This window comes from Methylotenera sp. (assembly GCF_030684185.1).
In the GTDB taxonomy this organism is placed as follows: domain Bacteria; phylum Pseudomonadota; class Gammaproteobacteria; order Burkholderiales; family Methylophilaceae; genus Methylotenera.
In genome coordinates, this window is the sequence record NZ_JAUXOY010000008.1 from 1 (window position 1) to 57,671 (window position 57,671).

The following is a 57,671-nucleotide window of genomic DNA, read 5'->3' on the forward strand; positions in this document are numbered from 1 at the left end:
TAGGCTTTTGCTTCGCCGCCGAATTTTTTTGACAAGATTGTAGTAATCGCTGCTGTTAGTGTTGTTTTACCATGGTCCACGTGGCCAATCGTACCTACGTTGACGTGCGGCTTGGTCCGCTCAAATTTACCTTTTGCCATTGCTTCAGTCCTTTACAATATTTTATTAACTATAAGTTTTATTAAAATTAATAAAACTTGTTCAAATTTAAAAACCAACTCAAATTAGAGCGGCGCTACATAAAACATCTACTCTTGGTGCCCATGGCGGGAATCGGACCCGCGACCTCTCCCTTACCAAGGGAGTGCTCTACCACTGAGCCACATGGGCGCTTAATTCTGCGTATTCAGTCTTGGAGCGGGCGACGAGACTCGAACTCGCGACATTCAGTTTGGAAAACTGAAGCTCTACCAACTGAGCTACACCCGCGCATCCATCTAAACCAGCGCCAACAGGCTCAAACTATTCCAGCTACTACATCTCTACTGCAATTTACGGTTCAATAAAAACTTGGTGGAGGGGGAAGGATTCGAACCTTCGTACTCTGAGAGAACGGATTTACAGTCCGTCGCCTTTAACCACTCGGCCACCCCTCCAAACCGAACCCGCGATTATGCTGAAAATTTGACTTGCTGTCAAATGTATAAAAGGGCAAATGTTTAAGAATTTGGTGCCGGATGTCGGAATCGAACTGACGACCTTCGCATTACAAGTGCGCTGCTCTACCAACTGAGCTAATCCGGCGTTTATTTGAGTTGCGTATTATACTGATATTTTGAAAAAAGGTAAGCTACTTTACGATAGTTAATGTAGGTTTTTTGCTTTTTGTTGAAGTTTTATCTTCTGAAGTTACATCCTGTCCTGTTAAACCGTCATTTTTACCTGCGGAAGCAAGTGAAGGCTCCTCTATTTCAAAAAACATTCCTTGACCATTTTCACGTGCGAATATGCCCTTTACTGCGTGCATAGGCACATATAGATTTTGCGAAACACCACCAAACCTTGCTGAAAAACTAATGGCTTCATTATCTATCAGCAATTCTTTGGTGGCCGTGTAGTTTATATTCAACACAATTTCACCATTTTTAACGTAAGCCATAGGCACGCGAGTGTGGCTATCTACCGCGACTAACAAATGCGGTGTATAACCACTATCAACGCACCATTCGTGAATGGCTCGCAAAAGATAGGGCTTAGTAGAAGAGAGTTCCGCCATAAAATACTTTTAACTGCACTTCAATATTTACTTGCGCATTGCTTTTTCTGAAGGCGTCATCGCATCAGCGTATAACGGCCTTGAGAATAGTCGCTCAGCATACTTTAATATCGGGGCAGCTTGATTTTGCAAGTCTATCCCATAGTGACCTAAACGCCACAATAGAGGCGTTACTGCAACATCCAGCATTGAGTAATCATCACCAAGCAAGTAATTTTGTTTAGAGAAAATAGGCACTAATTGCGTTAAATTATCACGAATTGTAATGCGTGCTTTATCTGCTTTTTCATCATCACCAGACTCAATATCTTTAATATGATCAAATAGCTCTTTTTCAAAGTTATATAAGAACAATCTAGCCCTGGCGCGCATAACTGGATCAGGCGGCATCAATTGTGGATGAGGAAAACGCTCATCAATATATTCATTGATAATGTTTGCTTCCGATAAAACCAAATCACGCTCCACCAAAACTGGCACTTGGTTGTATGGGTTAATTACCGCCAAATCTTCTGGCTTATTTGCAAGGTCAACATCTATCACCTGAAAATCCATACCTTTTTCAAATAAAACAATCCGGCAACGGTGGCTATAAGGATCAGTTGTCCCTGAGTATAAAGTCATCATATTAGTGTATATCCTTCCAATAGGCTTTCTTGAGCTTGTAAGTAAGTACCAACAACACTCCTAAAAACAGTAATACAAACCAGCCCATACGATTGCGCTGTTGTTTTGCAGGCTCAGACATGTAAGCCATAAAATTGGTTAAATCGCCAACCATAGCATCATATTCGTCCGTTGACATTTTGCCTGGCTTGACTAGCGTTAACTTGTGTGTTTGATGATCTAATGCTTGCTCGCCTTGCAGTTCATACAAAACATGCGGCATTGCCACTTTATCAAACACAAGGTTATTCCAGCCTGACGGGCGTGTATCGTCTCGATAAAAACTACGCATATAGGTATACACCCAGTCAGCGCCACGCGCGCGCACTTCAACTGACAAATCTGGCGGTGCAACGCCAAACCATTTTTTTGCATCATTTTTGTTAATCGTCGCAGTCATTGGGTCGCCCACTTTTTCAGCGGTAAAAAGCAGATTTTCTTTTATTTGCTTTTCTGTCAAACCAATATCTTGCAAACGGTTATAACGCATGTAATTTGCGCTATGGCAGTTTAAGCAATTATTGATAAATGTGCGTGCGCCGCGTTGTAATGATGCGTGATTAGATACATCAATCGGTGCTTTATCTAAATGCACCTCAGTACTAGCAAAACTTAATGTAGGCAACAACAACAATGCGAACACGGCTTTTTTCATTTGAGTTTTTATGTGCATGATCATTATCCTGTCACTCTAGTTGGCACGGGCTTGGTTTTATCTTTTTTGCTGTACCAAGGCATTAAAATAAAGAACAAGAAATAGATGGCACTGAAAATACGCGCAACAACTGTGGCAATATCCGCTTTACCCATCCAGGCACCAAACTGCCCCCATACATCGGCAGGCACTGTGCCTAAATAACCCAGCACCAAAAAGCTCACCACAAATGCCGTTAACCAGCCTTTGTACAGATTACCTTTGTAGCGAATGGATTTTACAGGGCTACGGTCTAACCACGGTAAAAATGCAAACGCAATAACAGACAATCCCATCGCCGCCACACCTGGAAATTGTGAAATACCAATCGGCGGCACAGCTCGCAATATTGAGTAATACGGTGTGAAATACCAAGTAGGTGCAATGTGCGCTGGCGTGACTAACGGATCAGCAGGAACAAAATTATTGGCTTCCAAAAAGTAGCCGCCCATTTCAGGTGCAAAGAAAATAATCGCAGCGAATACGATTAAAAACACCACAACACCCACTAAGTCTTTAACAGAGTAGTAAGGGTGGAATGGAATGCCATCTAAAGGAATGCCTGTAGTTTTATCTTTCACCTTTTTGATTTCAACGCCATCCGGATTGTTAGAACCCACCTCATGCAAGGCAATAATGTGCGCTGCAACCAAACCAATAATCACCAAAGGCAATGCAATGACATGGAATGCAAAAAAACGATTGAGCGTTGCATCTGAAGTTAAATAATCACCACGCAGCCATTCAGCAATATCTGGGCCGATAAACGGCACGGTACCGAATAAGCTGGTAATCACTTGCGCACCCCAGTAAGACATTTGACCCCAAGGCAATAAGTAGCCAAAGAACGCCTCGCCCATCAAAGCCAAGAAAATACCTACGCCAAATAACCAAATAAGCTCGCGCGGATTACGGTATGAGCCGTAAAGCAAACCACGGAACATATGCAGATAAATCACCACAAAAAATAGTGAAGCGCCTGTAGAGTGCATGTAGCGAATGAGCCAGCCCCAAGGCACGTCACGCATAATGTATTCAACAGAGGCGAACGCCATCGCCGCCTCTGGCTTGTAGTGCATGGTTAAAAAGATGCCCGTGACAATTTGCAACACCAGCACCAAGAGCGCCAATGAGCCGAAAAAGTACCAGAAGTTAAAATTCTTAGGTGCATAATATTCCGTAAGATGCGCCTTAACATTACTAGTAAGCGGAAAGCGTGCATCCACCCAACCCAAAAGCGCATCTGCTTTTTTAGTCAAAAAACTCATTATGCAGACTCCTTGTCTTCACCAATTAACAGGGTTGTTTCGGTTAAATATTGGTGCTTAGGTACAACCAAATTAGTGGGTGCCGGCGAGCCTTTATATACGCGCCCAGATAAATCAAATTTAGAGCCGTGACACGCGCAAACAAAACCTCCATCCCAATCCGCAGTGACCGCAAAGTTTTGAGCTGGCGAACAACCCAAATGCGTACAAGTACCCAACATCACCGCGTATTTCGCTTTAATAGCTCGGTCTTTATTTTTGCAATAGTCAGGCTGCTGAGGAATTTCTAAATTTGGGTCAGCCAACTGCGCATCATGGTTGGCAAGCTTAGCAATTTGCTCATCGGTACGATGGATAACCCAAAGAGGCTGCCCACGATACTCTGAAACCATCATATCACCAGGGGCAATTTTACTGACATCCACTTCTACTGGCGCACCAGCAGCTTTTGCACGCTCACTCGGCGTCATGCTTAATACAAATGGCACTGCGGCTGTTGCACAACCTACCGCACCCACAGCGGATGTGGCAATTAAAAATTTTCGCTTTTCAGCATCAATAGAATTTTGCGATGCGATGCGCGATGTATTTGGCGCATGATTGGATAGTGAACTAGCTTGATGCTTGTCATTATGGTTGTCTGACATAGATTCCTCTTAAACTAATTAGAATAAGCTTCACCCTTTTGAGGTTAAACTTCAAATTTAATGCTCTAAAAAAATATACTACTAATTTCAACTGCGCGCATTATACAATTTTCAGAATATAATTTAAAGCTTTATTTTATAACTGATTGATATAAAAGAACTAAACCAAATTTTTAAAATGATTAAACTGGGTTATTTATATCAATAAATTCACATACCAAATTGAATTTTTTTGCCAAATGCTCACCCAATGCTTGCACGCCATAGCGTTCTGTTACGTGATGTCCCGCAGAAATGTATGATACGCCAGACTCTACCGATTGATGCGTGGTCTGCTCTGATATTTCACCACTGATAAACACATCCACACCAAGTTCAATCGCAGTATCCATGTAACCTTGAGCTGCGCCTGTACACCAAGCTACTTTACGCACAATTTGTAATGGATCACCAATAACTAATGGGCTACGCTGAAGAGCAGCCTCTATCTTTGCAGCAAAGTCAGATAGACTAGTAGGTTCAGTTAAAGTGCCATAAGCAATAATATTTGATTCGCCAGTGAACCCCGTAAGCGTAATTCCTAGAATTCGTGCTAACTGTATATTATTACCAAATTCAGGGTGCGCATCTAATGGCAAATGATAGGCCATCAAATTTAAATCATTCTTTAGCAAAAACGCTAGTCGATTACGTTTAATGCCAACGACTCTGGCATCTTCGTTACGCCAAAAATATCCATGATGAACTAAAATCAAGTCTGCATCAGCTTGCTTCGCAGCCTCCAGGAGCGCCATGCTTGCGGTCACGCCAGTTACAATTTTGTGTATCTCCGCCTTACCTTGTACTTGCAAGCCATTTGGACAATAATCTTTGAAGGACTCAACTTGCATGAGTTGTTGGGTATAATGAACTAACTCATTGAGTTTTACCATTTTTTACGACCTTTTTAACATTGCCTTATTGTTTTTTAGCTAGAATAGCCTGATATTACATTGCGACCGCATAATACTCAATAAACACGAACTTACCGCTACACCTTAACACCCATATTTATAATTATCTGTACTTTTCAATCACTTATCTGACAAGCATACTAATGAATAATCAATTACACAAAAAGCTATGGCTCATTTTTGCGCAAACCGTCACGGTGTGCCTGGCCGTAGTTTTTGTTTTGCGAATTTTTTTCCCAGACATGCTGGAAAACATACTTGCTAAAAAGCCATACGCTGTTGCTGTTAAACAAGAATACTCTGGACTAAACATCAAAGAAGTGGCCTCATACAGCCAAGCCGTAAAAAAAGCTATGCCTGCTGTGGTGAACATTTTCACCAGTAAAATAGCCCCCGAAAACCCGCATCAAAAGTATCTAGATGATCCAACATTCCGGCAGTTCTTTGGCGATCAATTTGATGACTCCGACGGTCAACCCCAACCTGAAAACAGCTTGGGGTCAGGCGTAATCGTCAGCGCCCAAGGTTTAATTCTGACTAACAATCATGTCATAGCTTCGGCTGATGAGATTGAAATCGCACTATCGGATGGCCGTAAAATGTCTGCAAAGGTTGTAGGAACAGATCCTGATACCGATTTAGCGCTAATTAAAATTGAGGCGGATCATTTGCCCGCCATTACGTTTGCCAGCTCAGATAAGCTCAATGTAGGCGATGTGGTATTAGCGATTGGCAATCCATTCGGTGTTGGTCAAACCGTGACGCAAGGCATTATCAGTGCGCTTGGTCGCAATCATTTAGGCATCAATACCTTTGAAAACTTCATTCAAACAGATGCATCAATCAACCCTGGCAATTCAGGTGGCGCGCTGATTGATACCGATGGGAATTTAGTGGGGATTAACAGTGCAATATACTCGCGCAGCGGTGGCTCCATGGGGATTGGCTTTGCCATTCCCGCAACACTGGCGCGTCAAGTCATGGATCAAATAGTCTCGCAAGGTAATGTTACTAGGGGCTGGATAGGTATTGAAGCACAAGATATTACGCCTGAACTCGCGGAGTCATTTAGACTTAAAACTGCACAAGGCGCCTTAATTGCTGGAGTCTTACGCGGTAGCCCAGCAGATAAGGCAGGACTACGTCCTGGCGATATTTTATTATCTATAGAAGGCAAACTGATATCTGACACGGGTACCATGTTAAATTTAATTGCTGCACTAGCTCCTAGTCAAAGAGCCACCCTGCAAATTGCACGGGCTGAAGCAACCATGGATGTAGTAGTGATTATTGGGAAACGACCAAAGCCAGCAGAGATAAAAAAATGAAATATATATAGCTAAAGTGCCGGAGGCAGAATTGTCGGTGTCTTTGACGGCTTGGTAAACGTTGCAACAATGATGCCCAGTTCATATAACAACCAGATTGGCACCGCTAACATAAACTGGGAAATGATATCAGGTGGGGTAAATATTGCTCCTATAACGAACGCCCCCACAACAACATAACCGCGCACTTCTTTTAACTGAGCAATGGTGACCCAACCAAAACGTACTCCCATCACCACCGCTATTGGCACTTGAAATGCTAAGCCAAAAGCAAAAAATAGCGTCAGCACAAAATCTAGATAATTACCAATATCGGTCATCACTGCCACGCCTGCTGGCGCGGTCCCCACAATAAAACCAAACACCACAGGAAACACCAAAAAGTATGCAAATGCCATACCTGCAAGGAATAATGAACTACTCGCAACAATCATAGGTATCATGAATTTTTTTTCATGTGCATAAAGCCCGGGCGCTATAAATGCCCATAACTGGTACATTGTGTGTGGTAAAGAAACGATGAATGCAGCCATCATCGCCACTTTCATCGGCACAAAAAAAGGTGTCGTCACGGCCGTTGCAATCATTTGACCGCCAGCAGGTAGCTTACTAAGCAATGGCGCCGCAAGTAAGGCATATATCTTGTTAGCAAATGGGAAAAACGCGATGAAAACGACGACAAAACCTATCACCATGCGTAATAGTCGGTCGCGTAACTCTATTAAATGTGAAATGAAGTTTTCGGTAGGTGTCACTGGGCGCAACTATACTTTGTCAGAAATTTCGTTGTTACTGGTTTTGGCACTTGCTACGTTGCCTGGCTTCACATCAAAATCAAGCAACTCTTGCTCCAATTTATCTGTTTTACGATGAAAATCTGCTTGTGTATTGCTAGCCACATTTTGAATTTCTTGCTGAAGCTGCTGTAATTCCTGAAAGCGCACTTCACGATTCACTTCTTCTTTGACTTGCGCTACATATTTTTGCATTCGGCCAGCGAGCGCACCCAGCGTACGGGCTACTTTAGGCAATTTTTCGGGGCCTATCACTATCAATGCAATGACAGCAATGACAATTAACTCTGAAAAAGAGATATCAAACATGAAGGCTAAAGTTTAAGCAAGAATAATCTTAAAATAATATTTATTTTGCTTTACTTGCTGTTGCGGTCTTCGCGGTTGCGGCCTTTGGTTTTGCTGCGGCTTTGCCCGTGGTCGCTTTTTTAGCAGCTGGCTTAGCTACTGCCACTTTTTTTATGGGGGTAGTTTTTACTGCTGGTACTTCAGTTACTTCTGCTTCAATCAAATTTGAAGTGGTCTCATTTTTGACGGTATTGAGCTCATCGGCATCAGCCATGTTTTTTTCTTCACTCATTGCATCTTTGAAGTTTTTTACGGCTCCACCAACATCACTACCCATATTCCGTAATTTTTTTGTACCAAATACCAGTACAACTATCAGCAACACTATCAACCAATGCCAAATACTAAATGAACCCATGATAAATCTCCTGAAATATAAGCTTAGGTCTTAGGTGTTTTTTCGCCACCACCCAGTACATGAACGTGCAGATGAAACACTTCTTGCCCACCTTCACGCCCAGTATTTATAAGCGTTTTAAAGCCAGCCAAGCCCTGTTCTTTTGCAATTTTTGGCGCTAGTAATAGCATCCTGCCCAACAAGGCTTGATGCTGAGAATCGCAATTTAGTAGGCTTTCAACATGCAGTTTCGGCACAATCAAAAAATGCACCTTAGCTGATGGGTTGATATCATTAAAAACAATGACATCATCATCTTCATAGATTTTTTTTGACGGAATAGCACCACTTACAATTTTGCAAAAAATACAGTCTGAGCTCATTATTCTGCGTTTCCCTCTTGCCTTGATGCTTTCTCTGCCAGCCCAGACAAACCCTCGCGTCTAGACAACTCATCTAATACATCCTGAGGTTTTAGGTCTGCATACGCCAGCATTATAAGGGTATGAAACCATAAATCTGCTGTTTCATAAACCAGGTGCTCTTTATCGCCATTTTTGGCGGCAATAATGGTTTCTGCTGCTTCTTCGCCCACTTTTTTAAGTATGCTATCGATTCCTTTAGCATATAGCTTAGCGACGTAAGAAGTCTGTGGGTCCGCAGTTTTGCGTTGCTCCAACAATGCTGCCAATCGGTTTAAAGTATCATTCATACACGTAATATGGCCTAATAAATATCTTTTGGGTCTTTAATAACAGGCTGATCTACCAACCAATTGCCATTTTCCAGCTTCTTAAAAAAACAATTATGACGGCCTGTATGACAAGCAATACCGCCCACCTGTTCCACTTTAATCAGCACTACATCTTCATCACAATCAAGACGAATTTCATGTACATGCTGAACATGCCCAGACTCTTCACCCTTGCGCCATAATTTATTGCGTGAGCGTGACCAATATACCGCTTGCTTGTTATCGTAAGTCAGTTGCAAAGCTTCACGATTCATCCAAGCAAACATCAGTATGCGCCCAGTATCATATTCTTGCGCTATGACCGGCACTAAACCGTTTGTATCCCAGCTTACTTCATCTAGCCATGACTTATTTAATAATGTCATAGCCTTACTTCTATGCCATGTTGTGCCATGTATTCTTTAGCTTGTTTAACAGTATATTCCCCATAATGAAAAATACTGGCCGCAAGCACTGCATCTGCACCACCTATCGTTACACCATCTACCAAATGCTGCAGATTTCCCACGCCACCAGATGCGATAATCGGCACATCAACGGCATTTGAAATGGCTTTATTTAGCGGATTATTAAAGCCTATTTTTGTGCCGTCTCTATCCATACTTGTTACCAACAATTCCCCAGCACCTAGTTTGGCCATATACTCCGCCCACTTTACTGCGTCCAGACCCGTGGCCTTACGCCCGCCATGGGTGAACACTTCCCACTCAAAAGGTTGATTCTCAACTTTTTTGGCATCTATTGCGACCACGATACATTGTGAGCCAAATCGACCAGCCGCATCAGCAACCATCTGCGGGTTTAATACTGCGGTCGTGTTGATACTCACTTTATCCGCACCTGCATTCAATAATCGACGCACGTCTTCAACTTCACGCACCCCGCCACCAACCGTTAAAGGTATGAATACTTGCGAAGCCACTTGTTCGATAATATGCAGAATTAAACCTCTGTTATCAGAGCTAGCCGTAATATCTAAAAAGGTAAGTTCATCAGCGCCCTGATCATCATAACGTTTGGCGATTTCTACCGGGTCTCCAGCGTCTCTCAACTCAAGAAAATTGATGCCTTTTACTACACGCCCATCAGTCACATCAAGGCAAGGAATAATACGTTTAGCGAGCACTTAATTCATCCGCAAGTTTTTGCGCCGCGGCAAAATCCAGCGCCCCCTCATAAATGGCACGGCCTGTAATGGTGCCGATAATACCTTCACTAGCCACTGCGCAAAGTTTACGCACATCATCTAAATTAGTAACACCGCCAGAAGCAATGACCGGGATTGTTAATGCCTGCGCCAACGCAACCGTCGCCTCAATATTTACACCACTTAGCATGCCATCACGGCCAATATCAGTATAAACAATAGAGCTTACACCATAACCTTCAAATTTCTTGGCTAAATCAATCACGTCATGTCCCGTGAGTTTAGACCAGCCATCAACGGCTACTTTGCCATCTTTAGCATCTAAACCCACGATAATCTGACCAGGGAATGCATCGCAAGCTTCATGTAAAAATCCTGGATTCTTTACGGCTGCTGTACCAATGATCACATAGTCAATGCCGTTATCTAAGTAACGTTCAATCGTCTCAAGGTCGCGAATTCCACCACCCAACTGGATAGGGATTTCACCACCTACCGCGCGTACAATCGATTTAATAGCAGCCTCATTCACAGGTTTACCTGCAAAAGCGCCATTTAAATCCACCAAATGCAAGCGCTTGCCTCCACTATCCACCCAGTGACGAGCCATCGCCCCAGGATCCTCAGAAAATACAGTAGACTCCTCCATTAAGCCTTGTTTTAGTCTGACACAGTGGCCGTCTTTAAGATCAATTGCTGGGATTATTAACATAGTGATTTAAGGTATATGAGTTTGATAAAGTTAAAATTAAGTGATTAAAAATTGAATATAGTGCTAAGTAAATACCTTCAGACCTTTACTTAATCAAGGTAACCAGTTTACGAAATTACTTAACATTTGCAAGCCGGCATTCGCACTTTTTTCTGGATGAAACTGCACAGCAAACAAATTATCCAAGGCAATCGCCCCTGTAAAGCGATTGGGGTACTCACTATACCCTGAAATAATGCACTCATCTTCAGGCTGTACGTAGTAACTATGCACATAGTAAAAACGTGCACCATTTTCAATATTTTTCCATAAGGCATGCGACTGCAGTTGACTGGAGTCAGCTGAGCTATGCCAAGTTTGATACACTTGATTCCACCCCATGTGCGGCACTTTAAGCTTTTCACCGTTAGCGCCATGCATTTCAGCCGCCGCAAAGCGCTTCACATTGCCCTTTAACAAACCCAAGCCGACAGCATCGCCTTCTTCAGAATGTTCAAACAGCATTTGCAAGCCTATACAAATACCTAAAAATGGCTTATTGCCTGCCGCATGCATCACCGATTCACGAAGGCCGCGTGCATCTAATTCACGCATACAATCTGGCATTGCACCTTGACCAGGAAACACCACACGCTCAGCATTTTCTATATCTTTTGGATTGCTTGTTACAACCACATTTTTTTCTGGTGCCACATGCTCTAGCGCTTTAGACACTGAGCGCAAGTTACCCATGCCGTAATCAACCACTGCTATATCTATTTTTTTCATACTACAATCTTCATTGAGTTACAGCTATATGGCCGCAAGTTCAACTTATAAGCTTCCTTTTGTAGATGGCATGATGCCTTCCATGCGTGAGTCCAGCTCAACCGCCATACGCAGGGCGCGGCCAAATGCCTTGAAAATCGTTTCTGCTTGATGGTGGGCGTTGTGACCTTTTAGATTATCAATATGCAATGTGACATTAGCGTGGTTTACAAAACCTTGAAAAAACTCATGCACTAAATCGACATCAAACTCACCGATAGCGGCACGCGTGAAAACACATCCAAACTGTAACCCAGGACGACCAGAAATATCCAATACCACACGAGATAGCGCTTCATCCAACGGCACATAAGCATGCCCATAACGACGTATACCTTTTTTATCTCCCACCGCCTTAGCAAAAGCCCGGCCTAATGTAATACCAATATCTTCAACGGTATGATGGGCGTCTATGTGTAAATCACCTTTGGCGTTGACGCTTATATCCATCATGCCATGGCGGGCAATTTGATCAAGCATGTGATCCAAAAAACCTAACCCTGTATTAAATTGAGAGACTCCTGTGCCATCCAAATTAATGGCGACAGAAATTTGTGTTTCCAGGGTGTTTCTTACTACTTCAGCAGCGCGCATATTGATTCACTTAAGAAAGTGCGTATTAATTGACGAACAATATTTTAACCTAAACTCGATGCACTTGGGATTTTTGAGCACATTAAGCAGGCAACATTACAAATATAAAACCGAATCTTAAAACTTTACAATTAAACTTATTCTAAAAAGAACAAAGCCTAGCAAGATGTATACATTATCTTTACTAGGCTTTGAATTTATCAGCTTGCGCTAATTAATCACTTGCTCTCAAACTACTCGGCAATATTTAACCAAGCAATATTAGGAAACAATCAAATAATTATTCTGCAGCAGCTTCTGTTTTTGCAGCTTCAACAGCTGTAGAAACTGCATCACCAGCAGCTTCAACGGCAGCAGCAGCTTCTGCAGCAGCCGCTTCAGTTGCCTCAACAGCAGGAGCAGAAATTTCTGCAGCTGCATCAGTAGTTTGTTCAACAGCTTCTTTTTTGCCACCGAATAAAGTAAACAACAATACTAAAACTACAGCACCAATAATCCATGGTAAGAATTTTTTAGCGCCTCCAGCACTAGCAGCACCACCGTGTGCAATTGCTGTGATTTCAGCAGCAGCGGCAGCAGGATCAGCAGCACCGTAAATAGCAGCACCAGCTACAATGATTGTAGCGCCCGCATCTTTAACTTGTTGTGTTGTTGCAGCCTTAACACCGCCAGCAACAGAAATATCAACACCTAAACCTAAACTTGCTACCATGTTTAAGTCATTAAATGGTGTTTGACCAGCAGCTTGTTGATCTAAACCAGTATGAACGCCAATGATGTGTGCACCTAATTTAGCCACTTCAATAGTACGTGCTTTTTTATCAGCAACGTTAATCAAGTCAACTTGTGCTTTTTTGCCGTATTTATTAGCAACATCAATTACACCTTTGATAGTACCGATATCAGCAGTACCAAGAACTGTACAAATATCTGCACCCGCTTTGTAGAATGGTTCAGCTTCATAGAAACCAGCATCCATTGTTTTTAAGTCAACTAAAATTTTGTTGTTAGGAAACTTAGCGCGTAAAACTTCTAGCAATTTTATACCATTGTGCTTAATGCACGGTGTACCGATTTCCAGAATATCTACGTGCGGAGCAACTTTGGTTGCTAAGGCGACGGTACCGTCGAAATCAAGTGAATCTAAAGCCATTTGGGTTTGAGCCATGCTACATCCTCCAAAAAAAATAAATCAACATGTGATTTATTTAGATTAAAAATACGAATTAAATTAATTTTTATATTGTGTCGAAAACACACATTTCGCGATAATAACACGCACTTAATACGAAATTAAAAAATATTTTTGCTTATTCTTGATGTTTTCATCATATTTAAGCGATTTAATCACTAAAATACTGTCATTTAATGAAAAAGAGCCATTTCTTTAGATTCATACACGTCATACAAGCAGCTCGGCAAGTGACTCTATAAGTGCTTTTGACTGACTTTCCGTGCCAATTGTAATGCGCAAATATGGGGCTATACGTGCAGGCGCTTTAAAATGACGGACGATAATGTTTTTCTGACGGAGCATTGCAGTAAGCTCTGCACCATCTTTGTTTTTATGCTTAGCAAAAATAAAGTTAGCGCCCGATGGCAGTACATCGAAACCTAAGTTTGTTAACTCTTTAATCAGCGATTCCCGTGTAGCGACCACTTTGCTACACGTTTCTTCGAAATACGCGACATCTTGCATGGCAGCAATGGCACCAGCTGAGGCAAAACGGTCTATAGGGTATGAGTTAAAGCTATCTTTAACCCGAATCAATGCTTCGATTAATTCAGGAGACCCTAAGGCATAGCCAACACGTAAACCTGCTAGTGAGCGAGCTTTAGATAAAGTTTGTGTAACCAATAGGTTTGAGTAGCGATTAATCAAACCAACCGCTGATTCTGTACCAAAATCCACATAGGCTTCATCAATCACCACGACTGATTGCGTGTTTGATTTCAATAACTTTTCAATTTTCACCAATGCCAACGGGATACCTGTCGGTGCATTGGGGTTTGGGAAGATGATTCCACCATTAGGCTGATCATAATCATCAACATTGATTGTAAAGTCATCCGCTAACGGTATTGCTTGATATTCAATGTCATACAAGCCGCAATATACCGGATAAAAACTATAGGTAATATCTGGGAACAGCAAGGGCCTGCTATGTTTTAACAGCGCTTGAAATACATGCGCCAATACTTCATCCGAGCCGTTTCCGACAAATACCTGGTTTGCATTTAAGTTGTGCGCTTTAGCAATTGCAGCTTTAAGCGCATCTGAATTAGGATCTGGGTACAAACGAAGCGACTCGGCCGCTTCAAGCTTTAACGCTTCAATCACCTTAGGGCTAGGGCCATAAGGGTTTTCATTAGTATTCAACTTAACTAAATTATCCAGTTTTGGCTGCTCACCAGGAACATAAGGCGTAAGCCTATGAACCACATCACTCCAGAATTTACTCATGTTGAATTAGCTTTTCAACCTATACTCAGCAGATCTGGCGTGGGCTTGCAAGCCCTCACCATAAGCTAAAGTCGCGGCTACCTTACCTAGCGTTTGCGCACCTTCTGACGACACCATAATCAAGCTTGATCGTTTTTGAAAATCATAGACCCCTAAAGGCGATGAGAAACGCGCAGTGCGAGAGGTTGGCAGCACGTGGTTTGGTCCTGCACAGTAATCACCAAGCGCCTCACAGGTGTTGCGTCCCATAAAAATGGCGCCTGCATGTTTGATTGTTTTACTGAACGCCAATGGCTCGTCCATTGATAATTCCAAATGTTCAGGCGCAATGTAGTTACAAATTTCTGCTGCTTCAGCTAAATCACGCACTTGAATCAACGCTCCACGGTCAGTCAGTGACGTTCTGATAATGTCTTTGCGTGGCATTTCTTCTACCAACTTCAGTATGCTTGCACTGACTTTATCCAAAAAGTCCGCATCAGGGCTTAATAAAATTGCTTGTGCCAATTCGTCATGTTCCGCTTGGCTGAACAAATCCATCGCCACCCAGTCCGGGTTGGTTTTACCATCGCATATCACTAAAATCTCAGATGGTCCTGCCACCATATCAATGCCGACCACGCCAAACACACGGCGTTTAGCGGCGGCTACATAAGCATTACCTGGCCCGACCACTTTATCTACTTGCGGCACGGTTTGCGTGCCATATGCCAGCGCGCCCACCGCTTGCGCGCCGCCTATGCAAAATACGCGGTCTACGCCACACACCGCCGCTGCCGCCAGCACCAACTGATTCTTTTCGCCATTTGGCGTAGGAACGACCATAATGAGCTCTTTAACGCCAGCCACTTTGGCTGGGATAGCATTCATTAGAACAGATGACGGATAAGCCGCCTTGCCGCCTGGCACATATAAACCTACGCGATCTAATGAAGTGACTTGCTGGCCAAGTAAGGTACCGTCAGCCTCGGTATAACTCCAAGACGACATTAGTTGCTTCTCGTGATAGATGCGCACACGGTCAGCAGCAACTTGCAAAGCTTCTCGCTGGGCTACGGGCAACCCATTTAAAGCTGCTATTAGCTCTTCTTTGCTAATTTCAAGCTCTGCCAAATGAGTTGCGTGAGTTTTATCAAATCGATTGGTATATTCCAACACGGCAGCATCACCGCGCTTTTTAACATCTTTAAGTATGCCTGCCACAACCTCATCGATGCTGTCATCTTGTGCAGTTTCAAAAGCAAGTAATGCTTTTAGTTTGCCATCAAAATCTATGTCGGTGGTAGCAAAACATCTAATCTTCACACTCATATACTTAAACCTAATTTAATTAAATTAATTTATTTAGATGCAATGGCGCTTAAAAAAGCATCCATAATCGGCTGAATTTTTTCTCGATTGAGCTTAAGCGAAGCTTGATTCACGACCAATCGTGAGCTAATGTCGCCTACTTCCTCCACAGCTTTGAGGTTATTAGCACGCAAAGTTCCTCCTGTGCTCACCAAATCGACAATCACATCAGCTAACCCCACCAATGGGCCTAACTCCATTGAGCCATACAGTTTGATTAAATCCACATGCATACCTTTAGCGGCAAAGTGTTCGCGTGCGGTTTTGACATATTTAGTGACTACTTTTAAGCGCGCACCGCTACGAATTGAGGCGAAGTAATCAAAGTCTTCACGTACGGCTACCATCATTTTGCATTTAGCGATTTGCAGGTCAATTGGCTGATACAAGCCTTCACCGCCATGTTCGTCTAACACATCCTTGCCTGCAATACCTAAATCAGCAGCACCATATTGCACATAAGTAGGCACATCACTGGCGCGGACAATAATCAAACGCACATCATCCCGATTCGTCGCTAATATCAATTTACGTGAAGACTCGGGATCCTCAAGCGCTTTAATGCCTGCCGCAGCTAACAACGGCGTAGTTTCTTCAAAGATGCGACCTTTTGAGAGTGCAATGGTAATCATTTTTTAAACTCTTTTTACATTTGCACCAAGTGCGTTAAGTTTTGCTTCCAAGTGCTCATAACCACGGTCCAGATGGTAGATTCGTTCAATAACCGTTTCTCCACGAGCAACTAAACCAGCCAATACAAGACTGGCCGATGCGCGTAAATCCGTTGCCATGACCGTTGCTCCATCTAAGAACTCAACACCTTTCACTAATGCAGTATTGCCATCAATACTAATATCAGCGCCCATGCGCTGCATTTCCTGCACATGCATAAACCGGTTTTCAAAAATCGTTTCGGTTACTTTTGCAACGCCTTCGGCTACTGTGTTGAGCGCCATAAACTGGGCTTGCATATCTGTTGGGAAAGCTGGGTGTGGTGCTGTACGAATATTCACCGCTTTAAGCTTTCCGTCACTTTTTACGGTAATGCTATTTTCATCGCTCGTTACCGTCGCGCCTGCTTCGCGTAGCTTTTCAATGACTGCGTCAAGCAAATCTGCACGAGCATTGAGCAACTTGACCTCGCCGCCAGTCATCGCCGCCGCTACCATATAGGTACCTGCTTCGATGCGATCACATACTACGTTATGTGTTGTGCCATTAAGTTTATCCACACCGACAATCGTAATGACATCAGTGCCAGCACCCTTGATTTTTGCGCCCATTTTAATGAGCATCTCTGCTAAATCGACCACTTCTGGTTCTTTTGCTGCATTTTCCAACACCGTCGTGCCTTCAGCCAAGGCTGCCGCCATCATCAAGTTTTCGGTACCAGTAACCGTTACCAAATCCATATAGAAACGCGCACCCTGCAAGCGCCGATTTGGCAAGTGTAAGGTGCTGGCCTGAATATAGCCATGTGTGATATGTATCGCTGCGCCCATGGCTTGCAGACCTTTGATGTGCAAATCAACGGGGCGTGAACCAATAGCACAACCACCTGGCAATGATACGCGAGCATTACCGAAACGCGCCAATAACGGGCCTAATACTAAAATGGACGCACGCATGGTTTTAACCATTTCATAGGTTGCTTCAAAAGAAGCAACCTCGCTTGCATCCAAACTTACCTCACTGCCGTTGCGCGAAATTTTCACGCCCATCATATCGAGCAGTTTAAGTGTGGTATCAATGTCTTTTAGTGCGGCAATGCCACTTAGCTTCAAGGGCGTTTCAGCCAAAATTGACGCGCACAAAATTGGTAATGCGGCGTTTTTTGCGCCAGAAATGGTGACTTCACCATGCAGGCGGTTGCCGCCTTGTATAATTAACTTGTCCAATTACTTAGCTACGCTTTGATTTATAGAGCCCAACATAGTCTGAAGTTCGCCGCTTTCGTACATCGCACGCATAATATCTGACCCACCAACGAATTCACCGTTGATATATAACTGCGGAATCGTTGGCCAGTTTGCATACACCTTAATGCCTTCACGCACATCTTGGTCAGCCAGCACGTCTACTGCCACATATTTTGCATGACAGGCATCTAAAATTTGTGTCGCCAAGTTAGAAAAGCCGCATTGCGGAAACTTGGGGCTGCCTTTCATGTAAAGCACAACTGGGTTGGTCGTGACGGTTTCTTTAATTTTCAACTGCGCATCCATTTACTTCTCCATTGCTTAATATTTAGCTTAAATTTATTTGCCGATTGTGCAGCCTAAGACTTATTATTCCATTGTTCTGGCGTGTAGGTTTTCATCGATAATGCATGAATTTCTGAACGCATTCTATCGCCCAAAGCCGAGTACACCAACTGATGCTGTTGCACCATAGATTTACCAATAAAAGCTGCGCTCACAATAACCGCTTCAAAATGTGTTCCATCATCACCTAATACTTTGATATGCTCACAGCTTAAATGTTGGGTAATATAGTTTTCTAACTGTTGCGCGCTTAACACTCTTCTCTCACCTTTTAACCTGATACTCTTAATTTATGCTCTGAGCTTGTAGCCTGATTTTAACATTTTTAGTGTAATCAGTGCTAACACTAAGAAAGATGCACCAACAATAGACAAACTAAGCAGCGGCGACACATCGCCTTTGCCGAAAAATCCATATCTAAATCCATCAATCATGTAAAAAAACGGGTTGAGATGCGATAGCTTTTGCCAAAAAGGCGGTAAGGAATGTATCGAATAAAACACACCTGATAGAAAGGACAAAGGCATGATGATGAAGTTCTGGAATGCAGCCATTTGATCGAACCGATCTGCCCATATTCCCGCAATAATGCCAAACGTACCCAGCAAAGCACTTCCCAGCAAAGCAAAAGCCAATATCAACCAAAAATTGGTAATATGAATATCAACAAACCACATGGCCACTAAATAAATACATAAACCAACCACAAGACCACGAATAATCGCCGCAAACAAAAATGCAATAAAAAACTGGAAATGCGTGAGTGGCGTTAATAATACAAATACGAGGTTGCCCATTACTTTTGACTGTATCAGGCTTGAAGAACTATTGGCAAACGCATTCTGTAGTACCGACATCATAATAAGACCCGGCACTAAGAAAGCAGTGTAGGGAACGCCGTCGTACACATGCACATGGCCTTCCAGCGCATGTGAAAAAATCAGCAAATATAACAAAGCCGTAATGACTGGCGCGGCAACCGTTTGAAAAGCAACTCGCCAAAAACGTAGCAGCTCTTTTTTTAAGAGCGTCCAAGGGCCTCTTAAATTACTCATTAAACTTGTTTGCTTGCTCATATCGATACACTTGCAGATGATTTACCTACTAATGACATAAATACATCTTCCAAATCTGCTTCATTCAACTGCATATCAATGACCTTAATATTAGCTGAACGCAGTGAGGACAGCACAAATTCAATTTGCGCCATATCATCTAAGGCAAATGTAAATACCCCCCGCTCTTGGGTACGAAGCAATGCTTGTATGCCAGGCGGAAGCGACACGTCACCGAGCGTTAAACGCAATTGCTTACCTGCAAATTTATTCAGCAAATTAGCAGTGCTATCTAAGGCAACGATTTCACCTTGCTTCATCATGCCCACACGGCTGCATAAGGCTTCCGCCTCTTCTAAATAATGCGTAGTCAGGATAATCGTGTGCCCATCTCGATTTAATTTCTTAATAAACTCCCAAAGCATTTGCCGCAACTCGACATCCACACCAGCTGTGGGCTCATCCAGCACAATCACAGGCGGCTTATGCGCTAAAGCTTGAGCAATCAATGCACGACGTTTCATGCCGCCAGAGAGCTTGCGCATATTGGTCTGCGCTTTGTCTGTCAGCCCTAACCCCTCTAGAACTTCATCCACCCAAGCATCGTTTTCAGGCCCGCGCCCAAAATAACCCGCCTGAAATCGCAACATTTCACGTACATTAAAAAATGGGTCAAACACCAATTCTTGCGGCACAACGCCTAATAATTGACGTGCTTGTTGATATTGATTAACCACATCAAAACCCATGACAGAGATATTTCCTGCATCGGCTTTGATTAAGCCTGCAAGAATACTGATTAAGGTCGATTTACCTGCCCCATTAGGCCCGAGTAGCGCAAAAAACTCACCTTGCTCTATGGTTAGATCAATCCCTTTTAGCGCATGCAGGCCACCAAAACTTTTATGTATTCCGTTAATTTTAATTGCGTGGTTCATTATTTTTTTGGGGATTGGGAAATACACTTTTAATTTACAATTACTTCAATTTAAACGAAAGACGGCTTGTTCATGAACAAGCCGTTATGATTTACTGCTATATGACGGTGCTTTTAAAAAATACAATAGGCTGGGTAAATGAAGCTATATCTAAGTGCTAATGCATACTCGTAAATTCAGCATGCAATCTCACCAGAACTAATGTGAGCCCAATGGAATAAAAGCCTCTATGCCATAAAGCGTCGCCAAACTAGTAAGATTAACAGGCAGATTTGCAAATTTGAGTTTGCATTCCGATGCAGTTGCGCGGCGCTGCCATTCCAAAATTAAACTAAGCGCTGCAGTATCAACGTTGGTCACATCAGCAAAATCAATCTCAACTTCATCATCCATAGAGAATGCGTCACTTTGATTTAATAGCAAATTCGCGTTATCCATCAACACATCGCCTGAAACGTGCCACTTATCAGCCAACTGGACAATATTAGGCAAGATAATGTCAGCCATTGCTTTAGTACCGATTACTTAATACTTGCAGATTTGTTTTTATCTGCAAGTTTTGTGTTCAGGCTATCTAAACCATTTTGGCGAATTTCATTGCTAAATTGACTACGATAGTTTGTTACCAAGCTAACGCTTTCAATAATAATATCGTAGACCTTCCAGCCATTCTCACCTTTAACCAAACTGTAATCAACCTGAACAGGCTGACCGCCTTTTTGCAATATTTGCGTTTTAACATTCACGTTTTTTGCGTCTGGCTCAAAACGCATCGGCTTATATTCAATTACTTGGTCTTGGTATTTGCTTAGTGCGTTGGAATAAGTACGCAACAATAAGCTGCGGAATTCTTTCTGAAAACTTGCTTGCTGTTCAGGTGTTGCAGCTTTCCAGTTTTTTCCAAGCACCATCCGACAAACACGATCAAAATCAAAATTCGGCAAGATTTTCTCTTCAACAACCGCATACAATTTTTGTTGATTGCCAGATTGAATATCCTTGTCGTTTTTGATGATAGTTAACACATCATCAGCCGTTTGCTTAACCAGCGCATCAGGCGCAATTTGTGCGTTAGCCACACCAACTGCGGCAAATAACATTGCAAATAAACTGGCACCTGCAAAAAACTTTATTACCGATTTCATTTAAATCCTTTTTTTGATTCTGTTTTGATATTTAACTGTAGCTTTATGTATTTAGAATTAAGCACATAGCCAACTACTTAGAACGGCGCATCGCCCAATTCGGTTGACTTAGCATCTGAGGTCGCTTTAGCAGTAGACCCTTGTGCACCACCATTCGTTTCAGAAGCTTTGCTAAATAAAAAAGTGCTAATCATTTTTTCGAGCACAATTGCGTCTTGCGTTTTGTGAATTTTATCACCATTTTTCAAATTCACTACAGGCTCATCTGCGCCACCACCCTCAATGCCTAAGTACTGCTCACCCAGCAAGCCTGCCGTATAAATATTCGCCTCAACATCGCTTGGAAAAGCATAACGCTTATCAATATTTATCGTCACAACTGCCAAGTAATTCTTACTGTCAAAGGCAATACTACCTACGCGACCCACTACAACTCCAGCACTTTTCACAGGCGCATTAGGTTTGAGACTACCTACATTTTCAAATGCGGCGGTTACACTGAATGTTTCACCAAGCTTACTTGATGTTAGGTTTCCAACCTTCATGGCAAGTCCTAACAAGGCAGCCATACCCAGCGCCACAAAAACCCCTACCCATAAATCTATTTTCGTTCTATCCACTTATATCCCCCTCAATTTACCAGTCTTTATGCCTTATATCACTATCATGAAAGACGTTAAAACAAAATCTAAAGCCAATACGGTCAGCGATGAAATGACTACTGTGCGCGTTGTCGCACGGCTCACTCCCTCGGCAGTCGGTGGTGCGTCATAGCCTTCAAATAAAGCGATCATGGTACAAGCCACGCCAAACACCAAGCTTTTAATCACCCCATTGACGATATCCAACCTGAAGTCTACGTTCGCCTGCATCTGTGACCAAAAGGCACCATCATCTACACCTATCAGGGGCACAGCAACCAAATAGCCTCCCAAAATACCCACCATAGAAAACAAGGCGGCTAAAATTGGCATTGATATCACGCCAGCCCAGAAACGTGGTGCAATCACGCGCGCAATTGGGTTTACTGCCATCATCTCCATGGCAGATAGCTGTTCAGTTGTTTTCATTAAACCAATTTCAGCAGTAATAGCCGTTCCCGCCCGCCCTGCGAATAACAATGCTGTCACTACTGGACCCAGCTCACGTACTAGCGAAAGTGCTACCAATACGCCGATTGCCTCAGATGAACCATATTTTTGCAAGGTGTTATATCCTTGCAAAGCCAGCACCATACCAACAAAAAATGCCGAAACAATTACAATCAATAGTGACATCACACCCGTAAAGTAAATTTCTCGCAATGTCAGGTGAAACCGCTTAAAACTTTCACCTGAATAAATAATCGTCAAGAAAAATAGTCTGGCACCCGCACCTAAGCGCCAAATACGCTCTATCATTCGATGGCCAATGCCAGTTAATATTCGCGTAATGCCAATGAGTAGATTTGATTTAATCATTTGTTCTGATTTTGCTGACTTTTTAACGAACTGATGCTTGGTTAAGCAGCTCAGTCTGATAGTTGGCAGCGGGATAATGGAATGGCACAGGGCCGTCTTTTTCGCCATGTACAAACTGATGCACAAATGGCAGCGTAGATTGCATTAAATCATCTGGTGTTCCTTCTGCGGCAACAACGCCATCAGCCACAAAATAAACGTAATCTGCTATCAAAAAGGTTTCCTTAACATCGTGCGAAACAATGATGGATGTCGCACCAAGTGCATCATTCAGGCTACGGATTAATTCACAAACCACACCCATTGAAATAGGGTCCAAGCCTGCAAAAGGCTCATCGTACATGATAATAGCCGGGTCTAGCGCAATTGCGCGCGCCAAAGCCACGCGCCTAGCCATACCACCTGAAAGTTCAGTTGGCATCAAGGCATGGGCACCGCGCAAACCCACTGCATTTAATTTCATCAACACCAAATCTCTAATCATAGAGGCTGGCAAATCGGTCAACTCACGCATAGGAAACGCAACATTATCAAACACGCTTAAATCAGTAAACAAAGCCCCGTGTTGAAACAACATACCCATTTGACGGCGCAGCTTGAAAATACCATCTCGATCTTGCTTGTGCACAATCTCACCACCAACACGCACTTCGCCTTTAGTTGGTTTAATCTGCCCGCCAATTAAACGCAACAAAGTAGTTTTACCACTGCCGCTACCACCCATAATCGCCACGACTTTTCCGCGTGGAAACACCATATTGATGCCTTTATGCAGCAACCGACCTTTGTAACCAAAGGAAAGATTATCAATTTGTACGATATTATTGGTCATGTATAGCTTAAGATTGTACTTCTATTTTTGTTTGATTTTTTTCAATTCATCATTCTAAAACAATTTAGCTTCTAAGCAAGCAGTTAAATTACTATCGCTCTTTGTGAAATCTGAAATTTCTGGCGATAAAAAAGCCCCGAATTTCGGGGCTCTATTCGCTAGTCAGGTCATCAATTATGCCGAATAGCCAGACCCTCAGAATGCCATACATACATTATAAGTAGTCGAATCATCAACTGCACCAGCACCTGTGGTCGTTGACCAATTTGTCTCGCCAGTTTTGTAGGTTCTTACTGACCCTGTTGAGGTTTCACCATCATCTAAAGTTATATCAATTTGTTTAGCAAACCTACCTAGAATGGCTGCTGAACAAATTACATAAGCTCCATTCAACCCAGTAGGTCCTGAAAAACCAGATACACTTTGAACCCCGATGCGCCCACCATCTGCATTAGTTGGGTAGTAGTTTGCATCTGTTCCTGATGTTGGCCCTGGAGCTAACCCAGCCAAACGAACGTGTTGCCAAAATGCGCCTGACTCTGTTGCAGGTAAAGTACCATTTGCACCGCCATTCCAAGCACCTGAAATTACTGCATTGCCCGCTCCAGTTGCTGACACAGGGATTTGTATTGCCGCAGCTCCTAAATGTGCAACGGCATTTGCATCATCACCAGGTAATGCCCTGTATTTATCTTGGTAACCGTAAATATAAACTTGAGTATTTTTAAAATCACTCACCATATTTTTAACCTTGGCACTATTTATTAGCTCTTGGCCTTTTAACACGCCACCTAAGAGCAAGCCGATAATCACCAGTACAATCGCCAACTCAATTAAAGTAAAACCTGCTTGTTGTTTTTTCATGTAGTTCCCCGAACTAAAAATATGTGTTTGTTGAGACATTTCTTGCAAAAGACTATGTTCAACTTTCAACAAACTACATGCAAATACCGTACCAACTTATTTTTGGCCTATTTTTGGTATTTTTGCTGAAATAAAGAACAATTTTGCTAAAAATTCGTAAAATACCTGTCGAAAAACCAACAGTTGTGTTCAAATTTTAACGTTATTTGGAATGTTTCTTTTACTTAATTTCAGAATACAATACTAAATAAGCCAGCAATCTATAATAACTCTATGAGCCAACATTTTATGCAAACAATATTCAAATTGGGTCGCCAACTATTTAATGATTCCGACCGATTGATGGCACTCATGCTTTTATCATTGCATGCCTTATTGATTTGGGGTGACTCGAGCGGTTTGCATAGAGCATTATTTTTGTGCCACTACGGCTGTTTTTTGATGTGGCAACCTGTAATGCGGCAAACCAAAGCGCTGTCGTGGCAAGCCATATTCCTGATTGTTGTTGGCGCTGGCGTTGGCATGTTCTTTTTAAACTGGTGGGTCATTGCGTTTTGGATAGCGGGTCTGTTTGCACTGATTGGTGGCCGTATTTTTTCAGGCGAATCTACACGCGACAGGTTACCTAACATCCTGGCCTCCACCTATTTGCTTGCCATTTTGCTGTTATGGGTTGTGCCCAAACTACTTAAAGCAAATGACGATTTGGCGGCAGCTGAGTTTTTATTGACTTACTTTTTACCGTTTCTGCCAATTGCTATTTTATTCTTATCAAGCAAAAGTAAAATTAGCAGTCAAAGCACTAACATAGACTTTTTTTATACCTTATTGATTTTTTTACTTTCCTCTATCGTCATACTCGGTAGCTTTGCCATTGGCGTTATTTGGAAAATTCACTACATACAATTACTGATAGTTGTTGTCATGGGCTTGGCGGCTACCTTAGTCGTTTTGAGTTGGTTATGGAATCCAAGCTCAACTTTTTCTGGCTTAGAGTTGCTGATGTCTCGATATTTATTAAGCATCGGTCTGCCCTTTGAACATTGGATTAGACAAATCGCCAAATATGCAGAATACGAACCTACCGCAGAAAAATTTTTACAGGCAGCGATGCGAGAGCTAGTCGCGCTTAACTGGGTGAACGGGCTAATGTGGGAAGTTGAAGGCACCAAAAATCAAATTGGCAATTCCACACCTTATATTTCCACGTTTAATTTTCATCAGCTACATTTAACACTTTATTCACGCTGGCAATTTAGCCCCGCCATGTATTTACATGTGCAACTGCTTACGCAGATATTGGGTGAATTTTATGAGGCTAAACGTCGTGAGGAAATGCTTATCCAAAATACATACATGCAATCTCTTTATGAAACTGGCTCACGTCTGACGCATGACATAAAAAACATTTTGCAATCTATGGGCACGCTATCTGCAGCAGCAGAGCAAAGTAGCGATGATGGTAGTGATGACGCTAGACTGATTGAACTGGTTAAAAAACAGTTACCTCGGCTAAACCAACGTCTGGCGAGCACATTGACTAAACTTGAGCGCCCTAGCGCCGAGAAGAAGAGCCAGGAAAAAGTAGCCAGTTGGTGGAAAACCTTTAAACAGATTAATACACAACTACAAGTATCGTTTGAAGCCCCCATCAACATGCCTAAGACCAATATCGACCCAGATGTACTAGATAGCGTTGTGGACAACCTGCTACATAATGCCTTAGAAAAAGCCAAACTTGAAGCTAACACCCTCATTAAGGTGAGCTTAATGCCAAGCAATCACTTTTGTTTAGAAGTGACTGACACCGGCTCAGCAATGCCAGATAGCGTGGTTGAGCGTTTATTTAAATCACACATAAGCTCAAAAAACGGATTAGGGGTTGGGTTATTCCATGCAGCACAACAAGCCAGCAATGCAGGCTACCAATTGAGTCTGGTGGATAACCGCGATGGTGAGGTGAGGTTTAGATTGGAGATGATTGTTACTGAACAAGTAGATTAAGATATATTGAATCTACTTAATAAATGCACAGGGTAGCAAACTTGCTACCCTTTACAAGGCCTACTAGCGTAAACCTTGAATATAATCAGCTACTGCAGCCATTTCGGCATCAGTCATTTTTGTAGATATCGCCATCATCATCGGTGCATTCGCACGTTCGCCAGTGCGAAAAGTTCTCATCTGTGCCAGCGTGTAATCTGCATGCTGACCAGCTAAACGTGGGAACTGCTTAGGTAAACCTGCGCCAGCTGGGCCGTGACATGCTGCGCAAGCTGGCACATTCGTTGCCGCAATACCGCCGCGGTAGATTTTTTCACCCAATGACCCAGCACCATTTGTTTTAGCGACGCCTAATGTGAGTTTCTGATTCGCAAAATAAGTTGCTACATCTTTCATTTCAGCGTCACTTAACATCGCTGCCATGCCAGTCATCACCGCGTTTGCGCGTTTACCCGATTTAAATTCAGCGAGTTGCTTCACTAAATACTCAGGATGCTGACCAGCTAATTTTGGGTTGAGCGTAATTGCGCTATTACCATCGGCGCCGTGACAAGCGGCACATACTGTATTTACAGTCTGTAGCGTTTTGTCAGCAGGCGCTGCGGGCTTGTCCGCCGCAGCCTGCGCCGACACACTGAACAAAACACTAAACATTAAACCAGTTAAATTAACGCTTACTGAATTTAACCGCATTAGATGATGAAATTGCATTACCGCTCCCAAATATCAAATTTACTTACGCTAAACTTAACGTACACTATATAATTTTACGCACAGAATGCGCGACTAATCTAAATTATTCAATCAATTAACGCGCTATTTTAGCGAAAAACCCCTATTCGTGATAGCATTTTTCACTATTGTTTACACCGTCGTAAAATATAGCATTTAATTTATTTCTACTTGATTTCAATTAGCGCTGCATTTATGACCCATCAGATAGAATTGGATTTTCATGCCATTGTTTCAAAACGCTACGTTCTTCATTTCAGCGCATCATTTACGTGACTTACCGCTTGCCAGCGGTATTGAAGTGGCTTTTGCAGGTCGATCTAACGCGGGAAAATCCAGCGCGCTCAACACCCTTGCAAATCATAATCGCCTAGCCTTCGTGAGCAAGCAACCAGGCCGCACGCAGCTCATTAACTTTTTTACACTTGGTAATGATAGACACTTAGTCGATTTACCTGGCTACGGTTACGCCAAAGTACCTGAGGCCATGCGCGCCCACTGGCAAAACGTGCTTGCCCGCTATTTAAGTGAACGCTCAAGCTTGGGCGGTTTAGTCTTAGTCATGGATAGCCGCCATCCGCTCACTCCATTGGACCGCCAAATGCTGGATTGGTTTTGTCCTAGTGGAAAACCTGTGCATGTTTTATTAACAAAATCCGACAAACTCTCGCGCGGTGAAGCCAGCTTAACACTCAACCGTGTGCGTAAAGAACTCATTGAAACTTGGGGAAACCATTACCACAGCGAGTGCACGATACAACTATTTTCTAGCCTGAAAAAACAAGGCGTTGAAGAAGCAGAGAAAGTGATTGGAAAATGGTTGTTTGCGGAAGAGCCTGAGGATTTAGTTCGAAAATCATTTAATCTTGACGGTGACAAAGAAGTCAATTAGCAAGCTTGGTCTCGATTCAGCATAACGAAATCAAGGCTATCTATCTAATTTCAGCAATATCTTTATTTACGCCTAAACACCATATCCCAAACGCCATGACCAAGCTTCAACCCGCGATTTTCAAACTTGGTTAACGGTCTATATCCAGGTTTTTCAGCATAGCTTTCGGCTGTGTTTTGTAATTGTGGCTCAGCATTTAATACTTCTAAAACCCATTCCGCATACTCTTGCCAGTCAGTCGCAACATGCAAATACCCACCCACTTTAAGTTTGGTACAAAGCAACTTCACAAACCCTGCTTGAATCAACCGACGTTTATGGTGACGAGCTTTATGCCAAGGGTCAGGGAAAAAAATATGCACGCCATCTAAACTTGCATCTTTCAGCATATTTTGCAGCACATCGACTACATCGTGCTGAATAATTCGGATGTTAGTAAGCGCTAACTCTTCAATCAACTTAAGCAGGGCGCCGACACCAGGCGTATGTACTTCAGCAGCTAGAAAATCACACTCAGGCAAAGTCTGGGCGATTTTTGCAGTAGTTTCACCCATGCCAAAGCCAATCTCCAAGATTTTCTTGCTTTCGGTACGATTGAATTTTGCGTTCAAGTCTATAATTTCTGGCGCGTAACTGATACCAAATTTTGGCAAGCCAATTTCTAATGCGTGTGCTTGCCCTTTTGTGACTCGGCCCTGGCGTAATACAAAGCTACGAATGCGGCGATTCTTTAATGCTTCTTTATCAGTGTCCAGATTCGGGGATTCTTCTGTTTGATTTAATTTTGTCATAGCGTCCATTATATTATCAATTACATGCCATTCTAGCGAAGGTGAGAATGCGAGTAACAATGTATTTATAAAGTGTGTGATTTATCGCCGCTAATAAATCCTATCAGCGGTTCGTCAACATTTTTACTCAATGCAATCACCTTGAACAAATCGCCCATTTCTGCAGGGGATAGCAGTTTCTGCGTAGCAGCGGCCAACGGCGCGTAACTTGCCATATCTAGCGGCGACACCTGCGACAGTATCTCTAAAATGCCGCAATTCATTAAAAATTGTGCCTGACTACAAAAGCCGCTTAACACTAAACCGTTATTAACACCTGCATGAGCGATACTTGTAAAGTCCACATGTGCGGTAATGTCTTGCAAACCAATATTGATTAACGGATCAGTATGCGCATAATGCTGATAATGGCACATAACTGTGCCTTGGTTGCGCTGCAGATGATAATACTCACGCGCAGAAAAACCGTAATCTATCATTAAAATTGCACCCTTTTTTAACATGTTAGCAAGGCTAGCAATCAAACCACTTGCTGCAGGGCAAACCTCGGTAATATAGCCTTCTGGTAAGTTGAGTGCAGTGACGACACTCAATAAACTCGGCTCACTCAATACTTTATCTTGCCATGCAAACTTTTCACCATCTGTCACCACACCGCGCTCACGTAAGCTATCGGCAGTAGCATGAACAATATGGACAGGAATGGCGTCTAACACCTCATTGCCAACAACCACACCTTTAAAACTTGGCGGCAAAATGTCAAGCCATTCCACATGCTGCATTAAGTCCGATGGTAGTTTTTTCTGTAAGGTTTCTAGCTGAACTTGGCGCAAGTGGTCACTTACTTCCAGTATAAAGTACTTGGCAGGCAAAATGTTTAGCTGTGCCAATGTCAGCAAAATATCAGCTGCTAATTTGCCTGTTCCCGCGCCTAACTCAAGAACATTGCCACGTGTTACAAGTAAAATCTGTGCGATTTGATTGGCAACCGTTTGCGCAAACAGTGGTGAAATTTCTGGTGCAGTAACAAAATCTCCGCCACCTTTTTTAATATCACCAAACTTTTGACTGCCAGCGCTGTAATAACCCATGCCTGGGGCATAAAGCGCTAGCTGCATAAATTCCGCAAAACTCAGCCAACCGTCTTTTTTTTTAATTTTAAGCTGAATTAATTCAATGAGATGCTGGCTATGTTTTCTAGCATCGAACGATGGTGTGGGCAATGTACTCATAGAGTAGATTATAATAGTTAACAATTCAGATTGGACGATACGTGGTTACAAACAACACAAATAAAATAGTGCTGATTACTGGCGGTGCCAAGCGCGTAGGTGCAGCTATTTGTCGTAACTTGCATGCCGAAGGTTTTAACCTGATGATACATTACAAAAGCTCTATAAACGAGGCGCGCGCCCTGCAGGCTGAGCTAAGTTTACAGCGCCCCAATTCTGTCGCGATTATTCAGGGCGACCTATTAAATATTGCCAGCCTACCTAACCTAATTAACGAAACTGTCAGCCACTTTGGTCGCTTAGATGTACTTATTAATAACGCATCCACCTATTATGCGAGTGAAATTGGCGATATTGACGAATCCAAGTGGCAGGACTTGATGGGCAGCAACTTAAAAGCTCCACTATTTTTGTCTCAGGCTGCTGCACCAGAACTACGCAAAAATCATGGTTGTATTGTCAACATTACTGATATGCATGTAGAACGCCCGAAAAAAGGCTACATTGTGTACAGCGTGGCAAAAGCGGGTTTAGTAACGCTCACTAAATCACTCGCGCATGAATTAAGCCCTGAAGTACGTGTGAACGCAGTAGCCCCTGGGCCTGTGCAGTGGCCTGAAAACAATCCTCAGTTTGACGAAGTATATCGTCAGCGTGTAATTAACCAAACATTACTGAAACGCTTAGGCGAAGCTGAAGACGTGGCAAAAGCAGTTAAATTTTTAATTACTGACGCGCCTTTTATTACTGGTCATGTATTGGCTGTTGATGGTGGGCGGTCTTTAAATCTTTAAATTTGCTCAATTTACAAAATTCTATTAAAAGTAACCCATGATTAAACACTTACCAGCAAAGCATTCCAATAACTTTATTAAGCTTAGAAATAGCTTAATAAGCGCCACAGGCAAAGCCATTGGCGACTACAACATGATTGAAGAAGGCGATACCATACTGGTATGCATGAGTGGCGGCAAAGACTCTCACGCCATGTTAATGATATTGCTTGCTTTGCAAGAGCGCGCGCCCATCAACTTCAAACTCATTGCGATGAATTTGGATCAAAAACAGCCAGGCTTTCCCGCAGACATTTTGCCCGCTTATTTTGAAAAGCTGGGTATCGATTACCGCATAGTTGAAGCAGACACCTACTCAATTGTTAAAGAAAAAGTACCTGAAGGCAAAACCACTTGTTCGCTTTGTTCACGCTTACGTCGTGGCGTGATTTACACAACAGCTAAAGAGCTAGGCGCGAATAAAATCGCGCTTGGGCATCATAGGGATGACATCGTGGAAACTTTATTTTTGAACCTGTTTTTTGGTGCCAAAATGAAGGCTATGCCACCTAAACTCTCAACCAATGATAAGCAAAACATTGTCATTCGCCCGTTGGCATACTGTAGTGAAAAAGACATTGCCAGTTATGCACGGCAAATGGAGTTTCCGATTATTCCGTGTGATTTATGCGGCGGCCAAGAAAATCTGCAACGCCAAAAAGTAAAAGAGATGCTGCGTGTCTGGGAGCTGGAACAACCAGGCCGGGTGAATAATATATTCCGCGCCATTGGCAATGTAGAGCCTTCACATTTGGCTGACTTTAATCTATATGACTTCAAAAATTTAAGCCAAGCTAAGCCAGACGACGAAGATATGTTATTTGGAGATATTGCCAATGAGGGAGCAGCTTTAAGTATTAATAATTCCGATGGCACAAGAATCGAGTTCATTCGAAATACATAAAATAACTAAATAAATTTAAAAAATTAACGTACTATGCTCTGTAAGTTGTTGTCTTAAAGCTATTTACCTTGTTATTATCCAAGTTATTATCTTAGTAACCCCCTTTTTCTTAGGCATTCATGTCCAAACTGTTAATTGTTGAGTCTCCTTCCAAAGCGAAAACGCTGAAAAAATATCTTGGCAGCGACTTTGAGGTGCTTGCCTCTTATGGACATGTGCGCGATTTAATCCCAAAAAATGGCGCGGTCGATACTGAACATGATTTCGCCATGAAATACGACATTATTGAGCGTAACAGCAAGCATGTGGATGCGATTGCTAAGGCAGTTAAAAGTGCTGATAGCATCTACCTCGCAACCGATCCGGATCGTGAAGGTGAAGCTATTTCATGGCATATTGCCGAGATTTTAAAATCTAAAAACTTACTCAAAAATAAACTCATGAAACGTGTGGTTTTTCATGAAATTACTAAAAGTGCGGTTGAGCATGCGATTGCCGAGCCGCGCGATATTTCCATGCCTATGGTCAATGCACAACAGGCAAGACGTGCGCTAGATTATTTAGTTGGGTTTAATTTATCGCCCTTATTATGGAAAAAAATTCGCAGAGGGCTTTCAGCAGGCCGCGTGCAAAGTCCCGCCCTTCGCTTGATTGTCGAGCGTGAGTTGGAAATTGAAGCGTTTAAGTCACAAGAGTACTGGTCTATTCACCTAGATGCATTGAAACATAGCCATGGTTTTACAGCTAAATTGATACAACTTAATAACGAAAAGGTTGAACAGTTTTCCGTCATCAACCATGACCAGCAAAGTGATATTGTTGGTAAGTTATTACTCGCTAGCGCTGGCAAAACCACCGTTTCCCGCGTTGAGAAAAAGCAGCGCAGTCGCAGCCCGGCCGCACCGTTTACTACCTCCACCCTGCAACAAGAAGCAGTACGTAAACTGGGCTTCACCACGTCACGCGCGATGCGTGTTGCCCAACAGCTATATGAAGGTATGGATGTGGGCGGCGGCACGGTTGGCTTGATTACTTACATGCGTACTGACTCATTCAGCATTGCCGCCGAAGCCGTTGCGCAGATTCGTGATTACGTGAAAAAGAATTTTGATGCTGAATATTTACCAAAATCTGCCATCATGTACAAAACAAAATCTAAAAGTGCGCAAGAGGCGCATGAGGCGATTCGTCCAACCGATGTTAGTCGCACCCCGGCAAGTGTAAGACTATACTTAACTGACGAGCAGTTTAAATTATATGAAATGATTTGGAAGCGCGCACTTGCTTGCCAAATGGCACCCGCCAAGTTTGATGCTGTCAGTGTAGATTTAAGTGTTGGAGGTGATGCCAATTTGTTTCGCGCATCAGGCCAAACTTTAGTTTTTCCTGGATTTATGGCGGTGTACATGGAAGGTCGCGATGATGTAATAGCTGGCGATGAGGAAGAAAACGAAAGCAAATTACCACATCTTGAAACAGGTGAAGTACTCACCGTTGAGAAAATCTACGGCGATCAACACTTTACCGAACCGCCGCCACGTTATGGCGAAGCTAGTTTAGTGAAAATTCTAGAAGAGTACGGTATCGGCCGCCCCTCTACTTATGCGAGCATTATTAGCACCCTGCAAGACCGTGAATACGTGCTGTTAGATAAAAAGCGTTTTACGCCAACCGACGTTGGCCGCGTGGTTAACAAATTTTTAACCGAACACTTCAGCAAATATGTGGATTACGACTTTACCGCCAATTTAGAAAACGCGCTAGATAGCGTAGCTGAAGGCGAACGTGAGTGGATTCCACTCATGGATGAATTTTGGCAGGGCTTTAACCAACAATTACTCAGCAAAGCCGATGTAGATCGCCCAGGCAACGAGTTGATTGATGAAGCTTGCCCTAAATGTGGCAAGCCTTTACAGAAGCAATTAAGCCGTTATGGTACTTTTATTGGCTGCACGGGTTATAACGATACGCCAAAATGCGATTATAAGCGCAGTATCGGTGGTGCGGCACAAGCAGGTAGTGACCCAATCGTCATCGGCAATGACTCAGAAACTGGCAAAGAAGTTATGCTAATGAATGGGCCTTATGGACCATATTTACAGCTGGGGTTAGCGGTTGAAGGTGATAAAAAGAAACCAAAACGTGTGAGTGTGCCTAAAGAAATTTCATTAGCAGATATGAATTTAGAAACTGCAACTATGGTGCTGTCTTTACCTCGCGACCTCGGCTTGCATCCTGAAACAAACAAGAAGATTGTCGCAAACATAGGCCGTTTTGGTCCTTATGTAAATCACGATGGAAAATTCAAATCCATCCCAAAAACTGATAGCGTATTTACCATTGATTTAGCGGGTGCGGTAGCTTTGCTCGCAGCGGCTCACACTGGCCCTGCGCCATTATGCTCGCTTGGCAGCCATCCTACTGAAGATGGTCAAATTGAAGTGTTTGCGGGGCGTTATGGTCCATACGTGCAACACGGCAAAATTCGCGCAACGCTACCTAAAAGTGTAGAGCCAGAATCTCTTACTTTGGATGAGGCTTTAGAGTTATTAACGGCTAAACTCGCCAAAGGCGAACCTGCTAAAAAAACCACAGCAAGAAAAGCGCCTGCTAAAAAGGTGGCGACTACAAAAACTGTAACGAAATCAACTGAAAAAAAACCAACCCCTAAAAAGGCTGTTGTTAAGAAAACAGCTATTAAAAAAGCAACTGTTAAAAAAGCAGTCCCTAAAAAGCCTGCCATCTAGAACAAGTCATTTATTGAGTAGCAATAAAAAAGCGGCTTAAGAGCCGCTTTTTTTGGGTCAATAAAACTCGAATCCTAACCGCTAACGTTTTCTCCTAAGGAGCCTGCATCATTATGTTCAATCCACTTACGGATTCTGTTAGCGTCTCCAATGCGAGACAATTTTCCCGATGAATTCAGCAACACGATAATCATGGGCTGGCCAGAAATTTCTGCCTGCATCACTAAGCATCGCCCTGCTTCATTAATAAATCCTGTTTTTGACAAACCTATCACCCAATCACCACCTCGCACTAACGAATTAGTATTCACAAAATTTACTGGGTTTTCACGGCCATATAATGTAATTTCTTGTGAGGCTGCAGTGCTCACCTGACGAATCTCTGGATAATGATAGGCCGCATTCACCATTTTCACCAAATCTTCTGCCGTAGATACGTTACTACTGTCTAGCCCCGTAGTATCATGGAAACGCGTAGATTTCATTCCTAAATCTTCTGCTTTACGGTTCATGGCGCTAATAAATGCGTTAATGCCTCCCGGATAATTTCGTCCCAATGCTGAAGCGGCTCGATTCTCTGATGACATGAGCGCTAACTGCAAGAGTTCACCGCGCGATAGTGGCGAGCCTACCGCTAGCCTAGAACGCGTACCTTTAAGATAGTCAACATCCTCATCCGAAATATAGAGCAAATCATCCATTGGCAAATGTGCATCCAACATCACCATCGCTGTCATCAGCTTAGTGACTGAGGCTATGGGTGTTGATTGATTGGTGTTTTTTGCGAAAATCGTCTCGCCAGTTAGTTGATTAATCACTAGTGCCTTAGACGATGCAAGTTCTAGCGGACCGCTACCATCATAAACATCAGCATAAACTATAGCTGCCTTTTGGGGGGATAATCGAAGCTTAACTCTATGAGTTGAAGCCTTACTGCTTGGCTTATATTTAGCAAGTGCGTACTTATTAGATTTATTCTTAGGCGTAATATTTTTAGCCTGCATATACTTGCCGCCAGATGCAGTATGTTTATTCGTTTTTTTCGCAGCCGCATGCGCGCCCGCTGGAGAGAGGCTCAGCATCAAGGCAATATAAAGCAATATTAGTTTGCGCATAAATTATATTTGTTTCAGGTCATATAGTTATGAGGGAATACTATACAAAAACTTTAGCTTTGTCATCAATAAATTTCAATTTAATTTTTGTTATGTCGCGCATTGACTTTTATTTGAGTGAATATAATTTTTAAAATTCAATTATTCGCAATATAATCATTGGCTAAATCATAAGTAAAACCATCCAATTCAAATTAAGTGATTAAAATGCAGATTCCACAATCTATGCTGTACAGCGCCGAACATTTATGGACTAAAGCCACTGCGGGTGGCATTTGGGAGGCGGGTATAACTGATTACGCGCAAGATTTACTTGGGGATATTGTATTTATTGATGCGCCTGCAGTTGGCAGTGATCTTGTCGCTGGCAAGCCGTGCGGTCTAGTTGAATCAGTTAAAACAGGTTCAGACTTGCATGCGCTGATTGATGGAAAAGTAGTTGAGGTAAACCAGACATTGATTAACTCGCCAGAATTAATCAATGAAAAGCCATATCAAGCTTGGATATTTAAATATAAACCCAGTGACACTTATAACGATGGCGACATTGGCAAAAAATTATTATCAGCCGATGCTTATCAAGCGCTGATAGAAGGCTTGTAGATTGTGCTTCAGTTAGGCTGATTTATTTACTAAAAATCAACCGTACCGAGTCTAGCAGTTTTTCTATTTCAGTTTTAATGCTCAAACTTAGCTTCTGCTCTATTATTGGCACTTCAGTATTAAGAATTTCTAGCACTTTATTAGCCAGCACTTGCTCCACCTCTGGCAGTTCCGCATTTAGCGTCTGCTTGAAATTATTTTTGCTATTCTCAGCCATGCTTACAAAGCCTTGCATTAGCGCCGCTGTCAATTCACTTGATAAACCTTGATACAGCGCAGGGAAAGCATCCTTTATTTCTTGTTCTAATTGTTGCCTGGATTTCAGCTGTAAAGCATCTAAATATATTGCGAGCTCAGTTTGAGATTGTTCAGTCAAACTTTGGTAAACAGTCGTTAATTCACGTGCTAAATTATTTTGATGGTCAGTTAATATTTCTTCATGCAATCGTGTAATTTTATCTTGCAAGGCATGGCTGGCATTTTCAACGGTTTTAGTTTCCAGTTCAGATAAAGTGGTTTGTAATTGAGCTGTCAATGAGTCCTGCAGCATTGGTAGTGCGCCTATAAGCTTAGATTGCACTTCAGCAATTCCCTGCGCCTGCATTTGCAATAGCGTGCTATCCAAATCGGCTTGTATATTAGCAGTAGCCTGTGTGGTCTTTTCAATGGTTTCGGCTTCTAAACCTCCTAAAGTCGCACGCACTTGGTTAGTAAGTACCTGCTCCATAATCGGTAATGCTTGCGTAAGTTTAGCCTGTACCTCCACAATACTTTGTGCCTGCATCTGGCCTAATTCACTTTCTAAATCAGATTTAACTACTCTGGCGCTAGCTTGCAGCACTTGGGTTGCACTTTCAAGCGCGTTGCTTTCCAATTGCGCCAAATTTGTTTGAAATTGCCTGGTAAGCATTTGCTCTATCGCTGGTAAAGCTTGAGTAAGCTTAGATTGCACCTCATCAACACCTTGTGCCTGCATTTGACTCAGAGTATTAGCTAAATCTGCTTTGATAATATCTGCACTTGCATGCATCATTTTAGGAATTTCGGTTGCAAAGTCTGCTCTGGTTCTATCCGCAAACGCGATGCTGTTATCCAAAATGATTTGCTGTGCATTTGCTACTGCTTTGCTAACGTCCCGCGTTACCGACTCCATAATTTGCTCAATAGAGGCTTGTTGCGCCTGCACTATCGTTGTATGTATTGATTCCATCAAAGTAGCTTGACTAGCCTGTTGGGATATATTTAACTCGTCATTGATATGTTGTTTTAAAACTGCAGTTGTGGTCTCCTGAATGGCATTTGCCTTCTCATCGAGTTGCTCTGATTGAAGCGCATGATGCTGCTTTAGCGCGTCTGCAAGGTAAGCTTGACTGGATTTCTCTATCTCTGTCGCCTCATTTACTAAGTAATCGTGCATTTTTTTTCTTAATTTTTCAGTAACTGAAGCCTCTACTTCTTCCTCTATCTGTCGCATTAATTGCGGCTTGATTTGCGCGGCGATTTCTGCAATCAAATCAGCGGTAATATTAATTGATCTAATAGGTTGCGCAGACTTGATATGCACTTCTGTTAGCAGGGGGATATCTTCTTCTTGCATAAGTGATGCCTATTTGAAATTAGATTGAGTGCTTTTGAACAGCGTTATATCGTTCAGTTGCTTACTGCCGTGTCAGTAGATTTTATATCATAGCCGCGATCTTTATAAAATCGAAACCGTGTTCTAGCGGCAGCTTTATCTGCTTCATCGCTACCAACTAATTCAACCAAATATCTAAACCGACTAAAAAAGGGTGGCTGATCAATCTGAAGGTTAATTAAAACATCATCCTGCAGCAAATTTTCGCCATGTGTATCTATCACGATGGGGGAAAACTTACTATTGGCTTCATCTGCCATATTGCTTGGCAAAAACCCTGTCTCAGATCGTTGCCATAGTACCTTTTGCAAAGCATTGCCCGTTGCATCATCTGGCGCAAATATCGTCAACTGACGGCCCTTGGCTACAGCCCTCTCGCAGAGCTCTGCTGTTTTTTGCAATTTATTGGACACATTAAAAAAGAATTCTACACGAGTCATAATGTAATTTTATTTTTTTGAGCTATTAGCGCGATTCACTAAAAACTCGGTTAACAAAGGTACGGGGCGCCCAGTACCGCCTTTTTCCTTGCCAGACTTCCAAGCAGTTCCTGCGATATCCAAATGTGCCCAGTCATACTTTTTAGCAAAGCGCGATAAGAAGCATGCAGCGGTAATGCTACCCGCCGCGCGTCCGCCAATATTAGCGATATCAGCAAAATTGCTATCCAGCAGTGGCTGATAGTCATCCCACATAGGCATATGCCATGCGCGGTCTAGCGATGCTTCACCCGCTTTTAGCAACTCGTTTGCCAAGTCATCATTATTGCTAAATAACCCAGTTGCATGATGACCCAATGCAATGACGCATGCGCCTGTAAGCGTAGCAACATCTACCACCGCGCTTGGCTCAAAACGCTCCGCATAGGTCAACGCATCACATAAAATCAACCGACCTTCTGCGTCTGTGTTCAGCACCTCAATAGTCAAGCCAGACATGCTTGTTAATACATCTCCAGGCCTTGTTGCACGGCCGTCAGGCATATTTTCGCATGTTGGGATTATACCAATGACATTCAACGCTAAGTCCATTTCGGAGATTGTTTTAAACGTACCCAGCACGCTCGCGGCGCCGCACATATCGTATTTCATCTCATCCATCTCGGCACCTGGCTTTAATGAAATACCGCCAGTGTCAAAGGTAATGCCTTTTCCAACTAACACCACTGGCTTCTGGTCTTTTTTTCCTTTTAAGTGCTGCATAATAATAAATTTAGGCGGCTCTTCACTACCTTGAGATACGGCTAAAAATGAACCCATGCCTAATTTTTTCAGCTCTTCACGTTCTAATATTTTCACTTTAAAATCATGTTTTTTACCCAACGTCTGCGCTTGTTCCGCCAAATAAGTTGGTGTGCATACATTTGGCGGCAAATTACCCAGGTCTTTGGCAAAACTCACGCCAGAAGCCAAAGCCAAACCATCAGCCAAGCCAGCTTTTGCTTCTTTTACTTCGCTTGCCAAGGCGACATTAATATACAAAGTTGCAATGCCTTTCTTTGCTTCCTCTTTTTTAGATTCATCTTTTTTTCTTTTTATAGCGTCAAACCGATAGGCTGCATCCAGCGTTGTTTCTGCCATGAGCGCTACTTTTCTTTTAGCACTAAGCTGTTTTACCGGCAATTCAGCTAAAAAAGTAGCAGCCTTACTTGCACCACCATTTGACAAAGCTTTCACTGAGGCACGAATCGCCTTGCAATATTGTTTTTCAGAAAATTCCGATTCTTTTCCTAAACCCACCAAAAGCATGCGTTCACTGGCAACACCTGGAACATTGTGTAGCATGAGCGTCGTATCTGCCTTACCATCCATATCGCCACGTTTTAGAATATTCGAAAGATATCCGGCAGATGCAATATCTAAGGCCAAAGCCGCATTAGACAACTTTTGTGATTCATAAACGCCTATAATCACACAATCACTATGCAGTTTTTCCGGATTATCATTTTTTATGCTAAATTCCATGGTGTTGCATCCTTTTTCTATTATTAATTTAAATTATCGCGTGTTTTACACGTAATTCATAGTTGTAAATAAATACTCACCCATAAATCACATGCTTTTTAGGCGATCCCTCTTACAAGAACTCATCTCAACGGTGTCTGGCGCCTTCCTTATCTTGGCTGGTATCGTCATCGCGCAACGTGCTGGATATTTAGTACGGCTTGCTGCAAAAGGTATTTTGCCTAATGATGCGATTACCACGATGCTTGGTTTTAGCATGATCAGGTTTTTACCTATGCTGTTATCGCTAAGTTTATTTTTGGCCGTGCTCTTAACACTATCTCGCTGGTATCGAGACTCCGAAATGGTCATTTGGTTTAGCTCAGGCTTGAGTATTTCCAGCTGGATTCGCCCTGTACTCATATTCACCATTCCAATCGTGACCCTCATTTCTTTTTTAAGTTTATTCGTTACCCCTTGGGCTCATAATAAAGTTGAGGATTTTCGAGTGCAACTTGAAAGTCGAGATGACTTAGCCGCAATTAGCCCGGGGGTATTTAAAGAATCTGCCCATGCAGACCGCGTATTTTTTGTAGAAAGCTTTGATGAACTTGGCAATATCGTTAAAAACATCTTTGTGCAATCAGTTCAGCATCAAAAACTGGGCATTATCGTTGCAGCACAAGGTAGCCGACTTGTTGAGAAAAATGGTGATAATTTTCTACTCATGCAGAATGGAAGGCGCTACCAAGGACAGCGTGAAGGCGCAGATTACTCTACGACTGAATTTGAAAAATACGCGATTAGAGTCGAGGCCGGCGAAGCGCGAAACTCAGCGCCATCAACTCAATCAATGTCTAGCCAAGAATTACTTCAAAATAAAAACAATACTAATGTTGCAGAGTTGCAATGGCGGCTGGCCATACCTATTTCCACACTGATACTTGCTTTACTGGCTATTCCGTTAAGCGCACTAGACCCACGGGCTGGCAAATCTGCCAATTTTGTACTTGCCACTATCATTTACATCATTTATAACAATCTGCTAAATATTACTCAAGCCTGGATTGCCCAAGGAAAGATTAGCGGAATAATTGGCTTATGGCCAGTACATCTGCTATTTGCAGCATTTGCTTTCTATCTATTTTACAGACGCATACAACAATTGCCGATTTTCCCTAGCATTTCATTACCATCATGGTTAAAAGCTAAAAATAAAGTCAAAATTTAGCGAGTTCGTATTAAATAATTTAAAAATCCATGAAAATTCTTAACAAATACTTACTCAAAGAAGTTACTGGCAATGTGCTGATGGTGATGTTGGCGCTAATCGCAATGTTCTCGTTCTTTGATTTAATTCAAGAGTTAGAAGCCTTAGGCAAAGGCAATTACGGACTCGGCAAAATTTTACTGTTTGTCTTACTCAGTGCGCCAGGCCATATATACGATGTGATGCCAGTGGCCGTGCTGGTGGGCTGCATGTACAGTTTAGGCCAGTTTGCGCGTTATTCAGAGCTAGTGGTATTAAGAGTCAGCGGTTTGTCAATTTTCAATATTGCTGTTTTACTTTTAAAAATTGGATTAATGTTTACTTTTGTGACTTTTTTGGTGGGTGAGTTCGTCACCCCTTTCAGCGAAAAAATGGCACAGCGCATGCGCATCAAAGCGACAGACTCTGTAGTTGCGCAAGAGTTTAGATCGGGCCTGTGGGTAAAGGACGGAAATAGCTTTATCAATGTAGAAGAAGTACTACCTGATGCAACTTTGCTCAACATTCATATATATGAATTCGACCAGAACTCTAAGCTAGTTAAAGCCCGTAACGCTAAAGGCGGTCAATTTGTAAATGATCACTGGAAGCTCACAGAAGTCTCAGAAACTAGTTTTGGTAAAGATTCTGTTCAAGTCAATCAATTTGCAGAAGCTAGGTGGATTTCTCTTATTCGCCCAGAGTTACTTAATGTATTACTAGTATCACCTGAAAAAATGTCAGCATGGAACCTATATTCTTACATCAACCACTTAAGCATTAACAAGCAGAAAACTACGCGCTATAAAGTCGCACTCTGGTCCAAAATGATTTACCCGCTTGCTTGTATGGTCATGGTAGTGTTGGCACTTCCATTTGGATTTATACAGCAACGGGCAACTGGCGCCAGCACCAAGATATTTGTTGGTATTATGCTAGGTGTTATGTACCAAATTTTAAATCGCGTGTTCTCACATCTGGGATTATTGAATGACTGGCCGCCGCTGTTTAGCGCTATCACTCCAACCATACTATTCTTGATGGCGGGGCTTACGATGTTGTATTACGTGGAACGTAGATAATTCTATTTTTTAAAAGTCTGTCATGCAGGAACAGCCTATCACGATCAAGAAATGCCCATAAAAAGCCAAGTCCGAACAACATCAAGCTCACGCAAGCTAACACATACCTTGCAATCGCTGCATTCAATGAAAGTAGATGCGCCTCTTTATTCACTAACTTCAGGTGCCAGGTCTGCATAGCAAGCGTCTGCCCACTTTTCTGCCAACACCAAACAAAATAAACTCCAACCGTTATAAATAAGAATAATTGCATCAGAGTTCGTTTAATACCACTGGCTGAATTCCCAAATATCAAAACAAAAACTGCTGTACTGACAAGCAATAGCGCAATGATGACTAGTGCCTCGTACACAAGACATGCCCCAAGCTTGAGAAAACTTGGGGCCAATGCATGCGATGATTGCTGATATTGCATGCAGTCTCAGCTAATTTAAGTCTGCATCCTGATAAGTGTCTGGTGAATCTGCACGCAACCTTGCGCGCTCTGACTCTGGCAATTTTTGATATTCCAGCCATTTTTGACGTAATTCATTTTTTTTATCTGCAGATAAAGACTGAAATTGCTGATGATTTTTTCTTGCATTCTCGCGCTCATAAGGCGTCATGCGACTCCAGTTTGTAAGTCGTTTTTGCACTAGCTCTCGCTTGGCTGGATTCATTTTTGGATAATCATTGGCAATATCAAGCATTTTTTCACGCTGCCACGGACGTAAAGTATCCCACTCTGAAGCTAATGGATTTAATATTTGTCGCTGCTCACTATTCAGTTGCGCCCAAGTTACATTAACATCATCTGCTAACGCTACATTATTAAACATCAATCCGCCAACCAACAACACCGAAAATACTGCTACGAGTTTCAATCTCGCTTGGAAACTAACCATGTATCAAACCCCTTGTCTGCAAATGCTTCTGGTGGCAACTCTGATGCCAACAAAAATGCATCACTATTTTCTAAGTTATTATCTGCATTAAATTTTTGTGCCGCAAAAAAAGTCAACAACATCGCTCCCACAATAATTGCGGCAGACATAAAACGATGCTGTTCAAAATAAGCACCAAAGCCATTGCCAAACCATTGCAGCACACTACCGCTTTGATTAAAACCTTGACTTGTCACCAACTTGTTGACTGCCAAGCCGCGAGCAACCGACAGGCGCTGCAAAGTTACAGCATTGAGATGCTGTGCATTATCGTTCAACAAGCCCGCTACAACATGCGCCACCTGCTCATCGGTCATCAAATTAGCTTCGGGCAAATTCCTGTCAGTTTCTAAGTTTTTCATGTGTTTATTGATAAAATTTTCTTCTTGTGTACTCATTACTCACCTCTTAGCCTTTTGAGCCTTGATTGGTTAACATTAGGCTTGATAGGCCCAGTTTCTCTAATCCTTGTTTTTTCAGTTCCGCCGCCAGCGCGTGAACCGCCCGCGAACAGTGTGTTTTAACGCTTCCATCCGAGCAACCCATTATTTCTGCCGTTTCAGCCACATCCATCTCCTCCCAGTAACGCAGCACAAAGGCTTCTCGTTGACGTGCCGGCAGCTTTTCTAGCGCGTTTTCTATCAGTTTAATTGTTTGACTACGCTCGAGTTGTGCCGATGGCTCATCACTGTCATCTTCAACATCTATCGTATCTAAAGGATCGCGATCTTCGCCATCCTCATTACTGCCGAATGAAGATAATAACGTAGTCCATAAATTGCGCACTTTTTGCCTACGCCAAAAATCCCGCATGGTATTTTGCAAGATACGTTGAAAAAGCATAGGCAACTCTATAGCAGGCTTGTCACCATACTTTTCAGCGAGTTTCATCATCGAATCTTGCACAATATCAAGCGCAGCATGGTCATCTCGCACAGCATAAGCCGTCTGCTTAAATGCCCGACGCTCCACATTCTCAAGAAAATCAGATAGTTCTTTGGTTGTTGCCATAGCACTTCATTGTGATTTGGTTTATATATCGTTTATTATAAATGGCTGACTCACTAAGAATCAAAGTATATCAGGTTTACATTTTGAACTAGGGCTCGCTTTGGTTACAATCATAGCAATTAATTAAATGGTACATAAACACATGTGGAGACTGATTTTTTTAGGACTCATCATTTACTTGCTAATTGTCTTTTTTAAGCGCAGCACAATTGGTGCAAAAAATGACAATAAGAACGTTAAAAAAGATGTGCCTGCAAGTGAAAAGGAAATAGAAGCGATGGTCAAGTGCGCGACCTGCGAGGTGCATCTTCCAAGATCGGAGGCTTATCTAGTGAATGGCGACTTCTATTGTAGCAAGCTACATATTCCCAAATAAATGCATTCGTTAAAAAATCATTCTAAGATGAAACCCAACCTTGCTAAACCTATCGACTTATCGCTACAAAATCACGCGGTCAATATACTCAATATTTTTCGCTTTGTTTTAAGTTTAGTTTTTATTATTTCTTACCTATACATGGGTAAGGAGTCTTTATGGCAAAGCGAACACTCACTCTTTACGTTCAAGCTGTCTGTTGCTTATTTTATCTTCAGCATATTCGTCTTATTGATAAGTCCGCTTAAATCTGAAGTATATAAGCTCTCACTTCCTTTGCAGATTACTGCTGATATTGTTTTTATTATTTTATTCATGTTTGCGGCAGGTGGTATTTCTAGCGGCTTAGGCATTTTATTGATTATCATTATTGTGATTGCCAGTCTGGCAAGCAATGGCCGTTTATCTTTGTTTTATGCAGCTATTGCCAGCATAGGTTTACTACTTGAACAGAGTTATCGAATATTACTTGGGGATTTATCCGCCGCCAGTTACACACAGCCAGCCATGCTGAGTTTAAGTTGTTTTGCAACCGCATGGCTGGCCTTCAGTTTAGCAAAACGTATGCAACACAGTGAGGAACTGGCATCTGCGCGCGGCATCGACATTCAAAACCTATCACAAGTTAATGCGCTAATCACGCAGGAGATGCAGGACGGCGTTTTAGTGGTAGATGAAAAATTTAGCATTCATCAAAGTAACTTACAAGCAGCCACATTACTATCCTTACCATTAAGCAATACGCGAGATTTTACCCTGACGAATTACGCACCAGAAATCGCAGCGATTTTCAATGACTGGCTGAACGGGTTAGATGAAAATAACAATTCGACTATCTCAATCAGCAATCGTGAGTTAAAGCTCAGATTCATGCCAATCAATCAGCCAAGTGACTCACAAGCATCAGACAGACATTCTGGCGCAGTTATTTTTATCCAAGATGTCAGTCAAATTCAAACTGCTGCACAGCAGGCAAAACTAGCGGCACTTGGTAGATTAACGGCAAATATTGCCCATGAAATTCGCAACCCTTTAAGCGCAATTAGCCACGCTAATCAGTTGTTACAGGAAGACGAAAAAAACTCCGCCCCCACTACACGTCTTTTACAGATAGTTGCAGACAACATTGGTCGCATTGACCAAATCATCAAAGACGTGCTTGAACTCAACAGGCGAGATCGCACTCATCAAGAAAAAATAGAGCTTAGCGAGTTTTTAACAAGTTTTCATACGCAATTTTGCGCTGTCGAGAACATTCCACCCGCACATTTTCAACTAGAGAACTTGCTGCAGAAAAAAATTGCCTTTGACAAACGTCATTTAACGCAAATTTTATGGAATCTTTGTAAAAACGGCTGGGAACACAGCCAAAAACAAGTAGGCAGCTTAATATTAACTACACTTGATGTTGGAAAAACCAGTTTAAATATTGAAGTTAAAGATGATGGCGCAGGGGTTGCCGAGCAAGACCAATCGAGGTTATTTGAACCATTTTTCACCACCAAAACCACTGGCAATGGCTTGGGGCTTTACATTTCACGTGAACTGGCAGAAGCTAATGGCGCAAGACTGCAATATCAACCCTTGCCTCAAGGCAGTACATTTGCGCTTCATCTAAAAAAGTCCAGCTAAAAAAGGCATAATATCGCATGACTCAAAAACCTACCTGCTTAATCGTCGATGATGAAACTGATATTCGCGAACTGTTAGTGATGACACTAGAGCGCATGGATATTGACACCTACGGCGCAAGCAATATCGAAGAAGCCAAAAGCTTACTCAAGCAACGCCAATACGCGCTTTGCTTAACTGACATGCAAATGCCCGGCGGCACCGGTTTAGATTTAGTGAACTATATTAATGAGTTCCATCCAGGACTTCCTGTTGCCGTGATTACCGCACATGCCAGTGCTGAAAATGCGGTATCCGCTCTTAAAGCAGGTGCTTTTGACTACCTAAGTAAACCTATCTCATTAAAACAATTACGGCCTGTCATTGAGTTTGCGCTCAAGCTTACCTCTCAAGCCAATCACAGCAAAGAGAATGTACTCGAGATGATTGGTGACTCCGAGCCAATGACCTATGTTCGCACTATGATTGCCAAGTTAGCGCGTAGTCAGGCGCCAGTGTATATCAGCGGGGAGTCTGGTAGCGGTAAAGAACTAGCGGCTAAACTCATCCACAAAAACAGCTCTAGGGTGGATGGTGCTTTTATCGCGGTTAACTGTGGCGCAATTCCTGAAAACCTGATGGAGAGTGAGTTTTTTGGTTACAAAAAAGGTGCTTTCACAGGGGCTAGCCAAGATAAGGAAGGCATGTTTCAGGCGGCTAGTGGCGGTACTTTATTTCTGGATGAAGTCGCGGATTTACCTCTTCCCATGCAAGTAAAATTATTGCGCGCAATTCAAGAGAAAAAAATCCGCATGGTGGGCGGCACAACTGAAGAGGCTGTTGATGTACGCATTATTAGTGCCACTCATAAAAACCTTAGCGAAATGATGGATGCAGGGCTTTTTAGGCAAGACTTATACTACAGATTAAATGTCATTCAGCTCAAAATGCCCGCATTACGCGATAGGCCGAATGATATTCCCCTGCTTGCCAATTTACTACTAACCAAACTATGCGCCAGCCAAAAGATTAGTATTCCGCAGATTGATGCTACTACACAGGCATATATATCAAAATTGCAATTTCCAGGTAATGTGCGTGAGTTAGAAAACATGCTAGAGAGGGCTTTGGCCATGAGTGATGGTAAAACCATCACTATTGACGATTTAGGCGATGAAAACGAATCGAATCGTTTTTCTGGTACGAAAAACTCGGATATTCATCCTAAATCAGCATTTAATTCTGGTCAAACAAAAGAACTTAACTTATCTGACTACCTGGAAGATATTGAAAAACAAGCCATCGTTAAAGCTTTGGAAAAAACCAATCACAATAAAACCGCGGCGGCGAAACTGCTGGGCGTGAGCTTTCGCACTTTACGTTATCGGCTATCTAAACTGGGCCTGGCCAAAGAGGGTGACGCAGACTTCGATGGCGATATTGAAAATGATGAGTCTCACCGCAATTCAATCTAGTTTCGTTGCAATGTAGCATTGCAACGAAATTTGGATTTTTAGCCTAAAACGAGCACCAAATAGGTAATATACATCGCACCATTCACAAGTAAGTGCCAGACTTTAATACCCCCTTTAGCAACCAGATAGCGTAGCCAAACTGCAGCGATCAATGTCATCGCAATGCCCAATACCACCTCTTTACGGGGCTCCCATGGCGTGAGCATAATTCCGATTGCAGGTAGCAATGTGCCTTGAAAGACCATTGCTCCAGTGATATTGCCAAAGGCTAAAGTATCTTTACCCTTGCGTATCCATAAGATGCTGTTTACTTTTTCAGGTAGCTCGGTAGCTATAGGAATAATCAACAAAGATAACAGCAATGCTGAAATACCGATGAGCTGAGCTGCATCCTCAACGCCGTGAATGAAACCTTTGGCACCAGCAATAAGCAGGGCTACACCTAAAACAAGCTGAACCACAATTACAATCATATTATTTGGCAATCCAAGCTTACACAAAAACATATCTCCGCCTGCTTCGGTAGCATGTCCATCCGCCACCAGTGCTTTTGAAGCGTTTAGTGTCATCATCACGTATACAAAATAAATCATCACCATGCACGCGCTTATGCCATAACGCACAACCGCTAGGGTGTGTGGCACAACCATGGCTATGGCTGCAAAACTAAAGGCAATGATGAAAAAATTAAGGTCACGTGTTAAACCCGTGCGCTCCGGGCGTAAGTGCCCTTGCGTGCCACGACGCCTCCAAACCGAAATTGCCATTAAGGATATAGACAACGTAGCCAACATCAACGGCGCGCCCAATATAGAGCCTACGCCAATTTCCTCATTTGTCGTTACGTTTTGCGTGCCTGCGAGTAACGCTAATAATGGCACCATAGTTTCCGGCAATGCCGTACCTACAGCGGCGAACAGCGAACCTGTGACACCTTCTGAAATACCCAGTTTTTCGCCTAAATGTTCCAGCGCATTGGTAAACACCTCTGCAGCGATTAGAATTACAATTAGCATTAAAAATAAAGTTACAAAAACCATGTTTGCCTTTTAGCAGTTTTATATAAACTTGTTTAAAAAGCGCATTTTACAGGAGATTACGAACATCGTACCAACCATGCTTTTAGATGATTTACAGCCAATGACAATCAGCAAAGCTGGTTTTGCCAACCAAGGCGTTTATATTTCATCGCCCAATTATGATGAACGCCCAAACCATGAAATTTCTCTGATTGTGATTCACAATATCAGCCTGCCGCCAAATCAATACGGCGGTGCTGGCATTGTTCAACTATTCACCAACCAGCTCAACCCAAATGAACATCCTTATTATGCTGAAATTTATACACGCAAAGTGTCCTCACATTTTTTGATTCGACGCGATGGGCATTTAATACAGTTCGTGTCATGCTTAAATCGCGCTTGGCATGCAGGTGTTTCCACTTGGCAAGGGCGTGAACGTTGTAATGATTTTTCAGTCGGAATAGAACTTGAAGGATCTAATTTTGAGGCATTTGAACCAGAGCAATATCAAACACTCAACAAGTTGATTGCTGCACTCGGCTGTGCCTACGAGATACAAGCGATAGCAGGACATTCTGATATTGCGCCAGGCAGAAAAACGGACCCCGGGCCCTACTTTGACTGGCCGAAAATTAATGTAAATTAGTTAAAGAAAAATATATAAAAGAAAAATAATGATGAATATAAATAAGTTAGTACTTTTTTGCATGGCTGCTTTAATGCTTAGCTCCTGCAACAAGCCTAAAGAAGTTGAGGTAAAAACAGCGTCTAACCTACCGTTGGTGAGTATTGCCAAAGTGCATACACAGTCAATTGAAATTACTGAAGAAGCTGTTGGTACTCTAGAAGGCTTGATAGACCCAACTGTCACAGCTGAAGTCACTGCACGAGTAATCAAGGTTTATGTGGGCGTGGGACAAACCGTTAAAAAAGGTGAGCTAATTGCCTTACTGGATGCTTCAGATTTCGGCTTACAAAGCCAAGAAGCGCAAGCCGAGGTGAATCGTATTGAAGTATTGTTAGCCAACCAGAAAAAAATGGTGGAGCGTAACCAAGCACTAGTTAATAAAAACTTTATCTCTAAAAATGCCTTGGATGATGCAACAGCCCAGCAAAATGCACTCAAACAACAACTACAAGCTGCAAAGATCCGTGTGGCCAGCGCCGCTAGCACCAGTGCTAAAACACGAATTTTCGCCCCTGCGGATGGAAAAATTGAGAAGAAAATAGTCGACTCTGGTGAGTTTGTTCGCATTGGTGACCCTATAGTGCAGATTATTGGTAACCAAAAGCTACGCGCACATATTCCTTTTCCTGAGAGTATTGCACCAAAAATCAAGCCTGGCTTGGAGATTAAACTGAGTACGCCAATTTCTGGCACTACGGTCACTACGACCGTAAAAGAAATCAAACCCTTGGTGATGGCAGATAATCGTTCTATAGATGTGATTGCGGACATTAGCAATCAGCCTGATTGGCAAGCAGGTGCGAGCGTCAATGCACAGCTTATCCTAAGCAAAAAAGAAGGCGTGCTCATGGTGCCCGAGCAAAGCGTGGTTCTGCGTCCTGCAGGAGAAGTGGTGTATGTGATTCAAAACAACATCGCACAACAACGCATTATTCAAACTGGTGAGCGACAATCAGGTTGGGTTGAAATTTTAAACGGCTTAGAGCCTGGTTTAGAGGTTGCAGTGGATGGCGCTGCCTATTTGACAGACAATGCCAAAGTAAAAATTGCACAAACCAAAGTAGTGACAGGCAAACCTAATGCCGCATCTAACCAACAGGCAAATCCATGACCCTGCCTGAGTTATCCATCAAACGCCACGTTCTCGCGTGGATGATTTCTGCAATGCTGGTGTTGTTTGGCGTCATTTCGTATCAGCGCATTGGTATCGACCGCATGCCTAATGTCGAACTACCTGTCATTTCAGTGAGTACCGCCTTACGTGGCGCTAACCCTGAAATTATGGATACCAGTGTTACAAACTTAATTGAGTCTGCCGTTAACACCACACCCGGCATTGAGCATATCCAGTCAACTTCCTCCCCGGGGTTTTCTAACGTTACCATTACCTTTGCCTTAGAAAAAAATATTGATGTCGCGTTTAACGAAGTGCAATCAAAGGTCAACCAAACGTTGCGCCGCTTACCGGATAATGCCGATCCACCTGTAGTGCAAAAATTAGAGACCAATGCCCAACCGATTATGTGGCTGGCATTGCACGGCGACCGCACTGTGCAGCAGCTTAATCTGTACGCACAAAACATTATTAAAAAGAAATTGGAGAACATCAATGGTGTAGGTGAAGTGCGCCTTGGCGGGCGTCGAGACCGTACCATCCGCGTCAATCTATTACCTGAACGCATGGCTGCATACAAAATCACCGCCAGCGATTTAACCAGCGCCTTTCAAAAAGAGCACATCCAGCTGCCCGGTGGTTTTTTGGTGAGTAGCCATGCAGAACAACTACTTAAGCTAGATTTAGAGTTTCATGACCTAAAATCACTCTCTGATTTAGTGATTAGCTACAAAAGTGGTACACCCATTCGTCTAAAGGATGTTGCCGAAATCGAAGATGGCCTGACTGACAACCGCCAGATTGCCCGCTTTAATGGCAAACCTACCGTTGGCTTAGGCATTATAAAAATATCTAACGCTAATACAGTTGCCATTATTGATGCAGTCAATAAAAAATTAGACACGGAAATTCGCCCCAATTTACCGCCAGGCCTTACGTTGGACATATCCACCAACGATGCTGATTTTATTCAGGAAATGGTGAAAACCTTACAAGACCATTTGGTAGAAGGCACGTTATTTGCCGCATTGGTTGTGCTGATTTTTATGCGCTCCTTTAGCTCAACCTTAATGATATGTTTAGAGATTCCCGTCTCGCTTTTTGGCGCAATAGCCGTGATGTACTTTGCGGGCTATACCTTCAACAGTATGACGTTATTGGCTTTACTGTTACTCATCGGCGTGGTGGTGGACGATGCCATTGTGGTGCGAGAGAGTATTTTGCGTCACATGTCGGGCGAAATTGGCACTGCGTTAAAACCCGCCGACATGAACAATCCGCAAGCTATTAAACTCTTTCGCACCCAAGCCACCATTAACGGCAGCCGCGAAGTAGTCTTTGCCGTATTAGCCTCTACTGCTTCATTAGTATGCATTTTCGCGCCTGTGATTTTTATGGAAGGCATGATGGGCAAGTTTTTCAAATCATTTGCCATCGTTGTTACTTTTGGCGTGCTGGTATCGCTACTGGTATCACTTACACTTACCCCCATGCTTTGCGCGCATTACCTTAAAGTACAACCCAAGCAGAATAAAATATATATGGCTTTGGGGCGTTTTTTCACGCGCATGGACAGCGCTTACCATGCCTTGTTGGGTGCAGTGCTCAACCATCGCTGGCTAGTACTTATTGCCACCTTACTAGTTGTGTTATCAAGCGGTTATTTTTTAAAAAATATCGATAAAGACTTTGTTCCAGAGATAGACGAAGGTCGCTTTATGGTCAATTTCAAAACTCCGTTAGGTTCAAACTTAAGCTATACCGATTCACGTTTACAGTTATTAGAGCAAGAGTTAGACCAACATCGCGACCAAATTTCCAGTTACTTCGCGGCGATTGGTATGGGCAGCCAAGGACAGGTCAACCAAGGCATGATTTTTGTGACACTTAAATCCAAAGCACTGCGCAGTATGAAGCAGCAAGATTTAATCAAAATATTACGTGAGAAATTTGACAATATTCCAGGGGTGCGCGCCGCACCAAGCGCGGTTTCAATTATTCGCGGGCAACGCTCAGAAAAACTGCAATTTAACCTGACGGGGCCAAACTTGCAGCAAGTTGGCGAACTTTCACTGACCATGCAGCAGAAGCTCAATGAAACTGCAGGCATGGGCAAGGTGGATTTAGATATGCAACTCGATTTACCGCAATACGTCATGCACGTCGATAGAGTCCGTGCTGCAAGCCTCGGAATTACCTCAAGCGACATCGCCAATGCCGTTACGGTTTTTACTGGCGGTATCGATATTGCTGAATATAATGACGCCGTAAGTGACGGGCAGCGCTATAAAATTCGCCTTAAAGCGAAAGATAGCGATTTCAGCCAAATAGCCGATGTCAGCAAAATTTATCTGCGGACCAAAAGCGGTGAACTGACACGTTTAGATTCAGTGGTTCAATTTAAGCAAGAGTTAGGTGCGGCCGTGATTGGCCGCTACGATTTGCAATACGCGGCCAATTTATACACCAACCCGACCATGCCGCTGGGAGAAGCTACGCAAAAGATTGAAGATGTAGCACAATCGCTTCTGCCTGCCGGCTATGCGATTGGCTTAACTGGCCAAGCCTTAGAAATGAAAAAAACCGTTAAAAATACGGCGTTTATTTTTATATTGGCATTTGTGTTGCTATACATGGTGCTGGCTAGCCAATTCAACTCATTCGTACAACCAATAATCGTGATGCTCGCTCAGCCACTTGCAATTATTGGCGGCTTATTTGCACTTTGGCTCACCAACAACTCACTGAATATTTACTCCATGATAGGCCTAGTGCTACTTATCGGCCTGGTTGCAAAAAATTCAATACTATTGGTCGACTTAACCAACCAGCTAAGGGGAAAAGGGGCAGGCATTAATGAGGCACTTCTGGAAGCCTGCCCTATACGACTCAGACCCGTCATCATGACCTCGCTGACTATTATTTTAGCGCTGCTACCAGCTGCACTGGGGTTAGGCGCAGGCTCTGAAACGAACGGCCCATTAGCCATTGCAGTCATTGGCGGCATGATTTCATCCACATTGCTGACTTTGGTAGTGGTGCCAGCGGCATATTCATTGGTCATGGGTGGGCTGAGTAGACTTAATATACATTAGTTAGCTGTAACAATAGCGACAGCCTTGCAGGCATCAACAATTTATGTGCTAACAACATTTTACTTGGTTAGCTTATATTCTGAATGCTACTATTCTGCCAGGGTATTGCTATCTCAAAGTGATAGCAATTTAACTATATAAGGAGGCCTAACCCTTATAGTTATAAAAATTCAATAATAAAAAAGGGAGTCACAATGTCAAACGGGCAAACCCCAGTCGAATTTACGGGTAAAGCTGGTGAATACTTCGGTATCTGGATTGTAAATTTACTACTTTCAATTATCACATTAGGTGTTTATTCAGCCTGGGCAAAAGTACGCCGCAAAAAATATTTTTACAATAATACATTGATCGATGGTGTTGGGTTTGATTACCACGCAAGGCCGATTGCTATTTTAAAAGGCCGTATAATCGCGTTTGTTTTATTTGTACTTTACAGTGTGTTATCAGGCTTTAGCCCGATTCTAGGTGCACTCTTAGCTTTAGTCCTGTTTTTAGCAATCCCCTGGATTGTGGTGCGTGGCATGACTTTTAATGCACGCAACTCAAGCCACCGTGGTCTGCGTTTTGATTTTGATGGTAAATATGGTCAGGCAGCACTGGTGTTCATTGGCTACACCTTGTTGTCTATTATTACATTAGGTTTGGCAATTCCATTCGTGTCGCAACGTACCCATAAATTTATTGTAAGCCACCATAAGTTTGGGACTAGCCACTTTAAAATGGGGGCCTTAGTTAAAGATTTCTACAAAATTTACCTCATCATTTTTTTCATTCCGCTATTGGGTATTCTCGCTGCCGTAGCAATTCCAGCATATCAACAATATAAAACCAAAGTTACAAGCTTTCATGAACCTCAATACATAAAACAAGCTGCGACACATGCATTTGATGATATGGGTGGCTTTATTAAAGTAGCTGACGTAACGACTGAAGAAGTGGCAGGTGATGAGGCCTTAGCAGCAGCACAGGAATACTTAGCAGAGACAGAAGATATGTCAGAAGAAGATTACCTTAGCAGTTTAACGCCAGAAGAGCGCGCTGAATATGATGCGCAAATCAAAGCTTATGAAGATGGACTGGCAGCAGGGAATGCTGAAGACTTTTATGACGAAAAAGTTGATTCAACTCTGAAGAAAAAAGACCCGCTTGCGAAGGCCTTTGACGATATCTCCGCAACATGGGGTATGGTAGCAGCAATCTTTGCGGGCATATTGGTCATGGTACTCTACCTTGCATTTATTTTCTCATTTGCCGCTTATATGAAATCGCGTATCCAAAACTTAGTTTGGAATAACACTACAATTGATCAGGTGAGCTTTTTCAGTAACCAGCGTATGCGTGATTTAGTCCTGCTTTATTTAACGAATGCTATAGCACTGATATTTACTATCGGTTTAGCGACACCTTGGGTGCAGATTCGCATGGCACGTTACCGCGCAGAGCACTTGGCGCTATCAGGCGAAACCGATTGGGATAAATTTGTTGGCGAGAAAAAAGAGGCTTCTAAAGCGATGGGTGAAGAAATTGCCGAAATGTTTGATGTTGACCTCTCATTCGGATAATTTGAATCTTTTAAATGCAATTTGAAGCAGATTATTACGATGGCATCAGTCCCCGCGCTAAGCGGGTGCTGGTGACCATTGAGGCTGATCGCTTTTTGTTCACAGTTTCAATGTCAAATACTGATGGAACTCAGACAAACAAACCTCTAGACTTCTTAATTAGCGATTGCCATGTGCAAGCCAGGCTTGGCAGCGGCAAACGACTGATTGACTTACCCGATGACAGCCGCCTGGAAACCGACTTCAAAGAATTAGAAAGCTGCTTACCCACAAAGCCAGCAAATACTTTCTGGCAATTTGTACATTATGCAGAAACGCATAAATCCATCATCCTTATTGCCTTTATTGGTATAGCGCTAGCGAGCTGGCTACTGCTTCAACATGGCGTTCCGGCCATCGCTAAATATGCAGCATTGGCAACACCAGTCAATGTAGAAAAAGATCTGGGCAAACAAACCTTGGATGCATTAGATAACGAAAAACTCGGCTACTTTGAAGCCACTAAGTTACCCGTAGCCAAACAAGAAGAAATACAAGCGGCACTTGAAGCCATGTGTGCAAAAACCGGGACTTGCCCTGCCTACCTGTTGAATTTTCGAAAAAGCCCTGAAATAGGCGCAAATGCCTTCGCATTACCTGGTGGCTATATGGTGATTACTGATGAATTAATTGTACTCGCGAAAAATAACGATGAAATAGTTGCAGTTTTGGCGCATGAATTAGGACACGTTAAAGGCCGCCATGCCTTACGGCAAACCTTGCAAGGCACGGTTTCTGGCCTCATTATTATTGCTATTACAGGCGATGTTAGTGCTATTGCCTCTGGCTTACCCGCGTTAATGATGAATATGAGCTATACGCGTGAACTGGAAACTGAAGCAGATAATTATGCGTTGCAATCACTTAATGCCGCATGTATTCCCGCTAAATCATTTGCTACTTTACTCATGCGCTTAGAAGCCAGTCACGGTGGAGGTGATAAATCTATGCCTGAAATGCTTTCGTCCCACCCTGACACCAAAGCGCGGATTGTTCCATTTTTGCAGGATCGTAGTCACTGCACTTGATTCATAGTTACTGTACCCAATATAGTTACTGCACCTAATAATGTGTATTTAAAATGTCGCACTTGAAAACTGTACTTGAAAAAGAAATCCTGAATTACCTGGCTAGAATTAAAATGTATAATTTGTGATAAATTGAATCAGGTTTTGTTCATAACGAGTTTTTGCACAACCAAACTGCCGACCATATCACCTTCAACATTCACAGTTGTGCGCAAGGTATCAAGCAATCTGTCAATCGGTAGCAAAATCGCAATTGCTTCAGCGGGCAATCCGACTGATTGCAACACCATGACCATGGTGACCATGCCAGCACTCGGGATACCAGGTGCGCCCATCGCAGCAATCATGGCGATACAAAATACGATTAATTGCTGTGCAAAACTCAGTTCTATACCAACCAAATTAGCAATAAATAACGCAGCAGCAGCTTCGTATAAAGCCGTGCCGTCCATATTGATAGTTGCGCCTAGGGGAAGTACAAAGCCTGCTATCTCTGGCTTAACGTGTAAATGCTGTGTTGCGCATCGCATGGTAATGGGTAGCGTAGCGGCGCTTGAGCTAGTGGCAAATGCCGTCAATAATGCTTCACGTGCGCCACGCAAAAACCACAGAGGTGATTTGCGCGTAAATAAATATAAAATTAACGGTAATACAATCACGCCATGCACTAAGGTGGTGCCAACCACCACAGCAACAAACTTGGCCAGCGTAGCCAGCATGACAACATCTTGCATCGTTACCAGTTTAATCAGCAGTGCCATTATACCAAGTGGTGCCAAGCGCATAATCCAGCCCACAATCAGCATGGTGACTTCCAGCGCCTCTGCCAATAATGAACGTATGTGCTGAAAACGCTCGCCACCCATTACCAGTGTTATGCCTAAAATCAGCGCAAACATCACCACTGCAAGTACATTATTCTGTGACAAAGCAGTAAATGGGTTTACAAATAAGCCATGTAAGAATTGGGCGAAAAACTCGGGCAACGGCAATTGTTTTGCCTCAAAGTTTTGCATCGCATTTTCAAACATAGTGATTTGCAAGCCGCTACCAGGCTTAAAGTAATTACCTGCCATTAAGGCAAGGCTAATGGCAAGGGCCATGGTGACAGTAAAATAGATAAGGGAACTCACCCAAACACGGTGCATTTGCTGATGCTGCCGCAAATTTGCAATACCCACCGAAATTGAACATAAAACCAGCGGGATCAAAATCATTTTGAGTAAATCGATAAACAGCGTACCGACTAGACCAGAAGCATATAATCCACCCTGCACCACATGATTTTCAGTGCCCAGTGACTGAAAATACAAACCTATCGCAA

Annotated in this window: 61 protein-coding genes, 4 tRNA genes and 1 pseudogene (1 of these 66 running past the window's edge); 17 read left to right on the forward strand and 49 right to left on the reverse strand. The window is 42.7% G+C overall.

Annotation, left to right across the window (positions count from 1 at the left end; translation table 11 throughout):
- From Q8J82_RS00925 to Q8J82_RS00975, 11 genes are all read right to left on the reverse strand, one after another.
- Positions 1–140, reverse strand: a 140-nt coding sequence (locus Q8J82_RS00925; RefSeq protein WP_304908554.1) for a GTP-binding protein, incomplete at its 3' end; no start/stop codon positions are given.
- Positions 141–255: 115 nt separating this feature from the next.
- Positions 256–330 (reverse strand) — tRNA-Thr (locus Q8J82_RS00930).
- Positions 331–353: 23 nt separating this feature from the next.
- Positions 354–429: transfer RNA gene (locus Q8J82_RS00935), tRNA-Gly, on the reverse strand.
- A gap of 82 nt (positions 430–511) precedes the next feature.
- Positions 512–596 (reverse strand) — tRNA-Tyr (locus Q8J82_RS00940).
- A gap of 72 nt (positions 597–668) precedes the next feature.
- Positions 669–744 (reverse strand) — tRNA-Thr (locus tag Q8J82_RS00945).
- A 46-nt stretch (positions 745–790) separates the two neighbouring features.
- Positions 791–1,216 carry a ClpXP protease specificity-enhancing factor gene (locus Q8J82_RS00950; protein ID WP_304891050.1) on the reverse strand — a complete coding sequence of 142 codons (426 nt, stop codon included), beginning with the start codon at positions 1,214–1,216 and terminating at the stop codon, positions 791–793.
- A gap of 27 nt (positions 1,217–1,243) precedes the next feature.
- Positions 1,244–1,843: a glutathione S-transferase N-terminal domain-containing protein gene (locus Q8J82_RS00955; protein ID WP_304891051.1), complete on the reverse strand. Its 600-nt coding sequence runs from the start codon at positions 1,841–1,843 to the stop codon at positions 1,244–1,246.
- A gap of 1 nt (position 1,844) precedes the next feature.
- A complete protein-coding gene (locus Q8J82_RS00960; protein ID WP_370653553.1) occupies positions 1,845–2,555 on the reverse strand; it encodes a cytochrome c1 in 711 nt (236 codons plus the stop codon).
- A gap of 5 nt (positions 2,556–2,560) precedes the next feature.
- Positions 2,561–3,844 carry a cytochrome bc complex cytochrome b subunit gene (locus tag Q8J82_RS00965; protein WP_304908606.1) on the reverse strand — a complete coding sequence of 428 codons (1,284 nt, stop codon included), beginning with the start codon at positions 3,842–3,844 and terminating at the stop codon, positions 2,561–2,563.
- Complete coding sequence (gene petA, locus Q8J82_RS00970) at positions 3,844–4,491, reverse strand: ubiquinol-cytochrome c reductase iron-sulfur subunit (protein ID WP_304891988.1); 648 nt, start codon at positions 4,489–4,491, stop codon at positions 3,844–3,846. Before petA ends, Q8J82_RS00965 begins: the two co-directional genes overlap by 1 nt.
- A 182-nt stretch (positions 4,492–4,673) precedes the next feature.
- The gene (locus Q8J82_RS00975; RefSeq protein ID WP_305327597.1) at positions 4,674–5,423 is read right to left on the reverse strand and encodes a Nif3-like dinuclear metal center hexameric protein; all 750 of its coding nucleotides are present in this window, start codon (positions 5,421–5,423) and stop codon (positions 4,674–4,676) included.
- Positions 5,424–5,587: 164 nt separating this feature from the next.
- On the opposite strand from Q8J82_RS00975, the gene Q8J82_RS00980 reads away from it, so the two are divergent.
- Positions 5,588–6,772, forward strand: a complete 1,185-nt coding sequence (locus tag Q8J82_RS00980; RefSeq protein WP_305327598.1) for a Do family serine endopeptidase — start codon at positions 5,588–5,590, stop codon at positions 6,770–6,772.
- A gap of 11 nt (positions 6,773–6,783) precedes the next feature.
- Here the strand turns inward: Q8J82_RS00980 and tatC are convergent, their stop codons facing one another.
- The 25 genes and pseudogenes from tatC to Q8J82_RS01105 form a co-directional block, all read right to left on the reverse strand.
- On the reverse strand, positions 6,784–7,527 hold the full coding sequence (gene tatC / locus Q8J82_RS00985; protein ID WP_305327599.1) for a twin-arginine translocase subunit TatC: 744 nt from the start codon (positions 7,525–7,527) through the stop codon (positions 6,784–6,786).
- A 9-nt stretch (positions 7,528–7,536) separates the two neighbouring features.
- Entirely contained in the window at positions 7,537–7,875 is a 339-nt protein-coding gene (gene tatB / locus Q8J82_RS00990) for a Sec-independent protein translocase protein TatB (RefSeq protein WP_304891992.1), read from the reverse strand.
- A 181-nt stretch (positions 7,876–8,056) separates the two neighbouring features.
- Positions 8,057–8,272: pseudogene (gene tatA, locus Q8J82_RS13265) on the reverse strand (Sec-independent protein translocase subunit TatA); the annotation flags it as partial.
- 23 nt (positions 8,273–8,295) lie between these two features.
- Complete coding sequence (locus Q8J82_RS01000) at positions 8,296–8,634, reverse strand: histidine triad nucleotide-binding protein (protein WP_304891994.1); 339 nt, start codon at positions 8,632–8,634, stop codon at positions 8,296–8,298.
- Positions 8,634–8,963: a phosphoribosyl-ATP diphosphatase gene (locus Q8J82_RS01005; RefSeq protein ID WP_304891995.1), complete on the reverse strand. Its 330-nt coding sequence runs from the start codon at positions 8,961–8,963 to the stop codon at positions 8,634–8,636. The genes Q8J82_RS01000 and Q8J82_RS01005 overlap by 1 nt, the downstream gene beginning before the upstream one ends.
- Positions 8,964–8,977: 14 nt before the next feature.
- Positions 8,978–9,370: a phosphoribosyl-AMP cyclohydrolase gene (gene hisI / locus Q8J82_RS01010; protein WP_304891996.1), complete on the reverse strand. Its 393-nt coding sequence runs from the start codon at positions 9,368–9,370 to the stop codon at positions 8,978–8,980.
- Positions 9,367–10,131 (reverse strand): imidazole glycerol phosphate synthase subunit HisF, encoded by a 765-nt coding sequence (gene hisF / locus Q8J82_RS01015; protein WP_304891997.1) that lies wholly within the window; start codon positions 10,129–10,131, stop codon positions 9,367–9,369. Before hisF ends, hisI begins: the two co-directional genes overlap by 4 nt.
- Entirely contained in the window at positions 10,121–10,864 is a 744-nt protein-coding gene (gene hisA / locus Q8J82_RS01020; RefSeq protein ID WP_304891998.1) for a 1-(5-phosphoribosyl)-5-[(5-phosphoribosylamino)methylideneamino]imidazole-4-carboxamide isomerase, read from the reverse strand. The genes hisF and hisA overlap by 11 nt, the downstream gene beginning before the upstream one ends.
- A 93-nt stretch (positions 10,865–10,957) precedes the next feature.
- The gene (hisH, locus tag Q8J82_RS01025) at positions 10,958–11,632 is read right to left on the reverse strand and encodes an imidazole glycerol phosphate synthase subunit HisH (RefSeq protein ID WP_304891999.1); all 675 of its coding nucleotides are present in this window, start codon (positions 11,630–11,632) and stop codon (positions 10,958–10,960) included.
- Positions 11,633–11,677: 45 nt separating this feature from the next.
- Positions 11,678–12,265: an imidazoleglycerol-phosphate dehydratase HisB gene (hisB, locus tag Q8J82_RS01030; RefSeq protein ID WP_304892000.1), complete on the reverse strand. Its 588-nt coding sequence runs from the start codon at positions 12,263–12,265 to the stop codon at positions 11,678–11,680.
- Between the two features lie 280 nt (positions 12,266–12,545).
- On the reverse strand, positions 12,546–13,433 hold the full coding sequence (gene hxlA, locus Q8J82_RS01035; RefSeq protein WP_304892001.1) for a 3-hexulose-6-phosphate synthase: 888 nt from the start codon (positions 13,431–13,433) through the stop codon (positions 12,546–12,548).
- Positions 13,434–13,667: 234 nt separating this feature from the next.
- Positions 13,668–14,729, reverse strand: a complete 1,062-nt coding sequence (hisC, locus tag Q8J82_RS01040) for a histidinol-phosphate transaminase (protein WP_304892002.1) — start codon at positions 14,727–14,729, stop codon at positions 13,668–13,670.
- A gap of 6 nt (positions 14,730–14,735) precedes the next feature.
- Positions 14,736–16,034: a histidinol dehydrogenase gene (gene hisD, locus Q8J82_RS01045; RefSeq protein ID WP_305327632.1), complete on the reverse strand. Its 1,299-nt coding sequence runs from the start codon at positions 16,032–16,034 to the stop codon at positions 14,736–14,738.
- A 35-nt stretch (positions 16,035–16,069) separates the two neighbouring features.
- Positions 16,070–16,711 carry an ATP phosphoribosyltransferase gene (hisG, locus tag Q8J82_RS01050; protein WP_305327600.1) on the reverse strand — a complete coding sequence of 214 codons (642 nt, stop codon included), beginning with the start codon at positions 16,709–16,711 and terminating at the stop codon, positions 16,070–16,072.
- A 3-nt stretch (positions 16,712–16,714) separates the two neighbouring features.
- Positions 16,715–17,977: a UDP-N-acetylglucosamine 1-carboxyvinyltransferase gene (murA, locus tag Q8J82_RS01055; RefSeq protein WP_304892004.1), complete on the reverse strand. Its 1,263-nt coding sequence runs from the start codon at positions 17,975–17,977 to the stop codon at positions 16,715–16,717.
- The gene (gene grxD, locus Q8J82_RS01060) at positions 17,978–18,304 is read right to left on the reverse strand and encodes a Grx4 family monothiol glutaredoxin (protein ID WP_305327601.1); all 327 of its coding nucleotides are present in this window, start codon (positions 18,302–18,304) and stop codon (positions 17,978–17,980) included. It abuts the gene before it with no gap.
- 53 nt (positions 18,305–18,357) lie between these two features.
- Positions 18,358–18,600, reverse strand: coding sequence for a BolA family protein (locus Q8J82_RS01065; protein WP_305327602.1), 243 nt, complete (start codon positions 18,598–18,600; stop codon positions 18,358–18,360).
- Positions 18,601–18,633: 33 nt separating this feature from the next.
- The gene (locus Q8J82_RS01070) at positions 18,634–19,419 is read right to left on the reverse strand and encodes an ABC transporter permease (RefSeq protein ID WP_305327603.1); all 786 of its coding nucleotides are present in this window, start codon (positions 19,417–19,419) and stop codon (positions 18,634–18,636) included.
- Positions 19,416–20,336 (reverse strand): ABC transporter ATP-binding protein, encoded by a 921-nt coding sequence (locus tag Q8J82_RS01075; RefSeq protein ID WP_305327604.1) that lies wholly within the window; start codon positions 20,334–20,336, stop codon positions 19,416–19,418. Before Q8J82_RS01075 ends, Q8J82_RS01070 begins: the two co-directional genes overlap by 4 nt.
- Before the next feature lie 198 nt (positions 20,337–20,534).
- Positions 20,535–20,843: a lipid asymmetry maintenance protein MlaB gene (locus tag Q8J82_RS01080; protein ID WP_304908597.1), complete on the reverse strand. Its 309-nt coding sequence runs from the start codon at positions 20,841–20,843 to the stop codon at positions 20,535–20,537.
- A 14-nt stretch (positions 20,844–20,857) separates the two neighbouring features.
- The gene (locus Q8J82_RS01085) at positions 20,858–21,481 is read right to left on the reverse strand and encodes a phospholipid-binding protein MlaC (RefSeq protein WP_304892010.1); all 624 of its coding nucleotides are present in this window, start codon (positions 21,479–21,481) and stop codon (positions 20,858–20,860) included.
- A gap of 77 nt (positions 21,482–21,558) precedes the next feature.
- Positions 21,559–22,101, reverse strand: a complete 543-nt coding sequence (mlaD, locus tag Q8J82_RS01090; RefSeq protein ID WP_305327605.1) for an outer membrane lipid asymmetry maintenance protein MlaD — start codon at positions 22,099–22,101, stop codon at positions 21,559–21,561.
- A gap of 33 nt (positions 22,102–22,134) precedes the next feature.
- Complete coding sequence (gene mlaE / locus Q8J82_RS01095; RefSeq protein ID WP_304892012.1) at positions 22,135–22,941, reverse strand: lipid asymmetry maintenance ABC transporter permease subunit MlaE; 807 nt, start codon at positions 22,939–22,941, stop codon at positions 22,135–22,137.
- Between the two features lie 22 nt (positions 22,942–22,963).
- Positions 22,964–23,773, reverse strand: coding sequence for an ABC transporter ATP-binding protein (locus tag Q8J82_RS01100; RefSeq protein WP_305327606.1), 810 nt, complete (start codon positions 23,771–23,773; stop codon positions 22,964–22,966).
- Between the two features lie 195 nt (positions 23,774–23,968).
- Entirely contained in the window at positions 23,969–24,637 is a 669-nt protein-coding gene (locus Q8J82_RS01105; protein WP_305327607.1) for a prepilin-type N-terminal cleavage/methylation domain-containing protein, read from the reverse strand.
- A gap of 441 nt (positions 24,638–25,078) precedes the next feature.
- Between Q8J82_RS01105 and Q8J82_RS01110 the strand changes: the two genes are divergently transcribed.
- Positions 25,079–26,641 (forward strand): ATP-binding protein, encoded by a 1,563-nt coding sequence (locus Q8J82_RS01110; protein WP_304892015.1) that lies wholly within the window; start codon positions 25,079–25,081, stop codon positions 26,639–26,641.
- A 63-nt stretch (positions 26,642–26,704) separates the two neighbouring features.
- On the opposite strand, the gene Q8J82_RS01115 is transcribed toward Q8J82_RS01110, so the two are convergent.
- On the reverse strand, positions 26,705–27,352 hold the full coding sequence (locus Q8J82_RS01115) for a cytochrome c (RefSeq protein ID WP_304892016.1): 648 nt from the start codon (positions 27,350–27,352) through the stop codon (positions 26,705–26,707).
- Positions 27,353–27,596: 244 nt separating this feature from the next.
- On the opposite strand from Q8J82_RS01115, the gene yihA reads away from it, so the two are divergent.
- Positions 27,597–28,265, forward strand: coding sequence for a ribosome biogenesis GTP-binding protein YihA/YsxC (gene yihA / locus Q8J82_RS01120; protein ID WP_304892017.1), 669 nt, complete (start codon positions 27,597–27,599; stop codon positions 28,263–28,265).
- Positions 28,266–28,327: 62 nt separating this feature from the next.
- On the opposite strand, the gene trmB is transcribed toward yihA, so the two are convergent.
- Positions 28,328–29,056 carry a tRNA (guanosine(46)-N7)-methyltransferase TrmB gene (gene trmB / locus Q8J82_RS01125; RefSeq protein ID WP_305327608.1) on the reverse strand — a complete coding sequence of 243 codons (729 nt, stop codon included), beginning with the start codon at positions 29,054–29,056 and terminating at the stop codon, positions 28,328–28,330.
- A gap of 65 nt (positions 29,057–29,121) precedes the next feature.
- Positions 29,122–30,288: a class I SAM-dependent methyltransferase gene (locus Q8J82_RS01130; protein ID WP_305327609.1), complete on the reverse strand. Its 1,167-nt coding sequence runs from the start codon at positions 30,286–30,288 to the stop codon at positions 29,122–29,124.
- A 41-nt stretch (positions 30,289–30,329) separates the two neighbouring features.
- Here Q8J82_RS01130 and Q8J82_RS01135 point away from each other — a divergent pair, with 41 nt between their 5' ends.
- The 3 genes from Q8J82_RS01135 (at position 30,330) to topA (ending at position 34,772) form a co-directional block, all read left to right on the forward strand.
- On the forward strand, positions 30,330–31,082 hold the full coding sequence (locus Q8J82_RS01135) for a pteridine reductase (RefSeq protein WP_304908589.1): 753 nt from the start codon (positions 30,330–30,332) through the stop codon (positions 31,080–31,082).
- A 37-nt stretch (positions 31,083–31,119) separates the two neighbouring features.
- Positions 31,120–32,025 (forward strand): tRNA 2-thiocytidine(32) synthetase TtcA, encoded by a 906-nt coding sequence (ttcA, locus tag Q8J82_RS01140; RefSeq protein ID WP_304908588.1) that lies wholly within the window; start codon positions 31,120–31,122, stop codon positions 32,023–32,025.
- A gap of 119 nt (positions 32,026–32,144) precedes the next feature.
- The gene (gene topA, locus Q8J82_RS01145) at positions 32,145–34,772 is read left to right on the forward strand and encodes a type I DNA topoisomerase (protein WP_305327610.1); all 2,628 of its coding nucleotides are present in this window, start codon (positions 32,145–32,147) and stop codon (positions 34,770–34,772) included.
- Between the two features lie 74 nt (positions 34,773–34,846).
- Here the strand turns inward: topA and pbpG are convergent, their stop codons facing one another.
- Positions 34,847–35,887: a D-alanyl-D-alanine endopeptidase gene (gene pbpG, locus Q8J82_RS01150; protein WP_305327611.1), complete on the reverse strand. Its 1,041-nt coding sequence runs from the start codon at positions 35,885–35,887 to the stop codon at positions 34,847–34,849.
- A gap of 207 nt (positions 35,888–36,094) precedes the next feature.
- On the opposite strand from pbpG, the gene gcvH reads away from it, so the two are divergent.
- The gene (gcvH, locus tag Q8J82_RS01155; protein ID WP_305252935.1) at positions 36,095–36,490 is read left to right on the forward strand and encodes a glycine cleavage system protein GcvH; all 396 of its coding nucleotides are present in this window, start codon (positions 36,095–36,097) and stop codon (positions 36,488–36,490) included.
- A gap of 22 nt (positions 36,491–36,512) precedes the next feature.
- Here the strand turns inward: gcvH and Q8J82_RS01160 are convergent, their stop codons facing one another.
- Genes Q8J82_RS01160 through Q8J82_RS01170 form a run of 3 tightly spaced genes read right to left on the reverse strand, consistent with a single transcriptional unit; the run spans position 36,513 to position 40,090 of the window.
- Entirely contained in the window at positions 36,513–38,087 is a 1,575-nt protein-coding gene (locus tag Q8J82_RS01160; RefSeq protein WP_305327612.1) for a hypothetical protein, read from the reverse strand.
- 53 nt (positions 38,088–38,140) lie between these two features.
- On the reverse strand, positions 38,141–38,566 hold the full coding sequence (locus tag Q8J82_RS01165; RefSeq protein WP_304891481.1) for a DNA polymerase III subunit chi: 426 nt from the start codon (positions 38,564–38,566) through the stop codon (positions 38,141–38,143).
- A gap of 9 nt (positions 38,567–38,575) precedes the next feature.
- Positions 38,576–40,090, reverse strand: coding sequence for a leucyl aminopeptidase (locus Q8J82_RS01170; RefSeq protein ID WP_305252937.1), 1,515 nt, complete (start codon positions 40,088–40,090; stop codon positions 38,576–38,578).
- A 91-nt stretch (positions 40,091–40,181) separates the two neighbouring features.
- Here Q8J82_RS01170 and lptF point away from each other — a divergent pair, with 91 nt between their 5' ends.
- Both lptF and lptG read left to right on the forward strand, forming a co-directional pair.
- Positions 40,182–41,300, forward strand: coding sequence for an LPS export ABC transporter permease LptF (gene lptF, locus Q8J82_RS01175; RefSeq protein ID WP_304890148.1), 1,119 nt, complete (start codon positions 40,182–40,184; stop codon positions 41,298–41,300).
- 29 nt (positions 41,301–41,329) lie between these two features.
- Entirely contained in the window at positions 41,330–42,400 is a 1,071-nt protein-coding gene (lptG, locus tag Q8J82_RS01180) for an LPS export ABC transporter permease LptG (protein WP_305327613.1), read from the forward strand.
- Here the strand turns inward: lptG and Q8J82_RS01185 are convergent.
- From Q8J82_RS01185 to Q8J82_RS01200, 4 genes are read right to left on the reverse strand one after another with little or no spacing between them, the layout of a single operon-like run.
- Positions 42,369–42,815, reverse strand: coding sequence for an RDD family protein (locus Q8J82_RS01185; RefSeq protein ID WP_305327614.1), 447 nt, complete (start codon positions 42,813–42,815; stop codon positions 42,369–42,371). The two genes, lptG and Q8J82_RS01185, sit on opposite strands and share 32 nt — an antisense overlap.
- Positions 42,816–42,825: 10 nt before the next feature.
- Entirely contained in the window at positions 42,826–43,284 is a 459-nt protein-coding gene (locus tag Q8J82_RS01190; RefSeq protein WP_304890145.1) for a DUF3106 domain-containing protein, read from the reverse strand.
- Positions 43,260–43,721 carry a DUF3619 family protein gene (locus tag Q8J82_RS01195; protein ID WP_305327615.1) on the reverse strand — a complete coding sequence of 154 codons (462 nt, stop codon included), beginning with the start codon at positions 43,719–43,721 and terminating at the stop codon, positions 43,260–43,262. Before Q8J82_RS01195 ends, Q8J82_RS01190 begins: the two co-directional genes overlap by 25 nt.
- 10 nt (positions 43,722–43,731) lie before the next feature.
- A complete protein-coding gene (locus Q8J82_RS01200) occupies positions 43,732–44,334 on the reverse strand; it encodes an RNA polymerase sigma factor (protein WP_305327616.1) in 603 nt (200 codons plus the stop codon).
- Positions 44,335–44,476: 142 nt separating this feature from the next.
- On the opposite strand from Q8J82_RS01200, the gene Q8J82_RS01205 reads away from it, so the two are divergent.
- The 3 genes from Q8J82_RS01205 to Q8J82_RS01215 are packed head-to-tail and all read left to right on the forward strand — an operon-like array spanning position 44,477 to position 47,796.
- A complete protein-coding gene (locus tag Q8J82_RS01205) occupies positions 44,477–44,710 on the forward strand; it encodes a PP0621 family protein (RefSeq protein ID WP_304890045.1) in 234 nt (77 codons plus the stop codon).
- A gap of 27 nt (positions 44,711–44,737) precedes the next feature.
- Entirely contained in the window at positions 44,738–46,342 is a 1,605-nt protein-coding gene (locus tag Q8J82_RS01210; protein WP_304890044.1) for a PAS domain-containing sensor histidine kinase, read from the forward strand.
- A gap of 17 nt (positions 46,343–46,359) precedes the next feature.
- On the forward strand, positions 46,360–47,796 hold the full coding sequence (locus tag Q8J82_RS01215) for a sigma-54 dependent transcriptional regulator (RefSeq protein ID WP_304890043.1): 1,437 nt from the start codon (positions 46,360–46,362) through the stop codon (positions 47,794–47,796).
- A gap of 38 nt (positions 47,797–47,834) precedes the next feature.
- On the opposite strand, the gene Q8J82_RS01220 is transcribed toward Q8J82_RS01215, so the two are convergent.
- The gene (locus Q8J82_RS01220) at positions 47,835–48,836 is read right to left on the reverse strand and encodes a sodium:calcium antiporter (RefSeq protein ID WP_304908580.1); all 1,002 of its coding nucleotides are present in this window, start codon (positions 48,834–48,836) and stop codon (positions 47,835–47,837) included.
- A gap of 100 nt (positions 48,837–48,936) precedes the next feature.
- Between Q8J82_RS01220 and ampD the strand changes: the two genes are divergently transcribed.
- From ampD to Q8J82_RS01245, 5 genes are all read left to right on the forward strand, one after another.
- The gene (gene ampD / locus Q8J82_RS01225; protein WP_305253029.1) at positions 48,937–49,464 is read left to right on the forward strand and encodes a 1,6-anhydro-N-acetylmuramyl-L-alanine amidase AmpD; all 528 of its coding nucleotides are present in this window, start codon (positions 48,937–48,939) and stop codon (positions 49,462–49,464) included.
- Between the two features lie 28 nt (positions 49,465–49,492).
- Positions 49,493–50,617, forward strand: a complete 1,125-nt coding sequence (locus Q8J82_RS01230) for an efflux RND transporter periplasmic adaptor subunit (RefSeq protein ID WP_304890041.1) — start codon at positions 49,493–49,495, stop codon at positions 50,615–50,617.
- Positions 50,614–53,715, forward strand: coding sequence for an efflux RND transporter permease subunit (locus Q8J82_RS01235; protein ID WP_304890040.1), 3,102 nt, complete (start codon positions 50,614–50,616; stop codon positions 53,713–53,715). The genes Q8J82_RS01230 and Q8J82_RS01235 overlap by 4 nt, the downstream gene beginning before the upstream one ends.
- 194 nt (positions 53,716–53,909) lie before the next feature.
- Positions 53,910–55,280 carry a YjgN family protein gene (locus Q8J82_RS01240; protein ID WP_305327617.1) on the forward strand — a complete coding sequence of 457 codons (1,371 nt, stop codon included), beginning with the start codon at positions 53,910–53,912 and terminating at the stop codon, positions 55,278–55,280.
- A 14-nt stretch (positions 55,281–55,294) separates the two neighbouring features.
- Positions 55,295–56,347 (forward strand): M48 family metallopeptidase, encoded by a 1,053-nt coding sequence (locus Q8J82_RS01245; protein ID WP_305327618.1) that lies wholly within the window; start codon positions 55,295–55,297, stop codon positions 56,345–56,347.
- A gap of 137 nt (positions 56,348–56,484) precedes the next feature.
- Here the strand turns inward: Q8J82_RS01245 and Q8J82_RS01250 are convergent, their stop codons facing one another.
- Positions 56,485–57,671, reverse strand: the 3' portion of a protein-coding gene (locus tag Q8J82_RS01250) for a dicarboxylate/amino acid:cation symporter (protein WP_305327619.1). It continues 52 nt past the right edge of the window; the window shows 1,187 of its 1,239 coding nt (coding positions 53–1,239); its start codon lies beyond the right edge, outside the window; it ends in the stop codon at positions 56,485–56,487.

Coding starts and splice junctions, on each gene's coding strand:
- Q8J82_RS00950 (WP_304891050.1), bottom strand. CDS start 1,216: ATGGCGGAACTCTCTTCTACTAAGCCCTATCTTTTGCGAGCCATTCAC.
- Q8J82_RS00955 (WP_304891051.1), bottom strand. CDS start 1,843: ATGATGACTTTATACTCAGGGACAACTGATCCTTATAGCCACCGTTGC.
- Q8J82_RS00960 (WP_370653553.1), bottom strand. CDS start 2,555: ATGCACATAAAAACTCAAATGAAAAAAGCCGTGTTCGCATTGTTGTTG.
- Q8J82_RS00965 (WP_304908606.1), bottom strand. CDS start 3,844: ATGAGTTTTTTGACTAAAAAAGCAGATGCGCTTTTGGGTTGGGTGGAT.
- petA (WP_304891988.1), bottom strand. CDS start 4,491: ATGTCAGACAACCATAATGACAAGCATCAAGCTAGTTCACTATCCAAT.
- Q8J82_RS00975 (WP_305327597.1), bottom strand. CDS start 5,423: ATGGTAAAACTCAATGAGTTAGTTCATTATACCCAACAACTCATGCAA.
- Q8J82_RS00980 (WP_305327598.1), top strand. CDS start 5,588: ATGAATAATCAATTACACAAAAAGCTATGGCTCATTTTTGCGCAAACC.
- tatB (WP_304891992.1), bottom strand. CDS start 7,875: ATGTTTGATATCTCTTTTTCAGAGTTAATTGTCATTGCTGTCATTGCA.
- Q8J82_RS01000 (WP_304891994.1), bottom strand. CDS start 8,634: ATGAGCTCAGACTGTATTTTTTGCAAAATTGTAAGTGGTGCTATTCCG.
- Q8J82_RS01005 (WP_304891995.1), bottom strand. CDS start 8,963: ATGAATGATACTTTAAACCGATTGGCAGCATTGTTGGAGCAACGCAAA.
- hisI (WP_304891996.1), bottom strand. CDS start 9,370: ATGACATTATTAAATAAGTCATGGCTAGATGAAGTAAGCTGGGATACA.
- hisA (WP_304891998.1), bottom strand. CDS start 10,864: ATGTTAATAATCCCAGCAATTGATCTTAAAGACGGCCACTGTGTCAGA.
- hisH (WP_304891999.1), bottom strand. CDS start 11,632: ATGAAAAAAATAGATATAGCAGTGGTTGATTACGGCATGGGTAACTTG.
- hisB (WP_304892000.1), bottom strand. CDS start 12,265: ATGCGCGCTGCTGAAGTAGTAAGAAACACCCTGGAAACACAAATTTCT.
- hxlA (WP_304892001.1), bottom strand. CDS start 13,433: ATGGCTCAAACCCAAATGGCTTTAGATTCACTTGATTTCGACGGTACC.
- hisC (WP_304892002.1), bottom strand. CDS start 14,729: ATGAGTAAATTCTGGAGTGATGTGGTTCATAGGCTTACGCCTTATGTT.
- hisG (WP_305327600.1), bottom strand. CDS start 16,711: ATGATTACCATTGCACTCTCAAAAGGTCGCATCTTTGAAGAAACTACG.
- grxD (WP_305327601.1), bottom strand. CDS start 18,304: ATGGATGCGCAGTTGAAAATTAAAGAAACCGTCACGACCAACCCAGTT.
- Q8J82_RS01070 (WP_305327603.1), bottom strand. CDS start 19,419: ATGAGCAAGCAAACAAGTTTAATGAGTAATTTAAGAGGCCCTTGGACG.
- Q8J82_RS01075 (WP_305327604.1), bottom strand. CDS start 20,336: ATGAACCACGCAATTAAAATTAACGGAATACATAAAAGTTTTGGTGGC.
- Q8J82_RS01080 (WP_304908597.1), bottom strand. CDS start 20,843: ATGGCTGACATTATCTTGCCTAATATTGTCCAGTTGGCTGATAAGTGG.
- Q8J82_RS01085 (WP_304892010.1), bottom strand. CDS start 21,481: ATGAAATCGGTAATAAAGTTTTTTGCAGGTGCCAGTTTATTTGCAATG.
- mlaE (WP_304892012.1), bottom strand. CDS start 22,941: ATGATTAAATCAAATCTACTCATTGGCATTACGCGAATATTAACTGGC.
- Q8J82_RS01100 (WP_305327606.1), bottom strand. CDS start 23,773: ATGACCAATAATATCGTACAAATTGATAATCTTTCCTTTGGTTACAAA.
- Q8J82_RS01105 (WP_305327607.1), bottom strand. CDS start 24,637: ATGAAAAAACAACAAGCAGGTTTTACTTTAATTGAGTTGGCGATTGTA.
- Q8J82_RS01110 (WP_304892015.1), top strand. CDS start 25,079: ATGTGGCAACCTGTAATGCGGCAAACCAAAGCGCTGTCGTGGCAAGCC.
- Q8J82_RS01115 (WP_304892016.1), bottom strand. CDS start 27,352: ATGCAATTTCATCATCTAATGCGGTTAAATTCAGTAAGCGTTAATTTA.
- yihA (WP_304892017.1), top strand. CDS start 27,597: ATGCCATTGTTTCAAAACGCTACGTTCTTCATTTCAGCGCATCATTTA.
- trmB (WP_305327608.1), bottom strand. CDS start 29,056: ATGACAAAATTAAATCAAACAGAAGAATCCCCGAATCTGGACACTGAT.
- Q8J82_RS01130 (WP_305327609.1), bottom strand. CDS start 30,288: ATGAGTACATTGCCCACACCATCGTTCGATGCTAGAAAACATAGCCAG.
- ttcA (WP_304908588.1), top strand. CDS start 31,120: ATGATTAAACACTTACCAGCAAAGCATTCCAATAACTTTATTAAGCTT.
- topA (WP_305327610.1), top strand. CDS start 32,145: ATGTCCAAACTGTTAATTGTTGAGTCTCCTTCCAAAGCGAAAACGCTG.
- pbpG (WP_305327611.1), bottom strand. CDS start 35,887: ATGCGCAAACTAATATTGCTTTATATTGCCTTGATGCTGAGCCTCTCT.
- gcvH (WP_305252935.1), top strand. CDS start 36,095: ATGCAGATTCCACAATCTATGCTGTACAGCGCCGAACATTTATGGACT.
- Q8J82_RS01160 (WP_305327612.1), bottom strand. CDS start 38,087: ATGCAAGAAGAAGATATCCCCCTGCTAACAGAAGTGCATATCAAGTCT.
- Q8J82_RS01165 (WP_304891481.1), bottom strand. CDS start 38,566: ATGACTCGTGTAGAATTCTTTTTTAATGTGTCCAATAAATTGCAAAAA.
- Q8J82_RS01170 (WP_305252937.1), bottom strand. CDS start 40,090: ATGGAATTTAGCATAAAAAATGATAATCCGGAAAAACTGCATAGTGAT.
- lptF (WP_304890148.1), top strand. CDS start 40,182: ATGCTTTTTAGGCGATCCCTCTTACAAGAACTCATCTCAACGGTGTCT.
- lptG (WP_305327613.1), top strand. CDS start 41,330: ATGAAAATTCTTAACAAATACTTACTCAAAGAAGTTACTGGCAATGTG.
- Q8J82_RS01185 (WP_305327614.1), bottom strand. CDS start 42,815: ATGCAATATCAGCAATCATCGCATGCATTGGCCCCAAGTTTTCTCAAG.
- Q8J82_RS01190 (WP_304890145.1), bottom strand. CDS start 43,284: ATGGTTAGTTTCCAAGCGAGATTGAAACTCGTAGCAGTATTTTCGGTG.
- Q8J82_RS01195 (WP_305327615.1), bottom strand. CDS start 43,721: ATGAGTACACAAGAAGAAAATTTTATCAATAAACACATGAAAAACTTA.
- Q8J82_RS01200 (WP_305327616.1), bottom strand. CDS start 44,334: ATGGCAACAACCAAAGAACTATCTGATTTTCTTGAGAATGTGGAGCGT.
- Q8J82_RS01205 (WP_304890045.1), top strand. CDS start 44,477: ATGTGGAGACTGATTTTTTTAGGACTCATCATTTACTTGCTAATTGTC.
- Q8J82_RS01210 (WP_304890044.1), top strand. CDS start 44,738: ATGAAACCCAACCTTGCTAAACCTATCGACTTATCGCTACAAAATCAC.
- Q8J82_RS01215 (WP_304890043.1), top strand. CDS start 46,360: ATGACTCAAAAACCTACCTGCTTAATCGTCGATGATGAAACTGATATT.
- Q8J82_RS01220 (WP_304908580.1), bottom strand. CDS start 48,836: ATGGTTTTTGTAACTTTATTTTTAATGCTAATTGTAATTCTAATCGCT.
- ampD (WP_305253029.1), top strand. CDS start 48,937: ATGACAATCAGCAAAGCTGGTTTTGCCAACCAAGGCGTTTATATTTCA.
- Q8J82_RS01230 (WP_304890041.1), top strand. CDS start 49,493: ATGATGAATATAAATAAGTTAGTACTTTTTTGCATGGCTGCTTTAATG.
- Q8J82_RS01235 (WP_304890040.1), top strand. CDS start 50,614: ATGACCCTGCCTGAGTTATCCATCAAACGCCACGTTCTCGCGTGGATG.
- Q8J82_RS01240 (WP_305327617.1), top strand. CDS start 53,910: ATGTCAAACGGGCAAACCCCAGTCGAATTTACGGGTAAAGCTGGTGAA.
- Q8J82_RS01245 (WP_305327618.1), top strand. CDS start 55,295: ATGCAATTTGAAGCAGATTATTACGATGGCATCAGTCCCCGCGCTAAG.